This is a genomic window from Hymenobacter profundi, assembly GCF_019334315.1.
Lineage (GTDB): Bacteria > Bacteroidota > Bacteroidia > Cytophagales > Hymenobacteraceae > Hymenobacter > Hymenobacter profundi.
Genome location: NZ_JAHWGL010000014.1, coordinates 1 through 57,671, shown reverse-complemented (window position 1 = coordinate 57,671; position 57,671 = coordinate 1). Strand labels below are relative to the sequence as shown.

Here is a 57,671-nt window from a genome sequence, read left to right as displayed (position 1 = left end):
CAGATTTTCGTTAGAAGTCCTTCCACTACCCTTCTTTTCTCCATGCAGCTTTTCGTTTACACCCCGCTCACCGAGCCCGAGCGTCAGCGCCTTATCGACCAACTTCCCGACGATGTCCACGCGGTATTTCGCACCCAACTGGAAAAATCTGAGGAAGCTGCGGCCTTCCAAAAGGCTGAGCTGCTGCTGGGCAACCCGCCACCCGAATGGTTTGCCCAGCATGAACCCAACAACCTGCAATTCTGGCAAATAGACTCGGCGGGCTTTGAGCGCTACCAGGACCTACGCCCCTCCTACCCCGTAGCCAACATGGGCGACTACTTTGCCTGGCCCTGCGCCGAAACTATGGTAGCCGGGCTGCTGGCCCACTACCGCCACCTACCCGAATTGCTGGCCCTGCAAGGGCGCCAGGAGTGGCACCGCGGCTCCTGGCAGGGCCGCCTGGGGCTGTTGCGCGAGAAGCGCGTGATTATCTTAGGTTCGGGCACCATTGGACAGGCAGTAAAACAGCAGCTCACGGGTTTCAACTGCCACGTGCAACTGCTCGCCCGCACCGACCCACGGGCTCAATTGCACTCCAAAGATGAGCTGCGCGCAGCCTTACCCAACACCGACATCGTGGTGAATTGCCTACCCGGCAGCGCCGACGGTTTCTTCTCTGCTGAGTTGATTGAGGCCATGCCCACGCATAGCGTGTACGCCAGCGTAGGCCGCGGCAACACCACCGACGAACCCGCCCTCATTGCCGCCCTGCGCGCCAACCGCCTCGCCGGCGCTGTGCTCGACGTAACGACCCAAGAGCCCCTACCCTCCGACAGCCCGCTCTGGACCATGCCCCACGTCATCCTGACGCAGCACACCGGCGGCAACCAGCCCGGCGAAAACGACGCCAAGGTAGACCAGTTCCTGCGCAACCTGCACCGGTTTCAACGGAAACAAGAGCTGGAAAACTCAGTGGATGTGTCGAAGGGGTATTAAGGTAAACCGCTCGTTATAGACATAAGAAAGTGTCTGTCATCCTTTACAAGCTCAGGATGACAGACACTTTCTTATTCTTGGCGCTTAGTACGCAACGGCGCTATTCATAGGTAATCCCGATTACCTCTACTACCTCCTCTTTCGGCCCCAAGCGCAGCGTGACGGTCTGCCCGACTTGGGCGCCCTGCACGGCCCGCGCAATGGGTGCGATGAACGCAAACTTATTGGCCGGCACCGAGGCCTCGTCTACCCCCACAATGGTAAACTGTCGCTCGGTGCCGGGCTTGCCGCCGCTGCGCGTGCGCAGGTGCACGGTGGCCCCAAAGCGTACCTCGTTGGCAGGTTGCTGGTGGGGGTCTACTACCTTGGCCGTGGCGATACGGGCGTTAAGAGCCTGCAACTGGCCGTTGAGTAGGGTAAGCTGGCGGGTACGGTCGGCGTCGTTGTCGCGGTTGGCCTCGGCGCGGGTGCGGGCGGCTTCTAGTTCAGCCAGCTCGGTGCGCAGCTGCTCCAGACCCTGGGGCGTTACATAGTTGGGCGTGCCAGGGGGTAGGGCGGCACGGGGCGGAATGATGGGAATTTCGAGGGAATCATCCTCTTTGGTGAAAGCACGGCTCATGCTATCTGCTAACGCGCCACGGGTACCTGGGTTGTGCCGTCTAACCAAACCCTGAAGTCCGGCAAACAGTACACAGCTATACCCAGCCACCCCGGCCGGGATGCCTTGTTTTACCGCATGATGCAAGAGATTCGCACGTTTTCTGCCCCTTCCGAGGATGCTCTGTGGCAGCAGGTAGCTGCCGACATGAGCAGCCAACCCGATTTGCTGGAGTACAGAGCCCGCCTGGTGCTGCCCGATTTCGAAGCCGTATTGTATCTGGATATTGATCTGGGCGGCGGCTTTGAGGGTGGATTTGCTACCACCAGCTTCTCGGCGTTGGTGCCGCCCGCCACTTCCCTGCGCTTTGCCCTGCACGAGCAGGATTGGGTGCACGAAATCGGGAAGCTGTTTGGTATGGAAGACGCCCAGTTGGGCTACCCCGAAATCGATGATGCCTTTATCGTGAAAACCAACGATGCGCCTCAGTTGACGCAGCTATTGGCCGCGCCAGAGACACGCATCACCCTGGTGCGCCACCCTACGGCCCGCATCACCCTGGCCCCCGCCGACGAAGACGAGCCGCCCTACCCTGGCGCGCTGGTGTTGCGTTTCGAGCAGGACGAGGCGATTACGGACCCCGTGACGCTACGCGATATTCACTGGCTGCTGCACACGCTGGCCCAGCCTGCGGGACCAGTTACTTTTTAAAGCGCGTTTTCTTTAGCTGTCATCCTGAGTGCAGCGAAGGACCTTCTCACGTTGAAACGAGTCGTTACCATGCTCGTCATTCAATAGATCGTTTCAACGTGAGAAGGTCCTTCGCTGCACTCAGGATGACAACGACTTTACACCTTCCCCACCATGTTCAAAATACCGAAAGACCCCGAACTACCAGCCTGGGTGTTCCTGGCGCTGCGGCTAGGCTCGATGCTACTGGTAGCGGTGGTGGCATGGCTGGTGTGGAAGTGCAGCTAGCCCGTTTCACTCCCCCACAAGCTGCTGCATCTGTCGGGCGTTGCCGATGGCCGACGCGTCGATGTCGTTATTGAAGTAGAGGTAGACCTCGCGCACGTGCGGCGCTGCCTGGATTTCAGCTACCACCCGCCTCAGAAATTCCTCGGAGTAGGGCGATTTATACAACTCCGGCACCCCATGCAGGCGGTAGTACACGAGCCCGGTGTTCGTCACCACTTCGTCGGGTAGAGCAGGGTGGCTCTGGCCCACGAAGGCGATGTTGTGCCGGGCCAGCGCCTGGTACACGTGCCCCAGCCACCAACTGGGGTGCCGAAACTCTACTACGTTCTGGAAGGCTGGATCGAGGCTGCCAATGATGCGCTCCAGGCGTTCTTCGGAGTAGTTAAAGCGCGGCGGCAACTGAAATAGCACGGGGCCTAGCTTTTCCTGTAGTCCTTCCTGGGCCGTGCCGTAGAAGTCGGCGAGTAGCTGCGCGGTATCGTGAAACTGCTTGTAGTGCGTAATCAACCGGGGCGCTTTCACCGAAAACCGGAAGTCGGGCGGACTCTGCTGATACCAGCTTTCCATGAACGACAGTTGCGGAAAGCGGTAAAATGTCACGTTCAATTCCAGCGTGCGGAAGTGCTGGCTGTAGAACTCGAACCAGCGCCGCTGCGGGAACTTGTCGGGGTAGAATACGCCTTTCCAGTGTCGATAGTGGTAGCCGGAACAGCCAACGTGCCAAGTGCGCATATGCAAGAGAGAAGTGTCTATTGCCGCATACGCAAGCCAGCGGGCATCCGATAAAAGCCGCCGGATCATTATCTTGATGCGCCGTGCCGCTGACCATCCGTTTTGTCTGTCGCGTGTATTCTTCGCTTTCGGAGCTTTTCCTTGCCTGTTCTTTCTCCTAGCTGCTACCCTATGAAACACCTTACTACCTCACTGGCTGCGCTCTTGCTTAGCTCATCCGCGTACGCCCAATACAGTCAGACTGCCATTAAAACGCTACTCTACCCTCAGACCAAAAAGGTCGATACCGAAACGACCTACTTCGGCACCAATGTGGCCGACCCCTACCGCTGGCTCGAAGACGACCAGGCCGCCGATACCAAAGCCTGGGTGCAGGCCGAAAACAAGGTGACGCAGAACTTCCTGAGCCAGATTCCCTACCGCGAGGCCATCAACAAACGTCTCGAAACGCTGTGGAACTACGAGAAATACGGTGCCCCGTTCAAGGAAGGCAAGTACACGTACTTCTCGAAAAACACCGGTTTGCAAAGCCAGTCGGTGCTTTACCGGCAGATAGGCAATGGCGCGCCCGAGGTGTTCTTGGATCCCAATCAGTTTTCGAAAGACGGCACTACATCGCTAGCCGGCCTCAACTTCAGCAAAGACGGCAGCCTGGCCGCCTACCAGATTTCGGAGGGCGGCTCCGACTGGCGCAAGGTCATCGTGCTGAAAACGGCCGATAAAGCGCAGGTGGGCGATACACTGAAGGACGTGAAGTTCTCGGGCTTGGCCTGGAAAGGCAACGACGGCTTCTATTACAGCAGCTACGACAAGCCCAAGGAAGGCAGCCAATTGGCCGGCCTCACGCAGTACCACAAGCTCTACTACCACAAGCTGGGCACGCCCCAGAGCCAGGATAAGCTGGTTTTCGGTGGCGACAAAACGCCGCGCCGCTACATTGGCGCCTACCTCACCGAGGACGAGCGTTTCTTGGTTATCACGGCCGCCAACACCACCACCGGCAACGAGCTGTACGTGCAGGACCTGAGCAAGCCGGGCAGCACCATCGTGCCTGTGGTGGCCGACGAGAAAAACCAGAACAGCATTGTGGAGAATGTGGGCCGCAAGCTCTACATCCACACCAACCTGAACGCGCCCAACTTCCGGCTGGTGACAACGGACGTGACTAAGCCTACTTCCGATAACTGGAAAGACCTGATTGCGGAGACGAAAAACGTATTGGACATTTCCACCGTGGGCGGCAAAATCTTCGCGCACTATCTCAAAGACGCTACCTCGCTGATTGAGCAGTACGACCTGAATGGCAAGAAAGAACGCGCCATCGACCTACCCTCGGTGGGTTCGGCAGGCGGCTTTGGCGGCAAGCGCGACGAAAAGGAAACGTACTACACGTTCACGTCTTACATCTACCCGCCTACCATCTTCAAGTACGACATTGCCACGGGCAAATCGACGCTGTATAAGAAGCCCAACGTGCAGTTCGACCCCACTAAGTATGAGTCGAAGCAGGTGTTCTACCCGTCTAAGGATGGCACGAAGGTTCCGATGATCATCACCTACAAAAAAGGCACGGTGATGAACGGCAAGAACCCTACCCTGCTTTATGCCTACGGAGGCTTTGGCGTGAGCTTGACGCCGGCTTTCAGCACCTCTAATATCCTGCTGCTCGAAAACGGCGGCATCTATGCCGTGCCCAACCTGCGCGGCGGCGGCGAGTATGGCGAGACCTGGCACTTGGCCGGCACCAAAATGAAGAAGCAAAACGTGTTCGACGACTTCATTGCCGCCGCCGAGTACCTGACGCAGAACAAGTATACGTCGAAGGACTACCTCGCCATTTCGGGCGGCTCGAACGGCGGTTTGCTGATTGGGGCTGTGATGACGCAGCGTCCCGACTTGTGCAAAGTGGCTTTCCCGGCGGTAGGCGTGCTGGACATGCTGCGCTACAACAAGTTCACGGCCGGCGCCGGCTGGGCCTACGACTACGGCACGGCCGAAGACTCGAAGGAAATGTTTGAGTACCTCTACAAATACTCGCCCTACCACGCCCTGAAGCCGGCCGTCTACCCCGCCACCATGGTCACCACCGCCGACCACGACGACCGGGTAGTACCCGCGCACTCGTTCAAGTTTGCCTCGCGGTTGCAGGAAATGCAGAAGGGCTCGGCCCCAGTGCTCATCCGCATCGAGACGAAAGCCGGCCACGGCGCCGGCCGCTCCACGGCCCAGGTTATCAGCGAGCAGACCGACAAGTGGGCGTTTATGTTCTACAACATGGGCGTACCGTACAAGGGCGCGCAGTAAGTAGTTACAAAAGCAAAAGCGGCCGTCCTACCGTGGTAGGGCGGCCGCTTTTGCTTTTCAATGATGTTAGAAAACAGTGTAAATATACCCCTGTTCGACTTGTTCGGCCGGATTTACAATCCGGCTGCGATGAGCTAGTGGATTTGTAATCCACGAGTTGCCGTAGCAACTCATGCACAGCCACGTCGTTTTCTGTAACGGGGATTATAACCCCCTTACCTTATCACAGCCGGAGTAGAAATCCGGCCGAGCAGCACCGGCAGGCTACGCAGATTCGCTACCTGCGCGTCCTACCTCCCCTACCCCTTGCTGCACTGCGGGCGGCGCAAACTGCCCACTACGCAGTTCCTGCCGCAGCTGCCGCAACTCCTCGTGCAACGCCGCTATTTGCGCGGCACCGGCTACTTCAGCGTCACCATCATCCGCATCGCGGCCGATGAAGAACGTGGCCAGGGTAGCCGTGAAGTAGCCGAATACCGTGAAACCGTACAGCGCCAGTAGAAAGCAGAGCGCTCGGCCTTCGGGTGTGCGGGGCCAGTAGTCGCTACCCAGGCTGATGAGCACCATGGCTGTCCACCACAAGGCCTCGGGATAGGTGGTGAGGCCGCCGGGCTCCTGGTTTTCAAAGGCGTACATGCCGGCCGCGCCCAGCAGCAGCACCACGCCCGTGAGACCAAGCACGTAGCCTACCCCGCGCCGCCCGAAGCTGCTCGACAACGCCCGCATCCCCCGGTTCAGGGAGCCGACTACCTTCACCAGCCGCAGCCCACGCACCGCACGCGCTGCCCGAAACACCCGCGCCAACCGAAACAGCCGCAGCGCCGGCGCCGCCAGGGAAATTAGCGTGATGACGTTGTTTTTCAGGAACGGTAGCTTCTGGGGCGCCAGGAAAAACTTGAGCGCGAAGTCCAGAATAAACACTACCCAGATGCCGTTGCTTAGCACCTGCAAGGCGGGCGTCAGGCCCCAAATCAGCTCCACGCCCAGCAGCACCAGCCACACAAAGCCCAGCACCAGCATCGGCGTTTCCAGCCAGTCGGTTATCTGTTCCAGCAGTTCGTGACGCTCTTGTTGCAGTTGCTCTTTTTCGGCGGGAGTAGGCATAGTATAGCAGATGGAGGTGAGGGTAGTCCATACGCTGTGGGCTAGGGGGAGTTTATGAAGGCGTTGTGCCAATAGTGCTTTTCACTGCGCTCTTACGCTTGTGCGTATGGGAGTTCCGACGTACTATATTTCTTCCTGAGGATGACATCCTTAACTGATGTAACACAAAACTTTTACCGATACTTTGAAATACAAAGTTCTTTTACATCCTTTGCATGACGCTTGCGCATGCGGCTCCTTTACGCTCGTCTCTAGCAGTGAAAAGCCGTGCCGACGCGTGACATCTAGTACCCGCTTTCTTAGCACATAAGGTAAAGCAATCTGCACCGGATACCAACCCATTACCCTCTGCCAGCTAGTCTTCTCAGGCGTGTTTCCTCACTCATTTCACATATAATTTCCTACCCTCATGACACTCTCCAAAAGCATTGCGCGCGTTGCGCTGGTTACGGGACTTCTGTTGCTTATCCCATTGACGGCAAAGCTGTTCGTTGCCGATATGGCCTGGGATGCATTTGATTTCGTTGCTGCGGGTGTCCTGCTCTTTGGCGCCGGCCTCACGTTTGTTTTGATTGCCAGGATGGGCAACACGACCACGTATCGGGTAGCGGCCGGCGTAGCGGTGGCAGCGGGGCTGCTGCTGGTGTGGGCCAACCTGGCGGTAGGGCTTGTCGGGAGCGAAGACAACCCCGCCAACCTACTCTACGGCGGCGTGCTGGCCGTTGCTCTACTCGGGGCCTTTGTGGCGCGCTTCCGCCCTCTGGGCATGTCCAACGCCATGTTTGCGGCGGCCGTTACCTATGTGGTGGTTACGGCTATAGCGCTGTTCGTCTGGACACCGTCGGGCGAGGCGGCCGAACCGCACGTACGGCTGCTGAATGTGTTGGTAGCCAATGGTGCTTTTGCCGCTATCTGGGCCGTTTCGGGTGTGCTGTTTCGCCGCGCCAGCGCGACGGGCGCTGCTACCAACCGGCAGTTGGCTTAGCCTACAGTGCGGTACGCTACTTCCTACCCCAACCTTTCAACACCCTACCATCATGGCCCTCAGCAAACGTGCTTTGCCTCTGACACTGGTTGCCCTGTGTCTCTTGCTTGTCCCCTTCGTAGTAGCTCAGTTTAGCAGCGGAGTGGTCTGGACTTTGGCCAACTTTATTATTGCCGGCATCCTGCTGCTGGGCACTGGTCTCTTGTATCTATTGGTCGCTAGCACGGCCCGCAACGGCGCTTACAGGCTGGCCGCCGGGGTAGCGGTGGCGGCAACGTTCCTACTCGTGTGGGGCAACCTGGCCGTGGGATTTATCGGAAGTGAGGACAACCCCGCCAACCTGCTGTATATCGGCGTGCTGGCTGTTGGCTTCGTTGGGGCCGTTGTGGCGCAGCTCCAGCCAATGGGTATGGCCAAGGCGATGTTTGCCGCGGCACTTACGCAGTTCGCCGTTCCATTTGTGGCGCTGTCTATTTGGCGACCGGAGCTTACGTTAGGCGTTTTGTGGGTAATTGTACTGAATACCGTGTTTGCTGGCATTTGGGTAGTGTCGGCGTTGCTGTTTCGGCGCGCTAATGCCATCGGCTCGACTCTTAATCGTTAGCCAGCATAGTAATTTCACAACAATAGCATCTTACTAACAACTGCTTAGTTTTGCTCGACTAGCTTTGTAATCCGACTGACGTTAGGCAGTGGATTGTTTTAGCAAGTCATGAGGAAATACATTGTCTTTTTTGTACCAGTAGCGGGTATCATGAATCTGGCTGAGTAAAGTATTAAATTATAAGCAGCGTAAACAACTCAATTATGAATGACATATTTGTTCTACCATCTAAATATATATACGATTACTTTCTCGATCAAAAATCAGCAATAGAGAGCTCCCTTGCTAATATAGGCCAACACGCAAAGGCAATTTCCGAGTACATGATTGCAATTGAAATTGAGGGCTGGCATAATCTTGCACAATGGTTTCATATTGCTAACGGAATAAAGGAACTTAATTATGATGGAATCAAATATGATAGCGCATTTTCTATGTGTCGACCAGCGTACGAGTATGAAATAGAAAGACAAGGTCTTTATCATAAATTAATAACAGAAATTACTTTATTTTCTTATTTATACAGTGGACTTGAAGGCATAATTAGCAACTTGGACCTACCAAAATGTCCCGGACAAAATGGTAAAATAAATGCAGCATCCTTTTATCTGAAAAGCAACTTCTCAATTTGGAGTAATCCGATTTTTAAATACAGCGAAATAGTTAAGCTGTGTGAGGTAATGTTTCAGTACTCCTTTGAAAGCAATTACACAGTTGATTCCGAATTAAATAGATGTGTTGGAACACAAGGAATTGGACTGAAATTACTTTATAAAGTTAGAAATAAGATAATGCATGGTGATTTCTTTTTTCCTGAACCATTAGAACACTCAACTAAATATCCTTTTCAGCCAGAGATAATTAACCTCTGTTCCCGATTGATATTGATGACTGTACAAATGCTCCTGCTGTCATGCAGAAAGGGAAACTATGATGAACACTTTCAGATCTACGAATCTTCAATTTTTAAAAATTCAGAAGACTATGACTTGGTTGCCAATGAAAAAGTTTTCTTGTCAAATTTACATTTGAAACAGCCTAACTTAATTGCAGAATAGTTAGAAATCGAATTTGCTTAACCTTCGCTCATTCAACATATTAGATATAAGATCAGTAATAAGTTTATTATTTTTTTATGCCATAAAGGCAGTTAACATATTAACAAACATATAATTTACAGACAAAACGTCAGCCAAAATCCCCTAGCACCTCGTTTGCTATGTCCTGCGTAGAACTTCCTAACCCGAAGCACCTACTAAGACTTAGCGACAAATGAACTTTAATAACTATACCATCAAGGCGCAGGAGGCCGTGCAAAAGGCCACCGAGCTTGCAGGCGCCAACCAGCAGCAGGCCATCGAGACGGGGCATTTGCTGCGGGGAATTCTGCAATCGGATGAAAACGTGGTGGGCTTCCTGACCAAGAAGCTGGGAGCCAACCAAAACCTGCTGACGCAACGCCTGGACGCCATCGTGAGTGGCTACCCCAAGGTAAGCGGCGGCTCGCCCTACCTCTCCAACGATGCCAACGCGGCATTGCAGCGGGCTACGGGCTTTTTGAAAGAATTCGGCGATGAGTACGTGTCGATTGAACATATGCTGCTGGGTATCCTGGGCGGCAAGGATAGCACGGCCACGCTGCTGAAAGACGCGGGCTTCACGGAGAAAAGCCTGAAAGCCGCTATTAAAGAGCTGCGCGGCGGCCGTACGGTGAATAGTCAGTCGGCCGAGGACCAGTACCAGAGCCTGAACCGTTACGCCATCAACCTGAACGAGCGGGTGCGCACCGGCAATATGGACCCGGTCATCGGCCGCGACGAGGAAATTCGGCGGGTGTTGCAGATTTTGTCGCGCCGTACCAAGAACAACCCAGTGCTGCTCGGTGAGCCGGGCGTAGGCAAAACCGCCATTGTGGAGGGCTTGGCCCAGCGCATCGTGGCCGGCGACGTGCCCGAAAACCTGCAAGACAAAACCATCATGTCGCTCGATATGGGCCTGCTCATTGCGGGCGCCAAGTACAAGGGCGAGTTTGAGGAACGCCTGAAAGCCGTTATCAAGGAAGTGACCGACTCGGAAGGCCAGATTGTGCTGTTCATCGACGAGATGCACACCTTGATTGGCGCTGGCGCGGGTGGCGACTCTGCTATGGACGCCGCTAACCTGTTGAAGCCTGCGCTGGCCCGCGGCGAGTTGCATGCTATTGGGGCTACTACCCTCGCCGAGTACCAGAAGTACATTGAGAAGGACAAGGCGTTGGAGCGGCGCTTTCAGGCCGTGACGGTGGATGAGCCCACGGTGCCCGACGCCATCAGCATCATGCGCGGCATCAAGGAGAAGTACGAGCTGCACCACGGCGTACGCATCACCGACGACGCCGTGATTGCGGCCGTGGAGCTGTCGAACCGCTACATCACCGACCGTTTCCTACCCGACAAAGCCATCGACCTGATGGACGAGGCCGCCGCCAAGCTGCGCATTGAGCTGAACTCGATGCCGGTGGAGCTGGACGAGGTGCAGCGCCGCATGATGCAACTCGAAATTGAGCGAGAGGCCATTCGGCGCGAAGAAAACCACGACCGCGAAGCTGTGCTCAACAAAGAGCTGGCCGACCTGGGCGAGCAGCGCGATTCGCTGAAAGCGCGGTGGGAGTCGGAGAAATCAGTGCTCACGGACATCCAGACGCAGAAGGAGAACATCGAGCGTTTCAAGGTAGAGGCCGAACAGGCCGAGCGCCAAGGCGACTACGGCCGCGTGGCGGAGCTGCGCTACGGCAAAATCCAAGAGGCTGAGGCCTCGCTGAAAACCTTGCAGGAGCAAGCCAATGCCAACAAAGACGGTGGCTCGATGCTGCAAGAGGTAGTAACCAGCGAGGACATTGCCGAGGTAGTAGCCAAGTGGACTGGTATTCCGGTGAGCAAGATGCTGGCCAGCGACCGGGAGAAACTGCTGCACCTGGAAGAAGAATTGGGCCGCCGCGTGGCGGGCCAGGCCGAGGCCATTGCGGCTATTTCGGATGCGGTGCGCCGCTCGCGGGCTGGTTTGCAGGACCCACGCCGCCCCATTGGCTCGTTCATCTTCCTGGGCACCACGGGGGTAGGGAAAACCGAGCTGGCGAAGGCCTTGGCCGAGTACTTGTTCAACGACGAAAACGCCATGGTGCGCATCGACATGAGCGAGTTTCAGGAGCGCCACGCGGTATCGCGCCTGATTGGGGCACCTCCCGGCTACGTGGGCTACGACGAAGGCGGACAGCTGACTGAGGCCGTGCGTCGCAAACCCTACTCGGTAGTGCTGCTCGATGAGATTGAGAAGGCCCACCCCGACGTGTTCAACATCTTGCTGCAAGTGCTCGACGATGGTCGCCTCACCGACAACAAAGGCCGAGTGGCGAACTTCAAGAACACCATCATCATCATGACCTCGAACACGGGCGCCGACATCATCCAGCGCAATTTCAAGGAGCTGAATGAGTACAACGCCGAGGAAGTGCTCGACCGCACCCGCGAGAAGGTAGTCGACCGCCTGAAGCAACACATGCGCCCCGAGTTCCTGAACCGGATTGATGAAATCATCATGTTTGAGCCGCTGAAGCGCAAGGAAATCCGCAAGATCGTGGATATCCAGTTCAAGCAGATTCAGCAGCGCCTGGAAGAAGCTGGCATCCGCCTGGAAGCCACCGACGAGGTGCTCGACTACCTGGGCGAATCGGGCTTCGACCCGCAGTTCGGCGCCCGCCCACTCAAGCGCGTGTTGCAGCGCCAGATCCTGAACGAGCTGTCGAAGGAAATCCTCGGCGGCCAGGTATCGAAAGATTCGGTGGTAGAAGCCGTGCTGGAAGACGGGCACATCCGCTTCATGAATGTGGAGTTGCCGACGGTAGAGTAGGCCGTTGCAGTCTAAATAAAAAGCCCCGCTGGCATAATGCCAGCGGGGCTTTTCTATTACCTGAAATGCTTTGTTTTCAACCGTTTCCTGACATACGGCGGTAGGATACCTGACTTTTCGTAAAGGGTTACTACTTGCTCTTCTCTCGCGTTGCTGAAGCGCGTGAGTTTGCCTACGCCAATGCCTATCGGTAGGCCACCTAACAGGCCATAACCTACTATTTTACCGCCGGTAGTACTAGCGGAGCCGGCTGAACTGTTGGTGGTGGCATCTACATAAGCAATACGTAGGGCCAATGCACCGCCTACCGCTGTCCATATCCAACCACCGGTTCGGTGTTTGCTGAATATATGCTGTACAGCACGTACGGTATCAGAGCGGGATAAAGTAGCAGTTGGCAATGCAGGCGTGTCAGTCGACTGCGCATATAACTCACCGCTGAATAGCAGCATGCAGCTTATAACAAGTATGCGTTTGGTCATTGAGTAGTGTATGATAGCGTAAGACGGGTTAAAACTAGTTAAACTATCTACCTCTGTTTACTTTTCAATAATTCATCAAGAACGCGATAACAGAAGGTGGCCCGCTTCGTGAATGTAAAGCTGCCGACGGTAGGATGATTAGTTTCAACCTGAGCAAAAGCCCCGTTGGCGTTGTGCCAGCGGGGCTTTTTAGTGTATACTCGGATCAACAAACGGTTCTTTCGATTGGAAATGCTTCTCTCGTAGTCGTCGCCTAATTTTCTTGGGTAATGGCTGTCCACGCTGATAGGCGGCCAGTAGTGCCGCCTCTTTCCGATGACTGAAACGTACCCGTTTTGCAATACCAATAGCGAGGGGTACAGCCACATATAAACTCGTTACGATTACACCAGCTGCAAACCCCGATGCACCATAAGCAATACCGAATACGACACCGCCAGCAAACATTGTGGCACCAGCCCCTATACCGAGTAGCCCAGACCCTTCCCGTCGGAGTTCAAATAATCTGTGAACAGCTACGACTGAATCGGCAGGAACAGCGGCCGTAGTGTCTACAGGAAGTCTTTGCTGACTGACGACAGGTAGGTGAAAAATCAGCAATAGCAGGAATAGAATACTATAGCGTAGCATATGGCGGCTTGAATAGCACAATATGCCGTGAAGGAAAGCAACGTATTGCCTGTTTGCAACTGCCTGCTTGACAAGCTAAAGTCTACTCTCTGCTACTATAACATTTTTATTTTCAATCCATTATACATAAAACCTGATGTTATAACAGGTCTAATGGAAACAACTATTTTTCAGATTACCGCGCCTGGGCCTGCGGGTGGCGCTATTCGTACTCCATCTGTTCGCGGAGTAACAGTCGCATTTGGGCTGCCTCCTGGAAATGCACCGGCTTCAAACGCCGACGATATTTGCTGGGTATTGGCTGCCCAGCGGCATACGCTTGGTCTACCGTTAGCAAATGCTTCTTGTTATACGCATTTGCATGCAGGATAAAGCCCACTATCGTACCAGCCAGAATAGGCACGCCCAGCGGTGGCGCAATGGCTTTCTCGGCTGTTACCTGCTGGCCATAGCTGTCGGTAGTGGAGATGGGTAGGGACAAGGACATGCCTACGATAAAGGGAATAGTGTACACAAACCCACCCCGCCGCTGCCGCCGAAACATAGAAAGGAGAGCACCCGTTGTGTCGGCTTCGGCACCGGCTGGCTGGTAGCGCGGCAGGTACCAACCATTGAATAGCAGCACTGCTCCCGAGTCGGCAGGAGGCTGGTGACGAGGCAGCGGAGCCGCAGGCGTTATCGACTGGGCCTGCAAAGTACCGGCAAGAAGCACCGCCAGCCCCAACGTGAGAATCAATCGCATATGCTAGACAGGCTTATACTTAACGGCTTTATATGGTACCACAACCTGCTTGAAAAACCGTGGCTTGAGGCGGTGACGCACATTAGCGGGTAGTGGCTTGCCGGCACGCACATCTGCAATAAGAGCCGCCTGCTTCGCAGCGCTAAAGCGAGCAAGCTTACTGGCGCCATAGGCATCAAATAGCAGCATCACGCCCAGGCCAGCAGCTATGCCGCCTGCGCTTGCGCCCTCGTCTACTACCGCTGTGCCGTAGGAGCCCGAAACTGTTTTTTTCTGACTAGCGGCCGTCAGCACTCGAACACCGCCCAGCGTGCTTCCGGCAATCCAGCTAATGCCACCTACCCGCCGGCGCGAATACAGGGTAGTGAGGGCGTGCACAGTATCTTCGGCGGCAGCCATCGGGTCCTCGGTAGCCGGAATTGCGTCGTTGAGAGGCCGACTGGATAGAGGCAACTCCTCGGAGGCTGGCGCAGTTGGCTTTTCGATTGGGGGTAGGGCTTCCGTTTGGGCGTAAGACGCACTAGCGCTCAATAGCCAAAAGGCAATAAAGGGTAGCTGTAACTTCATGAGGTAGAGTTTGGTAGAAAATAAAGCCAAGCAACCTACTACAACTTTAGCGCAGAAAAAACGCAGTCAGGCCATTTTAGAGGCAGGAGGCTACTTTTTCCACTTAAAAGTCCAGGAATAGCCTAATCAGCGGGTCCCTGCGTCCTTTGCCTGTGTCGTTTAGACCTTCCCCCTACTTGTCGGGAAGAAGCTTAACTGTAGCGCCATAAGCAATGAGCTCTTTGCTTTACAGCAAGCCCGGCCGTAGCAACCTCCGGCCGATACGGAGAGTAAAACAGAGGAATGGAAGAAGTCCTACCCTGTGTTTTTGCTCTCCGCGTGCCCAACCGTTTCAGCCCGTTAGCCCATTCTGAAACGCCACTAGCACACCGCAGAAGCAGACCAGATGATGCTAACGGCGCACGGCCGACTGCCAACGATAACCTGACTATATGGAAAATATAGACATCTGGGGCGGCGTGGAATGCACCTGCCGGCGAGTAGGCGACGCATATTCCGATCAGCTCACGCGTAGTGGCCACCGTGACCGGATTTCAGATCTTGACCGGTTTGCGGAGCTCGGCTTGCGCACCTTGCGCTACCCGGTTTTGTGGGAGCATGTGGCTCCTACCAGCCTAGACCAGCTCGATTGGCGCTGGCCCGACGAGCGCCTCGCACGGCTACAACAACTGAAGATAGAGCCCATTGTGGGCCTGGTTCATCACGGCAGTGGGCCGCGCTATACCGCCCTCGATCAGCCAAGTTTTGCTACGGGTTTGGCTCGCTATGCCGGCCTAGTAGCCGAACGCTACCCGTGGGTGCGTTACTATACGCCCGTCAACGAGCCCCTGACGACTGCCCGCTTCAGTGGCCTCTACGGGATTTGGTACCCACACGGCACCCACGACAACGTATTTGTGCGGCTGCTCTACCATCAGGTACTGGCCACGAAGCTGGCCATGCAGGCCATTCGACGGGTGAACCCGGCGGCGCAGCTTGTGCAGACCGAGGACCTGGGCCAAACGCACCACACCCCCGCTTTGGCTACGCAGGCTGAGTTTGAAAACCACCGCCGCTGGCTGAGCTTTGATTTGCTCAGCGGCACCGTTACGCCAACGCACCCGCTATGGTCATACCTACGCAGCCACGGCCTGAGCGAAGCGGAGCTGGCCGTTTTTCAGGACTCGCCACTGCCGCCTGATATACTGGGCATCAACTACTACGCTACCAGTGAGCGGTTTTTGGACGAGCGGGTGGCGCAGTATCCGGGGCACGGCGCCGTGCCGGCTACCGGTAGCCGACCAGAGTACGTAGATGTGGAAGCGGTGCGCGTACCCGATGCCGAGATGCTGGGCCTGGAAGAGCTATTGCGCCAGGCCTGGACGCGCTACCACCTCCCGCTGGCCATCACTGAATCGCACCTGGGTTGTACCCGCGAGGAGCAGATGCGCTGGCTTCAGCAAGCCTGGGAAGCCGCTAACCGTCTGCGCCGCACCGGTGTGGATATACGCGGCCTCACGGTATGGTCGCTGCTGGGCGCTTTCGACTGGGACAATCTGCTCACCCACGATGGGGTTTCGTACGAAAGCGGCGTGTTTGACGTGCGCAGAGGAGAGCCTCGACCTACGGCTCTTTTCAAGATGATACGCAACCTCATCCGGCACGGCCACCACCATCACCCCGTCTTGCAAGGGCCAGGATGGTGGCAGCGCCCCAGCCGCTTCTATTCGGCTTCCTGAATTCACTGCTATGGACAACCTTGACATATTACCTGCGATGCAGCCCCTCCTTATTACGGGTGGCAACGGCGCGCTGGGCCACGCTTTCCGTCTAATTTGTGAGATTCGGGGGCTGGCAACCATCAGCCTGGGTAGGGATGAGCTGGATATTACGGATGCTGACGCCATTGCAGCAGCTCTGCGACAGTACGAGCCCTGGGCCGTGGTGAATGCGGCCGGCTACGTGCGCGTAAACACTGCCGAAACCGACGCCAAGCAGTGCTACCGCGAAAACACGCTGGGCCCTACCCTGCTGGCACAGGCCTGCGCCGCCCAGCAGGTGCCGCTGCTCACCTTTTCTTCTGATCTGGTGTTCGATGGCAAGCAACGCCGCGCCTACCTCGAACACGACCCCGCCCGCCCCCTCAATGTGTATGGGCACAGCAAGCTGCAAGCCGAGCAAGCTGTACTGGCATATCATCCGAAGGCGTTGGTAGTGCGCTCAAGTGCCTTCTTTGGGGCCTGGGACGAGCATAATTTTGTGCACCACGCGCTGACTGCTGCCCGGCTGGGCGAGTCCTTTGCGGCGGCCGACGACGTGGTAGTTTCTCCTACCTACCTGCCCGATCTGGTGAACACTGCTTTGGATTTGCTGCTGGATGAGGAGCACGGCATCTGGCACCTAGCCAATGACGGTAGCTGCACCTGGGCCGAGTTGGCTTGCCTGGCCATAGAAACCGCGGGCCTGGATTCGGGCGGCGTGGTGCCCCGACCGGCCGCCTCGTTTGGGTGGGCTGCCACGCGTCCGAATTTCAGCGCCTTGGGCAGCCAGCAGGGGATACTGCTACCCAGTCTGGAAAGCGGCCTGCACCGCTACCTGGCCGACGAGCAGCTGTTGCACGCTGCCAACTCACCGACCTACCTAGTGGCTTAAGACGCTATCTAGTTCCCTACCCTGTTGCGAGCTTACATTGGTTGCAGATCCTCGAATGGTAGTGCTCACGCTCCTACTGTCTATAGCTGGTAGAAGCGTACCGACCACGTATCACTCTTTCTTTTTATAGAACCCACACTACGCTTCCGCCCACTTGTAGCGACGCTCTTTCCACTCGATGGGGTGAGGCCAGACGGTATACACCAACACCGCCAACGACATAACCGGTAGGTAGAACTCGTAGAGCAGCAGCACCGGCAGCCGCTCGCGGTGGCCGGCTTGCCGTAGCATAATAGTTAGAAACAGCGTCTGGCAGCCCACCTTCGCGGTCCATAAGGCCCCGATGACGCTCAGCGGCAATATACCCGGCCAACCAAGTACTATGTAGAACAAAGCGTAGGACCCAAACAACGTGCTTAGCTGCCAGGGTAGGTGCGCGGTGCCTTTCATCCAGCGTTTGCGCTGGCGCAGCAGGTGCCGCACCGTGGGTTGCGCCACCGACACACCCAGCGCCGTGGGCACCACCAAGTTGCGAAACTGCCACCCTTGCGCTACTACCCGCTCAAATAGCTGTAGGTCTTCGCTGATGCTGAAGGCCAGGGCCTCGTAGCCTCCAATAGATTCGTAGGCGGAGCGGCGTACCAGCATGTTGTTGCCGACAGCCGTTACGGGTACTCCCCAATCGGTAAGCAAGCGAATCAGGCTGAGTCCGAACAGCCAGTCGAGCCCCTGCAAGCGGCCAAACAGCGAGCCACCCGCCGTGGTAATGCCCGTTACGATGCCCACGGCCGGGGTAGCGGCAGCCAGCATGGTGTGCACCCATTCGGGCGAGAGGGCCATATCGGCATCGGTAATCAGAAAGTAATCGGCGGTGGCGGCGCGGCAGAGGTGGGCCAGCACGTTGCTTTTGCCACGAGCCGTACCCAGCCGGTGCCGGATGGGCAGCAGCCGAAACTGGGGCTTGTCGGCAATGAAGCGCCGCACTACCGCTTGTGTATCGTCAGTGGAGGCGTCATCGCCAATCAGGATTTCGAGTAAGTCTGCGGGGTAGTTCAGGGCTGCCAACGCCCGCAGGCACCGCTCAATGGTGGCTTCTTCGTTGCGTGCTGCCACCAGAATACTCACCCGTGGGTAGCGCTTGGGTAGGCGGGAGGTAGGGCGGGGCCACAGCAGTGCTAGCAACACCAGCGCATACAACCCGAAGAATGCGCCGAAGAACAAGGGTACGAAATCCATAGTCATTCTTTCTCGTCATGCCAGAAGGCTGCTTTCCTACCAGTATGTGGGCCAGGGAGGCTGAGGTTTGCTTCTGCGCTGCTCTTATCAGTGGGTGCAAGCGTTGCGGTTATCTTGCTATACGCCTCATCTCTAGCGTGCTACCACCGGAAAAACCCGTAATATGACCCGGATAAATAGGGATTTTACGCTACGTATTTCCCGCGTTGCTTTCCCGTACCGCCACCCTACCCTCCCTGTACAACGGTCCTACTTGCCCCTACCCTCCGCTTGCCGGCAATCCAAAATGACACGCACGAAAGCCCATCAGCAGCCGATTATTTCCTTGATTTACTAAGGCTACGACCTCTATCCTGTTGCTGAACAATATGCAACCGGCCGTATATGCGCCAGTTTGTTAGCTTTGCCAGATGTCGTCCGTCTTCCAGACCTACTTCCAGCTTGGGTTTTTCCACATCTTCAACCTGCAGGCCTACGACCACCTGGTGTTCCTGCTGGCCTTGTGCGCGCCCTATGTGCTCAGCGACTGGCGGCGGGTAGTGGCGCTGGTCACGAGCTTCACAGTGGGCCACAGCATCACGCTGGCGCTGGCTACCCTGAACGTGGTGCAGTATAGCCCAGCGCTGATTGAGAAGCTGATTCCGGTGACAATCCTCATCACCTGTCTCGTAAACATCGTGAAGGCGGGTCGGGCCAATACCCGGCCCATTGTGGCCCCTACCCGGCGCGAGCCGCTGGTACTCACCCTACCCAACTTGCTGGCTGCCAGCTTCGGGCTGATTCATGGCCTAGGGTTTTCGAGCTACCTGCGGGAGCTGCTGGGCCAGCAAAGCAAACCGGTGCTGGAGTTGCTCAGCTTCAATTTGGGCGTAGAGGTAGGGCAATTGCTGATTGTGGGCCTCATTCTGCTGCTGGGTTTTCTGGTGTTGCGCGGCTTCGACGCCGTGCGCCGCGACTGGGTGCTGATCACCAGCGGGGCCGCCTTGGGCATTGCCCTGGTGCTGCTAATAGGGTAGGCACTGTGGCCGTGCAACGCTTGGTAGTTGCCTTCTGTCTTTACAGGTGCGGCTACGCGTGCTTTTGAGTATATTTGTTTCTCCTCCTTTTTTCTTGTTTTCCTCCTGATTTTCATGCTGAAACACTACCTGCTTCTGACGGCTGGCGTTGCGATGCTGACGGCAACCGCCCCGGCCCTGGCCCAGAGCACTAACTCCGGCACTGACAAGTTTGCGCAGCTCGGCCCGGAGCTGCCGACGCCCAACGAGTACCGCACGGCCAGTGGTGCCCCCGGCCACGCCTACTGGCAGCAGCGCGCCGACTATAATATTAAGGTGAAGCTGGACGACGAGAAGCAGGCCATTACGGGCTCTGAGGATATCACCTACACCAACCTCTCGCCCGACGAGTTGCCCTACCTCTGGGTGCAGCTCGACCAGAACATCATGGACAAAAACTCCATGACCACGGCTACCCAAACCAACCAGCTGCAAACCCGGATGCCGTTTCAGGCTATGGACTACATCGAGCGGTCGGAGTTTGACGGTGGGTTTAAGATTGAGTCGGTGAAGCTGAAAGGCGCGGCGCTGAAGCACACCATCAATCACACGATGATGCGCATTGATCTGCCTACCCCGCTCAAGCCCAAGCAGTCGGTAACGTTCAGCATTGCCTGGCACTACAACATCAACGACCAGACCAAGATCAGCCAGCGCTCGGGCTACGAGTTCTTTCCCAAAGACGGCAACTACCTCTACGAGATTGCGCAGTTCTACCCCCGCATGGCCGTGTACTCGGACTTTCAGGGCTGGCAGAACAAGCAATTCCTGGGTGCGGGCGAGTTTGCCCTACCCTTCGGCGACTACCGCGTGAGCATCACGGCGCCTTCCGACCACATTGTGGGCTCTACCGGCACGCTGCAAAACCCCAACGAGGTACTCACCAGCACCCAGCGCCAGCGCTTGGCTAGTGCCCAGGGCGCCAGCAAGCCCGTGCTGATTGTGACGCAGGCTGAGGCCGAGCAAGCCGAAAAAGGCAAGCCCAAAGGCACCAAAACCTGGACCTACGCCGCCAAAAACGTGCGTGACTTCGCCTGGGCGTCGTCGCGGAAGTTCATTTGGGATGCCATGGGTATCAAGCAAGGCGGCAAGAACGTGCTGTGCATGAGCTACTACCCCAAGGAGGGCAACCCGCTGTGGGGCCAGTACTCCACGGAAGTAGTGGCGCACACCATCAAGACCTACTCCAAGTTTACCATTCCGTACGAGTACCCAGTAGCTATTTCGGTGCACGGCCCGGTGGGCGGCATGGAGTATCCCATGCTGTGCTTCAACGGTGGCCGGCCGGAGGCTGATGGCACATACTCGGCGGAGCGGAAATACGGGATGATTTCGGTGATTATCCACGAAGTGGGCCACAACTTCTTCCCGATGATTGTGAACAGCGACGAGCGCCAGTGGACGTGGATGGACGAGGGACTGAACACCTTTGTGCAGTACCTCACCGAGCAGGAATGGGAGCGTAACTACCCCTCGCGCCGCGGCGAGCCCCGCAACATGGTGGACTACATGAAGTCGTCGCCGAGCGTGCAAACGCCCATTATGTCGAACTCAGAATCGGTGTTGCAACTCGGCAACAACGCCTACGGCAAGCCCGCTACCGCCCTGAACGTGCTGCGTGAAACCGTGATGGGCCGCGAGCTGTTCGACTACGCCTTCAAGCAGTACGCTACCCGTTGGGCCTACAAGCACCCCGAGCCCGCCGACTTCTTCCGCACCATGGAAGACGCCTCGGCCGTGGACCTCGACTGGTTCTGGCGCGGCTGGTTCTACACCAACGACCACACCGACCTCAGCATTGAAGGCGTGAAGTCGTACACCGTAGACTCGAAAAACCCCGAGGTAGAAAACGCCCTGAAGCGCCAGCAGATCAACACCGCGCCGAAGAGTATTTCGGACATGCGCAACCTCCAGGATATTCCGAAGACGCTGGTAGACAAGAAGCCGGAGTTGAAGGACTTCTACAACAACTACGACCCGCTGAACACCACCGCCGCCGACAAGCAGCGCTACCAGCAGTATGTGAAAACCCTAAAGCCTGAGCAGCAGCAACGCCTCAGCCAGGGCCTGCACTTCTATGAGGTAGACCTGAAAAACCTGGGCGGCCTGGTGATGCCCGTGATTGTGGAAATGACCTACGCCGACGGCAAGAAGGAAATAGTAAACATTCCGGCCGAAATCTGGCGCAAAAACAACGAGCACGTTACCAAGGTATTCGTAACCGAAAAGCCCGTAACGGCCTTCGTGCTGGACCCCTACCAGCAAACCGCCGATACCGACCTTTCGAACAACGCCTACCCCCGCCAGGTAGCACCCTCGCGCTTCGAGCTGTTTGAGTACCAGCAGCGCCAGCAGCAGAACCCCATGCAGCAGCAAGTATCGATGCAGCAGAAGGAAGACAAGCCGACAAATACAAGCGCCGGCGGCACGAACTAAACGTGTTTCTACTCTGCAAAAAGCGTCCGCTCCTACCAGAGCGGACGCTTTTTTTGTTTGCATTAGCTAAAAGGGCCGCCAGAGTAGAGACGCATACTTGCGTCTCGTCGTTGAACAATTTCGTGCACACGGCGCGGACGATGAGACGCAACTATGCGTCTCTACCCTGTCCAACATCTAACGCTACTGCTGCGGAGCTAGTAGTTCACGTAGCTCTCGGTGAAGCGACCATCGGCGTACAGGTCCAGCACTCCGTAGCCGGGCGCGGTTTCCCGCAGGTTGCCTTTCCACCACGCCCCGCTTACCGCGCCGTTGCACAGGTAGGTAACGTTGTTGTACACCACTTTATCGCGCAGGTGCAGGTGCCCGCTCAAGCAGAGCTTCACGTTGGGATGCTTGTAGAACAGGTTGATAATTTTGGCTGTATCCGTGTGCATATCGCCGCCGAGCATCTCCCAGCGGTTCACAACATCATCCTGAATCATCAGCACCGCCGTCAGGATGGGAATGTGCGACATCACCAGCACGGGCGTAGTGGCGGGGGTAGTGCGCAGCTCATTTTCGAGCCACGCAAACTGCTCATCGCCCAGCTTGCCAATGTACCAGGTAGCGTCTACGTCCAGGTGCACGCTGTCCAGCACAATGAATTTCCAGCCGCCGCGGCTGAAGCTGTAATAGGGCTTTGCCAGCTCCAGCTGCTGCATTGCATACTGCTTGCCGTAGGTCGCCTGTCCTTTGGTGTTCTCATGCCACCAGATGTCGTGGTTTCCCAGGCAGTAGACCATAGGCAGGCTGCACTCGGCCTTGAGCACGGATTTCATCAGCTTCCATTGGTCATCGATTGAACTGAGTTTTTCCTTGTTCATATCAAACACCACGTCGCCGCCATTCATGATAAGCTGTACCTTGGGCGTTTGCTGCTGCACATGGTGCAGGCACCGCGTAAACTTGGCCGGTGCCCCCAGATCATTTTTCAGGTGAATATCGGTGAGGTGTGCGATGCGCAGAACCGGCTGCTCTGCTGGTGCTGCCGCGCCCACGTGTACCGCTGGGGCCGCTAGTAGGCCGCCCAGGTTTTTTAGTGCTGCTCTTCGTCTCACGATAGGAAGATGAACTATTGACTTGTTTCCGTTAGCAAGGTACAGGGTACTACAACTCGGCATCCATACGACAGACTGCCTCATCGAACTGCCCTTGTCATAAAGATTAGCTTCTCGCTCGAATAGATTGCTGGGTGTCTCCCCTACGAAGGCGAGCAGCCAGGGCCGCATGCTGTCTACCCTCTGGCTACTGCGGCTTTTACTACCCTTGCAGCAGCTTCACTACTAGCACGTTATAAAATCAGACAACCAGCAACACAGCAGATTACGTTCTTACTGGCAAGCACTTCCTTAACAAAATCACAACCTCATGGGACTACTCGACGGCCTACTTGGCAACGCTTCTGAAAAAGACGCACAGGAACTACAGCAGCAACTCAACCGCATCCTGGCTTCCGGCGAGCGAATTGAGCACGCCTACGCCATTATCCGCGACCAGCTTATCTTCACCAACAAGCGGCTGATACTGGTAGACAAGCAAGGCATGACGGGCAAGAAACAGGAGTTCTTAAGCGTACCCTACCGCAGCATCGAGCGGTTTTCGATGGAAACTGTGGGCCATTTCGACCTCGAATCGGAACTACACATTTGGGTGCGCGGGCAGGCTGACCCCATCCGCAAAACCTTCCGCAACGACAAGAGTGTGTACGATATCTACCGCGCGCTGGCAGAGTACGCGCTGTAAGTTGCTTGTAGTAAAGCATTAAAATAAACAGAACGTCATTTCGACCACTGGTCGAAATGACGTTCTGTTTAGTAGCCCTATCTACCTATTCTGCTGCCTATCTCTTACCACACATACGTACCCACAGAGCCTCCGTCCAGAGTCACTTGTAAGTCGTTGCCGCGGTATTTCACGACGAAGGTTTGGGGGTTGCTGCTGGTATTCAGCACAATCAACACTTTTTGACCACTCGGGTTTTTGAAGCCCACATTGGGTAGGTTGCTGGGCACACTGGTGTTGATGCGCACCGAGCCGGGCCGCACAAACTTAGCCGCCTGCGCAATGATGTAGTAGGCGGTATTGCGCGTCACAGCGTTTCCGCTAATGGTGACGGCAGGCAGGCAGGTGGTACAGCCACCGGGCGTATGCGGGCCGTTGCTGGGGTCGGCGGCCAGGTTCCACTCCAACACATTGCGCGACCAGTTCCGCGTGGCCCCGATAATCAGATTGTTGGTGTGCCAGTTCAGGTCACCAGCGAAGTTGCCGGGGGCACCCACCCATTGCTCGGTGAAGTAGACGTTCTTATCGGGGTAGGCATTGTGCACCGCCGACAGCGCATCGATACTACCAGCGTAGAGGTGAAACGCCGAGCCATCGACATACTGCCGGGCCTGGGCATCGGCCAGCACGGTCAGGGGGTAGTCGGTGCGGTCGGTGTTGTGGTCGTAGAGAATGATTTTGGTGGTCAGCCCCGCCGATTTTAGCGCTGGCCCGATGCTTTGCTTGATGAACGTAGCCTGTTCCGCGGCCGTCATCATCATACTGGGGTTGTTATCAGGGTTCAGGGGTTCGTTTTGCAGCGTAATGGCATCAATAGTCACGCCCTCGGCCTTCATGCCCTGGATATACTTCACGAAGTACTGCGCGTAGGCGTCGTAGAACTCCGGTTTCAGGGAGCCGCCTTTGCTGTTGCCGTTGGTCTTCATCCAGGTAGGCGGCGACCAAGGAGAGCTCAGGATTTTGATGCTGGGGTTGATGGCCAGAATCTCTTTCAGCACCGGTAGCAGGTGCTGGCGGTCGGGCGCAAGGCTGAACTTGGTGAGTTGCGGGTCGGTTTGGCCCTCGGGCACGTCGTCGTAGCTGAACACCTGCGCATCCAAGTCCGACGCGCCGATACTCACACGCAAGTAGCTGGTGCCAATGCTGTTGGCATCGGTGGCAAACAGCTCTTTCAGTAACGTTGCCCGTTCGGTGGCGCCCATCTGGTGCAGCACATAGGCGCTGCCGCCCGTCAGCGTGAACCCGAAGCCATCGATGCTCTGGTAGGTTTGCGTGGTGTCTACCGTGATGGTTGGCAAGGTACTGCTGGCGGCCGGCGTGGCGAAGTTCAGCGTCAGGGGCTGCTTTTGAAACAAGACGGTTTTGTTGGCCGTGGTGAGCCACAGCGCCACCTGCGACGGGCCAGTAGGCGTGGGCGGGGTAGGCGTTGGGGGCGTGGGCTGGGCATCGTCGCCTCCGTTATCGGAGCAGCCGCTCAGCCCTACCCCAACTACTAGTAGCATTGCCCAGAAGGCGTTATTCAGTGGTGAGCACTTCATAGAAAGTTATACTAGAAATGAAAATAGGGGAAGCTTGCACCTCCCCTACCCTCTGGTTTATAGAAATCAACAATTAGCCTACCACACGTAGGTACCAGCCGCGCCGGCAGCCAACGTTGCGCTTACCGCTTGGCCGTGGTAGCGGATGCCGAATGTTTGCGGCGTTTTCTGGTCGTTCTGCACTAGTAACACGGTTTGCCCGATAGGCGTGCGGAACGCTACGTTTGGCAGCGTGCCTTCGGCCGTGGAGGCAATGCGCACCGAGCCCGGCCGCACAAACTTGCTGCCGTGCGCAATGGTATAGTAGGCTACGTTCCGTTTCACCTGGTTGCCATTTAGCGTGATGGCGCCCAGGCACTCGGTGCAGCCGCCGGGCGTGTGGGGGTTCTGCTCGGGGTCAGCGGCCAGATTCCACTCCAGCACCGTTTTGGCCCAATTGCGGGTAGCGCCAATCATCAACGTTTTCACGTGCCAGCCCAGGTTGTCCTCAAACTTCGACTTTGATCCTACCCACTGCTCCGTGAAATACACGTTCTTATCAGGGTAGGCGTCGTGCACTTTCGACAGCGCCTCAATGGGGCCAGCATAGAGGTGAAACGCCGAGCCATCGACGTACTTGCGGGCTTCGGGGTCGTTGAGGATGGTGAGGGGGTAGTCGGGCCGGTCGGCGTTGTGGTCGTAGGTGATAATCTTCGTGTCGATTTTCGCGGCTTCGAAAGCTGGTCCCAGGCTTTTCTTGATAAACTCAGCCTGTTGCTCGGCCAGCATTAGCAGGCTGGGGTTGTTGCCGGGGTGCAGGGGTTCATTCTGCACCGTAATAGCATCAATACGGATTCCTTCGGCTTTCATACCCTGCACATACTTCACGAAGTACTGCGCGTAGGCATCGTAGTATTCTGGTTTCAGGGAGCCGCCCTTGCTATTGCCGTTGGTCTTCATCCAGGTAGGCGGCGACCAGGGCGAGCCGAGAATCTTAATTTTCGGGTTGATGGCCAGAATCTCTTTTAGCACCGGAATCAGGTCCCGCCGGTCAGGCGCAAGGCTGAACTTGGTGAGCTGTGGATCGGTCTGGCCCTCGAGCACGTCGTCGTAGCTGAACACTACCGGGTCGAGGTCCGATGCGCCGATGCTCACGCGCAGGTAGCTTACGCCAATGCTGCCGTCGGCCTTTGGGTCGAACAGCTCCTTCAGCAGGGCCGTGCGCTCGGCCTGGCCCATCTGATGCAGCAGGGTAGCGCTACCGCCCGTGAGGCAGTACCCAAAGCCGTCGATGGTCTGAAACTTCTGGCTGTCGTCTACTTCAATGGTGGCGGGGGTAGCGCTGGCCGCAGCCGCGAATTTTAACGTATTCGTCTGACGCTGAAACAGCATGGTTTGGTCGGGCGTGGTGACCCATTGCGTAACGCCTGCACTTTTGCCGGTGCCAGCCATCGGCTGTTGGCAGCTGGTGGCGCCCGTCAACAACGCCCCGCATAGCGCCAGCGGTAGCCATGCCTTTCGAAAATTGGTTTGCATACAGTAGGTAGGAAAGTGGGAAACAGAACAAAAAAGAGCCGGCCCGCGCCCCTAACATTGCGGAACCGGCTCCCTATCACGCCGCTGGGAAGGTGTATGCCCAGCGGACGTGAAAGCCTTGGCTATAGCAGAAAATTAATATCCAGGATTCTGCTGTAGCTGTGCGTTGTTGTTAATCTCGGCCTGAGGCAAAGGGAACAGCAAATAATTGGCATCAGGACGGTTGAGGCGTTGCTGGATAATATCCAGTGCTGTCACAGCGTGAGCCCCAGCTTCTGCCTGGTTGTGGCGGGCATAACGCAGCAGGTCGTACCACCGCTCCCCCTCGAAAGCAAGTTCCAGACGGCGCTGACGGTCAATCTCATCACGCATCGCCTTTTTGCTGGCGTACTGCGGCGAAGCAGACGTGAGAGCCGCTAAGCCCGCACGAGTACGCACAAGATTCAACTTTTCCAAGACATCGGCCGAGGGTCCTGCTTGTTCGTTGGCGGCTTCCGCGTACATCAACAATACATCCGCGTAGCGCAAGATATACGTGTTGTCGGGGCTGTTGAAAGCGTTTGGTGCACCGGGCCACTTGTATACAAAAGGTCCACGGTCGTTGGCACTGCTGCTGGTTCCATTCACGAAGCTAGCGTAATCGAGACCCGCGTTGGTACGGCCGATTAGTGTCCACCGACGGTCACGGTTCGGACGTAGCTGGCCGTTGGTATAAGAAGCCGTGTCAGCATACTGTAGTAATTCCGCCGTTGGGATGTTGAACTTAGGGAAGGAATACGTAGCGGGTGGCGATGGTAGTAGCAGGTCAGGCAAGATGTTGTTGCCATCAGCGTTTCCCTGGTTCTGAACTTCCAGAATCGTTTCAGGCGCTTTATTCTCAGCAGGGAACAGCCCTTTAAAGCTTGTCAACAGGGAATACTTACCAGTGCTAATGACCTTGTTGGCCGCCGTTACGGCTGGTCCCCATTGCCGTTGCGTTAGGTATACTTTGGTCAATAGCGAGTTCACAGCCCCATTGGTTACCCGATTTGCATTGACAGCAGGCACTAAGCCATCGGCTGCCGTCAGGTCGGCCACAATCTGGGTATACACTGCCTCAACGGTTGCTCGGGGTAGGGCCACCACCGACTGCTCGCCGCTTTCGGTTGGGTCTAAGCGCAGCGGCACACCGCCATACAGCTTCACCAGATTGTAGTAGTGCAAAGCTCGCAGGAAATAAGCCTCCCCTAGAATCTGCTTTCGGCGCGCCTCATCCATCGTGATGGTAGGTACATACTTGATAACCGCATTGGCGCGGTTGATACCCAGGTATGAGTCGCGCCAGATGTTGTACACCTGGCTGGTAGTAGGCGTCCAGGAAATACGGTCTAGCGATGCTACGTCGCCGTTGTTGCTGTTGCAGTTGTCGGAAGGCATTTCGCCTACCGTAATCAAATCCTGACTGTACAGGCCAGTACCTTGCAGGGCGTCATAGGCAGCCGTCAGACCAGCTTCAGCGTCATCGGCGCTCTGAAAAAAGTTTTCCGGCGAGATAGATGGCAGTGGTGGCTTGTCCAGAATATCACAGCTACCAAGCAGCACCAGGGCAAAAACGGGGATGAATATCTTTTTCATGGGTAGAATGAAACTCAGATTAGAAATTGGCATTCAAGCCTACCGTGTAGGTACGTGCCTGTGGATACACGCCAAAGTCGCGACCGATGCTAGTCGATGAGAATGGATCCGCGCTTACTTCTGGGTCATAGCCCGAGTAGTCGGTCCAGGTCAGCAGGTTCTGACCGCTCACGTACACGCGCAGGCTGCTGATACGGGCTTTATTGATAATGTTGGTAGGTAGGGTATAGCCCAGCGTCAGGTTTTTGAGGCGCACGTAGCTGCCATCTTCAATCCAACGGTTGGAGAAACGGCCGTTGTTATTCGGGTCGTTGAAGACCGCTCGCGGAATAGAGGTATTTGTGTTGTTGGGAGTCCAACGGTCCAGCACCGTTGTCAACTGGTTCACCGGCCCTGTTAAGGACTCCAATGCCTGACGGTTGGCATTGTAGATATCGTTGCCGAAACTACCCTGGAAGAACACGCTCAGATCAATTCCTTTGAAGCTGAAGGTGTTGGTAACACCGGCAATGGCTTTCGGGTTGGGATTGCCAATGATGGTGCGGTCATCGTTGTTGATAACCCCGTCGCCATTAATATCTACAAAACGGATATCGCCCGGCTGTGGGTTGTTTGGCTGGCTAGGCGCACTGCTAATCTCGTCCTGCGTCTGGAAAATACCTTGCGTCCTGAAGCCATAGAAAGAGCCTAGCGGCTTGCCTTTCTGCGAGATGGTGTTGTCGTAGATAATAGTCCGATCCACTGACTCGCCCTCGTCGTTCACCAACGTACCCAGGTCTACTATTTTATTGCGGTTCAGCGACACGTTTAAGTTCGTCGACCACGTGAAGCCGCCATTCTGCCCTTGCACGTTAGCCGTGTTCAGCGCAAACTCAAGCCCTTTGTTTTCCACCGAGCCTACGTTCTGTACGATGTCTAGCACCTGAGCACCTGTGCTCGGAGCAAGAGGCACGCTCAGCAACAGGTCTTTCGAGCGCTTCAAGTACGCATCCGCTGTCAGCGTAAGGCGGTCATTAAACATGCCGAAATCCAGACCCAGATCGTATTGCTTGGAAGTTTCCCATTTCAACGAACGGTTACCGATCCGGTCGGGGCGGATACCCCCTTGCACAGTACCATTATTGCCCGTGTAGTTGGCTCCTACCACATAGGAGCTAAAGCGCTGGTAGGTATAGCCCAAGTCCTGGTTGCCATTGCTACCAAAGCTACCCCGCAGCTTCAAATCTGATACTTTACTGTTCTGTGGGAAGAAGCTTTCCTTGGAAATACGCCAGCCCAGGGCCACAGCCGGGAAATAGCCATAGTGCTCGTCGAAACGGCTGGTACCATCTTGGCGCAAGCTCAGGGTAGCCAGGTAGCGGTCTTCGTAGCTATAAATAGCACGCGCAAAAAGGCTGGTGAGGCCCCATTCTTCTTCGTAGCTGCTCGTGCCCAGGCGCTCCGTACCGGCCGATAGGTAGGGCACGGCATTGGAAGCATACCCCCGCACAGAGGCATTAGAAGCGAAGCGATTCGACGCTTGCACCGACTGCCCTACCAGCAGTTGCAGGCTGTGCTTGTCGCCAATGTTTGGGTTGTAGGTGACCGTATTTTCCCACAGCCAGATATTTTGCAGCGTTGTGCCCGTACGGCCGCTACCGCGGGTAGAAGCATCAGCGCGCGAAGTACCAGGATAATTGCGGGTGATAAATTCGTTCTCCAGCTGGGTACGGAAGTCGATGCCAATGGAGGAACGGAATTGTAAGTTTTTCAGGATGTTGTATTCCCCAAACAGGTTTCCAATCACCTGATAGCTCAGCGACCGGTTGCTAGTTTCCAGCAGGTTTCCTACCGGGTTATCCGACAAGGAGAAAGGGTTCACCCCGTATACACCGTTGGCATCTCGCACAGGAACAGTTGGAATTTGCGCCAACGCCCCCAGCACAGTACCTGAGTTCCCTAATCCCTGTTCGCTGCGTACGCTACCGTTAGTGTTCGTCCGGCTCAGGTTTAAATTGGTTCCTACCCGAAACTTCTCACCCGCTTTTTGGTCAAAGTTCAGTTTGAAGTTGAAGCGGTCGAAGCCCGAATTCAGAATGATACCATCCTGTTTGAAGTAGCCGCCCCCTACATAATAGTGCGTTTTGTCGGTACCACCGCTCACATTCAACTGATAGTTTTGAATAGCAGCGGTACGGTATACTTCATCCTGCCAATCCGTATCGTAGGGTGGCAGGTTGTTTAAGTCTGGATAGCCAATGGCCGCGCCGGCGTTGGCCTGCGACTCGTTGTAGTACTCTGCAAACTGCCGGGAATTCAGTACATCCAGCTTTTTGCGCAGGCTTTGCACCCCATAATACGCATTGAAGCCTACTTGTGGCTTGCCGGAGCGGCCGCGCTTCGTGGTGATAACTACTACACCGTTGGAAGCGCGCACCCCGTAAATAGCGGCAGCAGCACCGTCCTTCAGTACGTCAATCGACTCAATGTCTGCTGGGTTGATAGCATTTAGCGGGTTAGGCTTCTGATTACCCACGCTCAACTCCCGATCGTAGGTAGGCAGCACAGGCACACCATCAATTACATACAGCGGCGAATTGCTGCTATTAAGCGAGCTGTTACCGCGAATCCGCACGTTGATACCTGCGCCCGGAGCACCGGTTGGTGCTGTTACCTGCACGCCGGGTGCCTGGCCTTGCAGTGCCTGATCGAAGCCAGCTACTTTCTGCCGCTCAATCTGCTGGGCACCTACTGAGGAAACCGCAGTCGTCAACTCTTGGCGGGCCAAGGTACCGTAGCCTACTACCACTACCTCGCCCAGTGCCTTGGTATCCTCTACCAATGTCACGTTGAGAGCGGTAGTAGCACCCGCCACAGGCACCTCTTGGCGCACATAGCCCACATAGCTGAACACCAGTGTGCTACCTTCTGGCACTGTTAGAGAAAACCGACCCTCAACATCGGTCGAAGCGCCGTTGGCTGTGCCCTTCACGACTACTGTTACACCGGGTAGTCCCTCGCCATTGGCCTGCGTTACGCGTCCAGAAACCGTTACATCTGCCACGGAAACGTTTGCAGTTTTTGCCGTAGAAACAGCATTCGAATTTTCTACAACCAAGTAATAATCGGCGCGCAACTTCTTGAACGTCAAGGCTGCCTGCGGTAGCACTTCGGCCATCTTAGCGTCTAGCGTGGCGCCATCGGCTTGGGCAGGCACGCGTTTGTTACGTACTAAGTCGCTCTCGTAGAAGATGGTAACGTTGTATTCCTTTTCCCACCGACCAAGCAGGTCTTTCAGCGCTACCGTTTCGGCGCGGGAAGCGGTCCGCTGATTGGAGTAGTTGGCGGCCAGCAGCTGGTTGGGGGCAGCCAGCACATCCGGGGTAGGGACCAGCAGCGCGCACACTGCCGTCGCGGAGGCCGTACGGACGACTCGGCCGCACAGTCGGGTAGTAAATGGGGTCATAAGCTAGGTTTGGGGGAATTATGATCCGAGAAAATGAGGCGATTCTGCTGGCGCTGAATCGTTAGATGGAATGTCTCTTCTAAGGCCTGCAACAGCACATCCAACTCGCCAATGGGCACAGTGCCGGTAATGCGGCGGTTCTGTAACTCGGGTGTTGTCAGGGTTACCTCCACGCCGTAGGTATCGTGCAGGCGGGTGGCCAGCTCAGCAATGGTGGTTTCATCAAACACCAGTTTGCCGTCTTTCCAAGAAGTATAGGGTGCGGCGGCTACCGCTTTTTTGCGCACAGCAGTCTCAGGGTGCCGGCTATTCAGCTCCACCAGCTCACCGGGTTGCATCACTAGGTCGGGGCGGTGGTCGGCGGCCTTAAACTTGAGCTGCACTTTGCCTGACACCAGCATCACACGAGCCTGCTCCTGGCGTCGGTACACGGCAAACTTGGTCCCCAGCACTTCCACCTGCATACCATCTGGGGTGTGCACAATGAAGTGTTCATCGCTCGGTAGGTGGCGCACCGAAAAGTATGCTTCGCCATCCAGCCATACCTCCCGCGGCTGACCAGTGGCCCAGGCTTGGGGGTAGCGCAAGGTAGAGTGACCGTTCAGCGTTACCTCCGTGCCATCGGATAAGTGTAGGGTACGTTTCTGGCCGTAAGCGGTGGTTTCGGTGTGGGCGACGGCCGCTACCGACGCAGCGGGTTGCGTACCGTATTGCCACCATAAACCGCCTACAGCCAGCCCGCCAACTACAGCCGCTGCGGCGGCCCAGGGCTGCCAGCGCCAGGCAGCGGTACGCCCCATTTGCTGGTGCAGCGAGGTAAGCAGTGCCTCGTAGTCGGGTTCATCGGGTAGGGCAGTTGCGGGCTCCGTTTCCAGCGTATGCCAGTGCGCACGCATCCACTGCTCTGCTACAAGCTGATTGGTGGGCTCGGTAAGCCAAGCGCGTACCGCTGACGCTTCAGCCGGCGTAGCTTGGTCGTGCACATAGCGGTTGAAAAGTTCCTGCGTAACGAGTGGCAGCATAGGTTAGCAGAGTAAAGCGGCTGGATATAGGTACTACACCCCAGCCGCTCAACACCCTGACTGCTCCCGCAGAAAAAAATCAAAAAGAGTTGATCGAAATCAATAACGGCAAAACTATCAATACGTTACCATGCAATTTAAAATAGAGTCGCAGAAATTTAAGGGCTTGCGCCATCTGCGTTTCCACTGTTTTCACCGATATGTTCAGCTCACGCGCAATTTCGGGATACGATAGACCTTGTTGCCGGCTAAGGGTAAAAATGCGACGGCGTTTGGGCGGTAGCTTGGCGAGCGCAGCCAGATACACCGTTTCCAACTCGGCATACTCCACATCTTTTTCCATGTTGCCTTCTGTGGGCGGCACATGGCGCAAAAAATCCTGGTAGGCAACCTGATGCTGCACGTGGCGCAACTGGTTTAAAATCAGATGATGCGCTGTGGTAAAAAGATAGCCTTTCAATGGTACGTCGTCGCGCAATTCATGACGCTTTTCCCATATTTTCAAAAAGCACTCCTGCACAATTTCCTCTGCTGCTGCTCTAGTTTTCAGGTAACTATAGGCAAACCGGTACACGCGCGGACTGTAGTGTCGAAACAGCGCGTCGAATGCTCGGCCGTCGTCGTGGCGTAAACGGCTCAGCCAAGCAATATCCGGAAAATCCAGTACAGCTTTCAAAGAAGACAATAAAGAGAAGCGAAGGCTAAATGTACTTAAAAGTAGTTTCTTACTGGTTTAAGTAAGAAAGCTAAGAGTTGTTTTCGTTTTCCTGCCTCGCAGTGGAGTTTCTTACCGGATAGAGTCTTATGCCCACAAAATCTGCAAGATGCAGCCGTGCAGATACTGCATATCAATCGTACTGTTGCCATACACCACGCACTACCCGTATTGCCGGTATAGGTACCGCGTTTGACGGAAGCATTTGCACATAGCCGGTACAACCAGCTTGCTGCTGCACTATAGCTAACTCCAGTTCTTGACTTCCGTGTTACTTTACCCTTGCACTGGCTCCTGCAAAGCCGGCGGGGTAGGATTATACTGCGGCGTGGCGTTCAAGTGCTCGGCTGCCGACTGCCCGCTGTGCTTTTTATAATCGCGTCGTTTGTAAGGCCGAATAATCAGGCGCAGCGCCTTATCGGAGCTGAAATAGCTGATGGCCCAGCTGATGAGCGTTACGACCTTGTTACGGAAGCCGATGAGCGTCATCAAGTGCACAAACAGCCACGTCAGCCACCCGAAAAAGCCTCCGAAGTGTATGTCCTTGGGCAAATCGACTACTGCCCGGTTGCGGCCTACAATGGCCATCGTGCCCTTGTTGGTGTAGTCAAAAGGCTTGAGCGGCTCCTTTTTCAGAATTCGGCCCAGGTTGGCGGCCAACTGTTCGGCTTGCTGAATGGCTACGGGCGCCAGCATGGGGTAGCCTTTGGGCATAGCGTCGGTCACCATGTTGGCCACGTCGCCAATGGCGTAGATATTCGTGGTGCCCGTCACCAGGTTGTAATGGTCCACGTTAATGCGCTTGTTGCGGGTGATCTGTTGCTCCGAGAAGCCGGGTAGGGCTGCTCCATTCACACCGGCGGCCCAAATCAGGTTTTCCGTTCGAATGAAATCCGTATCAGAAATGTAGGCTTTGCCATCCTCAAAGCGCTTGGCTGAGGTATTGAGCCGAATATGGACTCCCATCTCGTCCAGGTACTTGTGCGCCGTTTGCTGTGCCTCCTTCGACATAGGCCCCAGCACGGCCCCACCGGCCTCAATGAGGTAGATTTCCATCTGCTTCAGGTCCAGCTCGGGGTAGTCCTGGGGTAGCACATCTTTGCGCATCTCGGCCAGCGAACCGGCGATTTCTACGCCCGTGGGGCCCCCACCCACAATCACCACATTCAGCAGCGCCTGCCGCTTGGCGGGGTTGGCTTCCAGCACCGCCCGCTCGAAATTTTGAAACAGGAAGCTGCGCAGATTCAGGGCATTCGGCACGCTCTTAATCTGCATTCCATTCTTCTCGATGGTTTCGAGTCCGAAGAAATTGGTGACCGAGCCCGTAGCCAGCACCAGGTAGTCGTAGCCGATTTCGCCGATGTCAGTTACGATGGTATTGCGGTCTGGCTCCACACGCTGCACATCGGCCAGGCGGTAGAAGAAGTTCTCCTGGCCTGCAAAAATCTTGCGGATGGGATAGGCAATACTGTCGGCTTCTAGGGCGCCGGTAGCCACTTGGTAGAGCAGCGGCTGAAAATTATGGTAGTTGTTGCGGTCCACTACTACTACCTGTAGGGGCTGGTCGGCTAGCTCTTTGGCCAAGCGCAGCCCCCCAAAACCACATCCCACAATCACAACGCGCGGGAGCGGGGAGGTAGGCAAATTCGTATCCATGCGGTAAAGTATAAGGGCGCGTGGTACGCGCCCATCGTTGCGAAATTCGGTTGTGCCGGCCGGGGCAGCCAGGCATCAACTCGCTGGTACGCAACTTTAAAAATTTGGACGATGCTTCGCTTAAAAAACAGTGTATCTAGACCAAACTATCCAACACGCTATAAGCCAGAACGCCGTTCCTCTTAGCGGAAGGAACGGCGTTCTGGCTTATGCTAACAGCGTTTGATTATCTAATAATCGTCGCCGGCCTTTTTCTTGAACTCCCCGGCTTTTATCTGATTGATGAGTTGCAACCAGCTGAAGGGGTTCAGCAGGGGGTTATTGGTGTAGGGGGTAGCGCCTTGGCCCATACGCCGTTGCTGGTCGTATTGCTGCATCTGCATGGTTTGGCGGTAGTTGGCCATGCTAGAGGTGGGTAGGGCGATGAACAGTCGGCGCATCACCTCAGGACTGAGGTTGGCCGCGGCCGAAGAGCCCTTCTCATCGGGTAGGCGCAGGGCCAGAAAGGCTTCCTTAAATGCCTTTTCGGTGGCGTACGGGAAAATACGCACCTCCGGCAGTATGGTAGCGTCTTCCCGCAACTGGATAATAATGGAATAGCTCTGCCGTGGGTAATCGGGTGGGACCACGACCCATTGATTGCTATAACCCAGCGCCCGAATTACGATGCTGTCGCCGGCCAACACGGGCAGCGAGAAGTAGCCGTACTCGTTGGTGAGGGTGCCACGCCCGGCTTTGGGCACAAATACGGCCGCTCCTGGCACGCCCAGAAGCGAGTCGCCGGTGGCGATGATGCCAGAGAACTGCACTACCGGCCGCTTGCCTTGGGCCTGCGCGGCAGAGCCTGCCAACAGCAAGAGCAACAACGTGATTACCCCGGCAAAAGCAGTACGGAAAGAGGAGGAAACAGACATAGAACAAATTACAGACTACAAGTATACGGCAGATTGAAAGGTAGGCGCCCGGATTGACGTAAATTTGTCGTACCGCTCCTTACCTCCTTCCTTCCAATCAAACAAAAGATGCGCCTAAAACACTTCACCGTTGCATTAGGGTTGCCCATTTTTAAAGCATTCGGCGACGAAAGCCGGCTGCGTATCCTTCATCTGCTGTGGCGCAACCAGGAAATGTGCATTTCTGACCTGGAACAGGTGCTGGACTTCACCCAAACCAAAACCTCCCGTCAATTATTGTATCTGAAGAACGCCGGCATGGTCAACTTTCGGCGTCTCGATAACTGGGTATTCTATTATATAAAAGACGAGGTAGGCGACGTAGTGCAGCAGCTACTGGGCTACCTAGAGCGCGATGCCCAGCTGCGCAACGATCAGGAAACCTACCAAACGCTATGGTCGAACCGAGAGCTAGCCGCGTACAAGCTGCAAAACCGCCGCTGGAAAGGTGAAGCCGAGGTGAAGTAGGGAGATGGTAAGTGGTGAGTAGTGAAATTGTGAAGTGGTGAGTTTGTACTCCTTCACTCGTCACGTCAACTTATCCGACGTACCAGCCGTTTGCAGTTCACAACTTCACCACTCACAACTTCACCACCTCGTGTACGCCCATCATATTTTCGTTTGTACCAACCAGAAAAGCTGCGTTGGCGACGACGTAGCCAAGACGTTCAAAAAAGAACTGAAAAAGCAGGACCTCAAAAAACTGCTTAGCGGTGGTAAAAAACGCAAAAACCGCGTGCAAACCACTGGCTGCCTCGACGTGTGCAAGCACTGCAAAAAAGGCAACGGCGCGGCCGTGGTGTTCTACCCCGAGAACATCTGGTATGGCGACGTGCTCCCCAAAGACGTGGCTGACATTGTAGCCGAGCACCTGGGCGAAGGACGACCGGTGCAGCGCCTGCGGCTAGAGTAGTTCTCTCCCGTACACGCACTTTCTGCTATTCATTCTTAACTGTCTACACCAACTTGAAAACGTATCGCCACCTGTTTTTCGACCTCGACCATACGCTTTGGGATTTCGAAACGAACTCCGAAGAGGTACTTCGGTTTCAGTACGACGACCACCGGCTGGCGCGCTATGGCTTCACGGTAGAGCAGTTTATGACGTATTACAGCGAAGTGAACCATGCGCTGTGGCGCCTCTACCAAGGCAATAAGATCACGCAGCAGCAGTTGCGCACCACCCGATTTGCGCGCACACTCACCAAGCTGGGTGTGCCTGAGGACGAACTGCCGGCTGATATGTCGGACCAATACACCTCCCTCCTACCCCACAAAACGGCGGTGTTTCCCTACACCTTCGAGGTGCTGGACTACCTCCAAGCCAAAGGCTACACGCTGCACTTGCTGACCAACGGCTTCCGGGAAATTCAACACGTGAAGCTGAGCGCTGCCCGCCTGACAGATTATTTTCGGGAGGTTATTACCTCCGAGTGCAGTGGCTGCCTGAAGCCCGACGGCCGCATGTACCAGCACGCCCTGGACCGCGCCGGCACCACCGCCACCGACAGCCTCATGATTGGCGACAACCTGGAATGCGACGTACTGGGCGCCGCCAACGCCGGCCTCGACCAAGTGTATTTCAACCCTGCAAAACGCCGACATTTCGCCCAAACGACGTACGAAATTGCGTGTTTAAGTGAGTTAAAGGAGATTTTGTAGATGATACCGAATGGGATTCGGCAGAAGGTATGGAATCGTATCGAAATGCTCGGGCAACCCATTGCAGCGGAAGTAACACCGTCGGCTTCTCATTTACGGCGCTGGGCATGTATCTATCCATATACTATTTCCATTTCAGGCTTTACACCACATCAGTATCAGTTGTTTGATGTTGAGTTACTCAGGGACGAATTACCTAACTACGAAGGAGATGAAGATCTAATTACCGTTCATAGCCATCGGTATTATTTGAACAGCATTTCTGAACTCGATGAATTACTAGCTCATCTAAAGATTGATCCTCAGTTATTTGATAGCCCCTGGACTGTAGATTATCCTTTCTAAAATCCTTCCCGATCTATTACTTTCTACCTTTGCCCTAGCCTATCTCGGCCACAAACCGAAAACTATTACCGAAAAACCACCCGCTATGGCCAACGCCTTTTTCAACGTTCCTACCCCCATTAACGAGCCTGTGAAGGGCTACGCGCCCAACTCTCCCGAGCGCATCGAGCTGCTGAAGATGCTGAAGGAGCTGAAGCAGCAGGAGCGCGATATTCCGATGCACATTGGCGGTCAGGAAGTTCGTACGGGCAAGACCCTACCCATCAACCCACCCCACGACCACCAGCATACGCTGGGTGTTTTCCACGAGGGCGACGCCTCGCATGTGCAGCAGGCCATTGACGCCGCCTTAGCTGCCCGCGAGCAGTGGGCTTCCCTACCCTGGGAGCAACGCGCTGCTATTTTCCTGAAAGCCGCCGATTTGCTGGCGGGTCCCTACCGGGCGCGCATCAACGCGGCTACTATGTTGGGCCAGAGCAAGAATGCGTTTCAAGCCGAAATCGACGCGGCCTGCGAGCTGATCGACTTTTTCCGCTTCAACGTGCACTACATGCAGGAGCTGTACCGGCAGCAGCCGGAGTCGGCGCCGGGTATGTGGAACCGTTTGGAGCACCGCGCTCTGGAGGGCTTCGTGTTTGCCCTCACGCCGTTTAACTTCACCTCCATTGCCGGCAACCTGCCTACCTCGGCGGCCATGATGGGCAACGTGGTGGTGTGGAAACCCGCCTACACGCAAATCTACTCGGCGCAGGTGCTGATGGAGCTGTTCAAGGAAGCCGGTGTGCCCGATGGCGTCATCAACCTGATTTACGTGGACGGCCCGGTGGCTGGCGACGTCATTTTCAACCACCGCGACTTTGCCGGCATTCACTTCACCGGCTCCACGGGCGTGTTCCAGACCATCTGGAAAACCATTGGCGAGAACATTCCCAAGTACCGCAGCTTCCCGCGCATTGTGGGCGAAACCGGCGGCAAGGACTTCATTGTGGCTCACCCTTCGGCGCACGCTAAGGCGGTAGCCGTGGCTATTTCGCGCGGGGCGTTTGAGTATCAGGGGCAGAAGTGCTCGGCCGCGTCACGGGTGTACCTACCCTCCAACCTGGCCGACGAAATCCTGGGCTACGTGAAGGAAGATCTGGCTTCGTTCAAGATGGGTGATGTGGAGGACTTCTCCAACTTCATCAACGCCGTTATCAGCGAGGTGTCGTTTGATAAGCTCGCCAAATACATCGACGGTGCCAAGGCCGATGCCGCCGCCGAGATTGTGGCCGGCGGTGGCTATGATAAGTCGAAAGGCTACTTCATCGAGCCTACCGTTATCGTAACCAAAGACCCGCAATACGTGACCATGCGCACGGAGCTATTTGGGCCGGTCGTGACGGTGTATGTGTACGACGCTGACCAATTTGAGCAGACCTTAGAAGTAGTAGACTCCACCTCGCCCTATGCCCTCACCGGCGCCATCTTCTCGCAAGACCGCTATGCCATCGACCTGGCCTCGAAGAAGCTGGTGAATGCGGCCGGCAACTTCTACATCAACGACAAGCCTACTGGTGCCGTGGTCGGCCAGCAGCCCTTCGGTGGTGCCCGCGCCAGCGGTACCAACGACAAGGCCGGCTCTATCCTGAACCTGTTGCGCTGGGTGTCGCCGCGCGCCATCAAGGAAACCTTCGTGCCCGTAACGGACTACCGCTACCCCTTCCTGGGCTCGGAGCCGCAGGAAGATCTGAACCGCGATAAAGGCCTGTAAGCCTCTGCTTCGCGATGGTTGTACCACCGGCTATACGTTAACAGAAATAAAAGCCCCGTTCGGATTTTCCGGCGGGGCTTTTGGTTTGTCAACATGCTTATTCAGGGGTTCCGTCATGGCAGAACAGATGTTCTACCCACAGGCGGTCGACTCAGCAGGTAGGAGAAGATCAACTGGTAAGGTTATCACTGATACTATCCAATCCCTCTTGCCAGTCGCTTGCAACATACGACAGGTTGTTATTTCACCCTGCTACGCGTCGTAGCCCTCTTTGAATTGTAGATCACCACTGAGTGATTCATGCTTGACAATGGCCTCGTGCATGTGCCGTGCCTGACTACTGGCTACTTCTGCTTTCTGAAAAAACAGGGTCGCTACTTGCTGCTGCCTTTCTTGGGTAAAGTGCTCTCCTAAGGCCTGCAACAGCATGTGTGCTTCTTCGAGCCCGCGCATGGCTTGATAGAGGAAGCCTTCTACAGTCTGCGTGACTTCGCCCAGCAAAGCGTTGGCCGTATAGGCGTGCCCCGTGTGGCAGCGGTAGCGAATAAGCTTGCCCTCAATAAGCTGCGTCAGTGCCCCGTGGCATTCGGGACAGGTGAAGGAGGTTAATTGTCCCTGCTCAATGATGCCTAAGGCGAAGGCATTATTAGCCTTCGCAATTTGAAATTCGATGCCGAGCAGCTCTCGCTCCTGCTTCAGCACACGTGGAGTGGCCGGAGCTGGCTCCAGGGTCAGCCGCACCAGCAGGGACCCAAGCTCGGCGAGTGGCACAATATGGTCGGCCTCTACGTAGCCCAGGGCATTGATAGGCATCGCCGGCGACTCAGCATCATGCGGGTCCTGCACCACCGCCACGCCACCCAGGCGCTGTAGCGACCATAGCCCAGAGGTGCCATCATCCAGGTAGCCCGTAAGCACGACGCCAATCACGCGGGGACCGTAGCCATAGGCAGCGGAGCGAAACAGCGCGTCAATAGACGGACGGAAGCGGTTTTCTTTCGGCCCGCGCTTCACCAGCACACGGTCATTTTCCAGTAGCAAATGGTGGTCGGGCGGGGCCACGTAGATAGTACCAGCGGCAAAAGCCTCGCCGTCCTGGGCATGCTTAGCAGATAAGGCAGACACGCGGTCCAATAGCTGCGGCAGAATACTCTGCGAATCGGCCCCCACGTGTTGCACCACAAAGATAGGCGCCGGAAAGTCGGCTGGCAGGGTTTGCACCAGTGCTAGCAGGGCGGCTACACCCCCAGAGGAAGCCCCAATCACAACAATATCACGGCGCTGGTGAGTATTGGCAGGAGTTGATTGGGGCTGTTTCATTGCGTAGGCAGGAAGGGAAGGAAACGAATAAAGTACCTATAAATAATAGGAGTCAGCAGACTGCTTAACAGCAGGTTATAGCACCCGTAAACTAGGTTCGTCTTCTAAGCTCTATTATAAAATGAGCTGTCAGCTAAAGCCGTCAAATATACCCTTTTCCTACCCTATCCTATTCATCTTTGTTCCAAACTATCCAAGCCCTACCTTTGCTTCCTACCGCCTTTTCGTTTAGGCCTCCATTTCAGTCAACGACTATGCTTCTCGCTGTAAATTCTATCAATTACCAGCCCGTCGACTATTTGCCGATGCTGGTTCAGTTTATTTTGGCCATTGCCTTTGTAGCCTTTGCCATGGTGGTATCGCACTTGGTAGGCCCCAAGCGCCATAGCAAAGTGAAAGACGCTTCCTGGGAATGTGGTATTGAGTCGGTAGGTAACGCCCGCACGCCTATTTCGGTGAAGTACTTTCTCACGGCTATTCTATTTGTGCTGTTCGACGTGGAAGTTATCTTCATGTACCCCTGGGCCGTGAACTTCCGCAAGCTGGGCACCTTCGGTTTTGTAGAGATGGTGGTGTACCTGGCGTTGGTAATGGCTGGTTTCGGCTACGTGATTCGCAAGGGCATCCTGAAATGGAGTGAAATCCCTACCGCTCAGCCAAACTATAAATAAGCCGTTGGTGTTGGCTTTTTGGGTGTACTTCCCTCACTAACTGACTTTCACGCATGGATACTAGAGTTCCCGAAATCAAAACCGTACCGGCTCCTGAAGGCATTGAAGGCGCTGGTTTTTTTGCCACCTCGCTGGAGAAGGTAGTGGGTATTGCCCGCGCCAACTCGTTGTGGCCCCTACCCTTTGCTACCTCCTGCTGCGGCATTGAGTTTATGGCAACCATGGGCGCGCACTACGACATCTCTCGCTTCGGCTCCGAGCGCCCCAGCTTCTCGCCGCGCCAGGCCGACTTGCTGATGGTGATGGGTACCATTGCCAAGAAAATGGCTCCTATTGTGAAACAAGTGTACGAGCAGATGGCCGAGCCCCGCTGGGTGCTGGCCATGGGCGCCTGCGCCTCATCGGGTGGTATTTTCGACACCTACTCCGTACTGCAAGGCATCGACCGCATCATTCCGGTTGATGTGTACGTGCCAGGCTGTCCGCCTCGTCCTGAGCAAGTGCTCGACGGCTTGATGCGCGTGCAGGACTTAGCCAAGAATGAGTCTCTGCGCCGCCGTAACTCGCCCGAGTATCAAGCGTTGCTGGCATCCTATAATATTAAATAAGTGGTTAGCTGTTCGCTGTTGGCCATTCACTTCTTATCGGAAGTATGCCAACAGCGAACAGCCAATTGCCAATAGCTAACAGCTCACAAAATGGCTGACACAATCGAAGAATCTGCTGCCGCCCAAGCCACTGCCGTTGCGCAGGAAGACCCGCATAAACTAACCAACGCCAAGATCCTCAGCAAGCTGCAAGAGTTGTTTGGCGAGGCCTCCTTCACAGATGTAGAGGAGCCATATGGTTTGCTGACGGCTACTACTACCCGCGAGCGGATTCACGATATCATTCAGACGCTGGCTAGTGAGCAGGAGCTAAAGATGCACTTTCTGACCACTATGTGCGGGATTCACTATCCTGAGAACGAGGGTCAGGAATTAGGTATGATCTACCACCTGCACAGCTTGGTGAACAACGTGCGGCTACGGCTGAAAATCTTCTTCCCCATTGCTGATCCGGTAGTGCCTACCCTCACCGATGTATACGCTACGGCCAACTGGATGGAGCGGGAAGCTTACGACTTCTACGGCATTATCTTTCAGGGTCACCCGAACCTTATTCGGATCCTGAATGTGGAGGATATGGACTACCACCCCATGCGGCGCGAATATCCGCTGGAAGACGGCACCCGTGAAGACAAAACCGACCTGTTTTTTGGTCGCTAATATTTGATCTGTCATGCTAAGAAACGAAGCATCTTATCACGGCGGCGTTTAGTAGGCTCTAACTCAATGTGGCGCAGGCGTGATAAGGTCCTTCGCCGCGCTCAGGATGACACCATTTGATATGGCAGTAAACGACACTCTCGACGGTACGCATAAGATTATAGAAGAGGCACGTGACCAGAATTTTGGTATGAACGTGCCGATGCTTAACGACTTCAGCCAAGAGCTAACGACCCTGAACCTGGGGCCTACGCACCCGGCTACGCACGGTATTTTCCAGAACATCCTGCAAATGGATGGGGAGCGGATTGTATCGGGCGTGCCTACCATCGGCTACATCCACCGCGCCTTCGAGAAGATTGCGGAGCGCCGGCCGTTCTACCAGATTACGCCCCTGACGGACCGCATGAACTATTGCTCGTCGCCCATCAACAACATGGGTTGGCATATGACGGTAGAGAAGCTGTTGGGCGTGACAGTTCCCAAACGCGCGCAGTACATGCGCGTGATTATGATGGAGCTGGCCCGCATTGCTGACCACTTGGTATGCAACGGTATCCTGGGGGTAGATACGGGCGCTTTCACTGGCTTCCTGTATGTATTCGAGGAGCGCGAAAACATCTACGAGATTTACGAAGAAGTTTGCGGTTCGCGCCTGACCACCAACATGGGCCGGGTAGGCGGCATGGAGCGCGACTTCTCCGACGTAGCCATTCAGAAGCTGCGCACGTGGCTGAAGCGCTTCCCCGACGTGATGCGGGAATTTGAGAAGCTGTTCAACCGCAACCGCATCTTCATGGACCGCACCATCGACGTGGGCGGTATCACAGCAGAAAAGGCGTTGAATTACGGCTTCACCGGCCCCAACCTGCGCGCCACTGGTGTTGATTACGATGTGCGCGTAATGAACCCCTATTCTTCCTATGAAGACTTCGATTTCGAAATTCCAGTAGGTACCAAGGGCGACACCTATGACCGTTACTTGGTGCGCAACGCCGAAATCTGGCAGAGCCTCCGCATTATTGAGCAAGCGTTGGAAAACCTCCCCGAAGGCCCCTACCACGCCGACGCACCGCACTACTACCTGCCTCCCAAGCAGGCCGTGTACAAAAACATGGAGGCGCTCATTTACCACTTCAAAATCATTATGGGGGAGATAGACGCGCCAGTAGGTGAGGTGTATCACTCTGTGGAAGGTGGTAACGGCGAGTTGGGCTTCTACCTGATTTCGGATGGAGGTCGCACGCCCTACCGCCTGCACTTCCGTCGGCCTTGCTTTATCTATTACCAAGCCTACCCCGAAATGGTAGTAGGCCAGTCGCTCTCCGATGCCATCCTCACGCTGTCGTCGATGAACGTAATTGCCGGCGAACTGGACGCCTAGTATGCCGCTGAATCTGATTGATATGGAACCCACGAACGCCCCCGCCAAGCCTCAGTTTTCGGCCGCTGCTCAGGACGAAATCAAGCGCATCATTACGCACTACCCCGAGGACCGCAAGAAGTCGGCGCTACTCCCGGTGCTGCACATTGCCCAGGCCGAGTTTGGCGGTTGGGTGAGCCCCGAGGTGCAAACGCTGGTAGCCGAAACATTGGACCTCAAGCCGATTGAGGTGTACGAGGTAGCCACGTTCTACACCATGTTCAACCTAAAACCAGTGGGCAAGCACGTGTTGGAAATTTGCCGCACGGGTCCTTGCATGCTGCGCGGTTCCGACGAGCTGACGGCCCACCTGGAGCGCCTGACAGGTGCCAGGGTAGGCGGCGAAACATCGCCCGATGGCTTGTTTACGCTGAAAGAGGTTGAGTGCTTGGCTGCCTGCGGCTTTGCCCCCATCGTGCAGGTGCGGGAGAAGTATTATGAGCAGCTTGATACGCCCGAAAACGTGGATGCGATGCTTACAGAGCTGCGCAACATGGTGCACCGCCCTATTCTTCCTTGGGAAGCATTGGCGCAGAATTAATCGGGCAGGAAAATTAGACGATTGGCGAATAGTTACTAGCGCACACGATCATGGGACGCAAACTGCTGACTGAACATATTAACGTTGAAGGCATTGACACCTTTGAGGTATACCGCAAACACGGCGGCTACCGCTCGGTGGAGAAGGCCTTGAAGACAATGACCCCCGATGAGGTGGTAGAGGAAGTGAAGAAGTCGGGCCTGCGTGGGCGCGGCGGCGCGGGCTTCCCTACTGGCCTAAAGTGGAGCTTTCTGGCGAAGCCAGAAGGCGTGCCGCGCCACTTAGTGTGCAACGCCGACGAATCGGAGCCGGGCACATTCAAGGACCGTCAATTGATGTCGAAGCTGCCGCACTTGCTCATTGAAGGCATGATTACGAGCAGTTATGCGCTGGGCGCTAATACCTCGTACATCTACATTCGCGGCGAGTTGTTGTACGTACTGCGCATCCTGGAAAAAGCTATTTCGGAGGCGTATGCCAATGGTTTCTTGGGCAAAAACATCCTCGGCTCGGGCTACGACCTGGATTTGCACGTGCACCCCGGTGGTGGCGCGTATATCTGCGGCGAGGAAACGGCTCTGCTCGAATCATTGGAGGGCAAGCGCGGCAACCCGCGTAACAAGCCACCATTCCCAGCTGTGCAGGGCCTTTATGCTCGTCCCACGGTAGTAAACAACGTGGAGTCGATTGCAGCCGTGGTTCCCATCATCAACGATGGTGGCGATGAATACGCCAAGTTGGGGGTAGGTAAGAGCACGGGCACTAAGTTGTTCTCGGCTTGCGGACACCTCAACAAACCCGGCATCTACGAAATTGAGCTGGGTGTGCCTGTCGAGGAATTCATCTACTCCGACGAGTACTGCGGTGGCATCTGGAAGGGTAGAGAGCTGAAAGCAGTAGTAGCCGGTGGCTCTTCCGTACCAATCCTACCTAAAGAGTTAATTCTGAAGACGGCAGCCGGTGAAGACCGCCTGATGACTTATGAATCTCTCTCCGATGGTGGCTTCGTGACGGGCACTATGCTGGGCTCGGGTGGCTTCATCGCCATGGACGAAACCACGTGCATCGTGCGCAATACCTGGAGCTTCTCACGTTTTTACCACCATGAGAGCTGCGGCCAATGCTCGCCCTGCCGCGAAGGTACCGGCTGGATGGAAAAAGTGCTGCACCGCTTAGAGCATGGCCACGGTCACATGGAGGACATCGACCTACTCGTGAGCGTAGCCAAGCAAATCGAGGGCAATACGATCTGTCCGCTGGGTGAAGCCGCCGCGTGGCCGGTAGCCGCCGCTGTGCGCCACTTCCGCGACGAATTTGAGTGGCACGTGACCCACGCCAAGGAAGCCGCCCGCCCTGGCGCGGTCTACCCCGGCAAAGCGGTACTGGCTTAACTGTCATGCTGACGAAGGAAGCATCTTATCACGGCTGCTTTCGTCAAATTCACTAACTATTGCGGCGCTGACATGATAAGGTCCTTCGACACTGGCTTGATGCGCCACATGCTCATGATGACAAGTAAATAATGGCTAAAATAACCTTCGACGGCATTGAGATTGAGATTCCGGACGGAACCACGATCATGAATGCGGCCCGTACTGTGGGCGGTAGCATTGTGCCACCGGCCATGTGCTACTACACGCCGCTGAAAGGCTCGGGCGGCAAGTGTCGCGCCTGCCTGGTAAAAGTAACGGCTGGTTCTACTAAAGATCCGCGCCCCATGCCCAAGCTGGTACCTTCGTGCATTACCTCTGTGCAGGATGGTATGGTGGTAGAAAATACTGTAAACCAGCAAGTACTGGATGTCCGCAAGGGTATTGTGGAGATGCTGCTCATCAACCACCCCCTGGACTGCCCTGTGTGCGACCAAGCGGGTGAGTGCGACCTGCAAAACTTTGCTTTTGAGCACGGTGTGAGCACCACGCGTTATACCGAGGAGCGTCGCACGTTCGACAAAATCGACATCGGGCCGCTGATTCAGCTGCATATGACGCGCTGCATCCTGTGCTACCGCTGCGTGTACACGGCCAACCAGATAGCTGGCGACAGGGTACACGGTGTGCTGGGCCGCGGCGACGCCGCCGAAATCGGTACGTACATCGAGAACATCATCGACCAGGATTTCTCCGGCAACGTCATCGACGTGTGCCCGGTAGGCGCCCTCACCGACAAAACTTGGCGCTTCAAGCAACGCGTGTGGTTTACGAAGCCCGTGAATGCCCACCGCGACTGCCCCAAGTGCTCGGGCAACGTGCTGCTGTGGTACAAAGGCAAAGACGTGCTGCGCGTAACCGCCCGCAAGGACGAGTACGGCGAGGTGAAAGAGTGGATCTGCAACGAGTGTCGCTTCGAGAAAAAGGAAACGTCGGATTGGACCATTGAAGGTCCCGCCCACATCGACCGTTCTTCTGTTATTTCGGCCAACCACTACGAATTGCCGGTGCTCAACCACTCTGTAGTAGCCGACCTCCCCGAAAGCACGCAGCGCGAGTTGGAAAAGAACCCACCATTGAAATTAGGATCGTAAATCAAGCTCTTAGCTGATAGCTGTTGGCTGTTAGCTCCCTGTGCTTCATTATTAAACAACAGCTAACAGCTAACAGCTAATAGCTATCAGCTAAAAAGAATGTTAGAACTTCCTGCCCTCGGCTGGCAATCCATCGTCATCTTCGTGGTCTTCGCGCTATCGTTGCTGATTGCCACCTATTGCACTTACGCCGAGCGCGTCATTGCGGCCTTCCTGCAAGACCGGGTAGGCCCGGACCGCGCTGGCCCTTATGGCCTCGCTCAACCACTAGCTGATGCTGTGAAGATGTTCACCAAGGAGGAGTTTTTTCCTAGTGGCGCCAATACGGCCCTGTTCATCTTCGGTCCTTGCCTGGCCATGATTACGGCGCTGATGTCGTCGGCGGTTATTCCGTTCGGCAACGTGCTGGAGTTCGGTTCCAACTACTTCTTTCTGCAAGGCATTGAGGTAAATATCGGCTTGCTGTGGGTGTTCGGTGTGGTATCGCTAGGCGTATACGGCATTATGATTGGCGGTTGGGCCTCCAACAACAAATTCTCACTGCTAGGTGCTATCCGAGCGGCTTCGCAGAACATCAGCTACGAATTGGCTATGGGCCTGTCGCTGATTGCGGTGCTGATGATTTCAGGTACGCTGTCGCTGCGCGACATTACGTTGCAGCAATCGGTGGCCGGTGAGTGGCATTTCTGGAATATCGTGAAACAGCCGCTGGGCTTCATCATTTTCTTGGTATGTGCTTTCGCTGAAACCAACCGTACGCCCTTCGACTTGCCTGAGTGCGAAACGGAACTGGTAGGTGGTTATCACACCGAATATTCGTCGATGAAACTAGGCCTGTACCTATTCTCGGAATACGTAAACATATTCGTGGCTTCGGCCGTGATGAGCGTACTGTACTTCGGCGGCTTCAACTTCCCTTTCCAATACGAACTGCGCGACTGGTTGGTAAGCAACCAAGATTGGACGCTGGCCGGCGCACAAAACCTGATTACCATTCTAGGCACTGTGCTGCTGTTCGGGAAGATTTTCGGCTTCATCTTCTTCTTTATGTGGGTGCGCTGGACCCTACCCCGCTTCCGCTACGACCAACTGATGCGCTTGGGCTGGACTATTCTCATTCCCCTGTCCATCTTCAACATCCTGCTCACCGGTGGTCTGATTACTTTCGGTATCATTTAGTAGGCTTTTGATCTGACCTTATGCAATCCCTTAGCAATAGAGCCAAGCAAGTTGAAAAGAAGCCCATGACGCTGGCCGAGCGGGCCTACCTGCCGGCTATCTTTCAGGGCTTGAGCATTACGATGCGGCACTTCTTTATGAAGAAGCCCACCATTCGCTACCCTGAGGAGCAGCGCCCGTTTTCGCCCGTGTTCCGCGGCCTGCACGTGCTGAAGCGCGACGAGCAGGGTAGAGAGCGGTGCACTGCCTGCGGCCTCTGCGCCGTAGCTTGCCCCGCCGAAGCCATTACGATGGTGGCCGGTGAGCGGAAAAAAGGGGAAGAAAATCTGTACCGTGAGGAGAAGTACGCCATTAGCTACGAAATCAACATGCTGCGGTGTATCTTCTGCGGCCTCTGCGAAGAAGCCTGCCCGAAAGCCGCCGTGTACCTGCAAGCCGACAAAATGGCGCCGCCACGCTTCGAGCGCGACGAGTTCATTTACGGTAAGAACCGTTTGGTAGAGCCCGTTTCGCCGGATGACCGCTCGAAGCGCGGCATTCAGCTCACGGAGGAACAAGCCCAGCAGCTACGCACCAAGATGGACGCACAACTGGCGTAGCTTCTCTTTTCCAAATTCCATCCTCCCTACCCCTCCTTGCAAAGGGAGGGGCGTTGGTTTCCCGCTTTTAGCCATAGCTTTGCCCTATGTCCCCACTTTTTCTCTTCCTGTCGTTTCTGGCGCTGCTGAGCGCGCTGGGCGTGGTTATCGCCAAGAACCCTGTGCACAGCGTGCTGTTCCTGATCCTGACGTTCTTCGCTTTGTCGGGGCACTACTTGATCCTGAACGCGCAGTTTCTGGCAGCTGTGAATATCATCGTGTACGCAGGTGCTATCATGGTATTGTTCCTGTTCGTGATTATGTTCTTGAACCTGAACGCTGACACGGAACCTAAAAAGCCTATACTGGCCCAGATAGCCGCCGTTATTGCGGGTGGTTCGCTGCTGCTAGTACTGGTGGCTGCCCTCCGCAACGTGGAGCCGGTAGGTTATAATGCCGCTACCTTCGACTCGCAGATTGGCATGGTAGACCGTCTTGGTTTGGTGCTCTACGATCAGTATCTATTGCCTTTCGAATTGGCCTCTATACTTTTCCTAGCCGCTATGGTAGGTGCAGTGATGCTAGGTAAGCGCGAGACAGGCGAACGAAATTTTTAGAAGTTTCTCTTCTATATAAAAGCGAAAGCGGCAACTGAGGTTTCAGTTACCGCTTTCGCTTTTATACTTCCTTCGGAGCAGCCAATGGCTCTTCGCCAAACTTCCGGCGCATCCAGGCTGGGCCACAAGCGCTCTGCATTTTCTGTTTGAATTTCTCCTGTTCCTCGGGCGTCATGGTAGCCATGCGACCGGCAATCTTTTGCTTCCAGGCATTACGACGACGTGCCCAACCTGCGCTGCCCCTACCCCATCCACCGAACAGAATACGCGAGAGTAATAGCAGACCGAGACCCTGCCAGAAACTAATAACTGGCCCGTTGAATATTTCCGGCACCAGCTTGTTCCAGAGAATCATAAAAAACTGGCCGACTATTGCAAGGAATAGAACGGCGAAGAGTGCGAATTTGAGGCCACGTAGCAGCCAAGAAGAGCGGTTCATTGTTGAGGTGCTAATGAGGTAATGTGCTGACACAGCATGTTGACTGTCGAAATAACCGAACGTCAATCCGTAAACAGTTCGGTGTAGAGCTTTTGCAGGCGTTTGCGCAGGTGTTGCACGGCGTAGTGCTTACGCGATATCAGAGTTTTGAGCGGCACGCCGGTTTCCTCTTCCATTTCGCGGAAGCTTTTCTCTTCCAACTCGTGCCAGATAAACACTTGGCGCTGAGCGGGCGGCAATTCCTCCAGCGCAGCAGCTAGGGCCTCCATCAACGTTTCGCGGAGTAGGCGATTCTCGGGCGCGTCGTCGGGAGCTGGCAGGATGTCGGCGAGCAGCAGCGAGTCGTCTTCATCCGTGCCCGTTGCGTGCAGTTCGTCTTCCAGCGAAGCGGTTTTCTTGCGGCGATACAGGTCGGTGATGCGGTTGCGCGCCACCCGAAACAGCCACGCCGCCGCTTGCTCTACGGGCTTCAGTAGCCGGTAGCTTTCTACCAGTTCAGCAAAAACGTCTTGCAATACGTCTTCGGCTTCGGCTTCGTCGGGGATGCGACGGCGGATGAAGGCCAGTAGCCGGGCCCGCTGTTCGCGCACCGCTTGCTGAATCTGCCGGTCCTGGTGGCCTGCATCCATGTAGGCATTATCGAGCATGAGGGGTAGCGTTTCCATTCTGCTAACACAGACGGATGAAGGCCGAAAATACTTGAACAAACCCTCACATTTTCTTTGGTGTGTGTACGCCCTAGCCCTATTGATACAGTGGCAATTGCTCCCCGCTATCTTGCTGGCGCTTGTTATGGGTAGCCACCGACAGGTTAGACTGGTTCCAAATCACGTTTTACAGTGGGGCTTTTCTATTTTTCCGATACCTTTGCCACCTATACTGTACCGCCCCCGCCGGCAAACCCCACCGCATGGACCAGACCATTCCGGAAGTAATCCGCACCGTACCACTCCAGTACTACGTGTTTTTCGCCACGGCCTTGTTTGCCATCGGAGTTACGGGCGTACTGATCCGGCGCAACGCCATCATCATTTTCATGTGCGTGGAGCTGATGCTGAACGCAGTGAATATCCTGCTGACAGCCTTCTCCGCCTACCGCGCCGACGCCAACGGACAGGTATTCGTGTTTTTCATCATGGCCGTAGCCGCCGCCGAGGTATCGGTCGGGCTGGGCATTATTGTGATGATCTACCGCAATTTCCAGACTACTGACGTCAACCTGCTCAGCCGACTAAAGTTTTAAATTGGCGTCCGAGGGGACATAGGATTTGCGTGTTTGAGTTGATGCTATAAGATCGACAAAGAACAACTCCCAGTCCTTCAGTCCCCAAAACCCAGTCCCTATCTTATGCAAGAAACTGTACTACCCCTTCACGGAGCCCCGCACGCCACGCTGCTGTATGTGCTGATTCCGCTGCTGCCGTTTCTGGGTTTTCTGATTAATGGCCTGATGAACCGGCGCCTGTCGGGCACGGTGGCCGGGGCACTGGGCAGCGTGATGGTGCTGGGCTCGTTCCTGATTTCCTGCTACCTATTTGCCACGTTCGAATACCAGTATACAGTGCCGCTGTTCGACTGGATTTCGGTGGGCTCGCTCCAAATTCCGTTCTCCTACCAGGTCGATCAGTTGAGCCTGATTATGCTGCTGCTGGTGACGGGGGTAGGCTTCCTGATTCACGTGTACAGCATCGGCTACATGCACCACGACGAAAACGTGGGCAAGTTTTTCGCCTTCTTGAACTTGTTCGTGTTCAGCATGTTGGTGCTGGTGTTGGGTTCCAACTTCGTGATTCTATTTGTGGGCTGGGAAGGCGTAGGGCTGTGCTCTTACCTACTAATCGGCTTCTGGAACAAGGAAACCGCCAACAACAACGCTGCTAAGAAGGCCTTCATCATCAACCGGGTAGGCGACTTGGGCTTCCTGCTCGGCATCTTCCTGATTTACCTGACCTTCAACTCGGTACAGTATGCTGAGGTATTCCAGAAAGCCAGCCTGGGGCAGTTCGGACCCTACTCGGTGGCGGTGGTTACGGCCATTACGTTGCTGTTGTTTGTAGGCGCGGCCGGTAAATCGGCTCAGATTCCGCTCTACACCTGGCTGCCCGACGCCATGGCCGGCCCTACCCCCGTATCGGCCCTTATTCACGCCGCTACCATGGTAACGGCCGGTATATATATGGTGCTGCGCGCCAACGTGCTGTTTACGCTGGCCCCCGAAACGCTGGAAGTTATAGCGGTTATTGGAGCCGCCACAGCACTATTTGCCGCTACCATTGGTCTGGCGCAAAACGATATTAAGAAGGTACTGGCTTACTCCACCGTGTCGCAACTGGGCTATATGTTCCTGGCGCTGGGCGTGATGGGGTACTCTACCTCGCTGTTTCACGTGCTCACGCACGCATTCTTCAAGGCGTTGCTGTTCCTGGGTGCGGGTTCTGTGATTCACGCCATGAGCAATGAGCAAGACATTCGCCGCATGGGCGGCTTGCGCAAGGCCCTACCCGTCACTTTCGCTACCTTCCTCATCGGCTGCTTGGCCATTTCGGGCATTCCGCCCTTCTCGGGTTTCTTCTCGAAAGATGAGATTCTGAGCCACGTGTACGAGCACAGCAAGGTGCTGTATGCGGTAGGCCTGTTCACGGCGTTCCTGACGGCCTTCTACATGTTCCGTCTGCTGTTCCTGACGTTCTTCGGCGAGTTCCGGGGCACGGAGGAGCAAAAGCACCACCTGCACGAGTCACCGGCCAGCATGACGCTGCCACTGATTGTATTGGCTATTCTGGCAGCTGTGGGTGGCTTTATGGGGGCACCCATGCTGCTCGGTGGCAAGCACTACCTCGCCGATTATCTCGCGCCTATCTTCACCTACTCGCAGCGCCTCAACCCGGCCGCTTTCGGCCAAGAGCCTGACCACAACACCGAGCTGATGCTGATTGGCCTCTCGGTAGCAGCGGCCGTGCTGGGCATTGTGCTGGCCTACGTGCAGTACGTGAGCCGCGCCGCCCGCCCCGCCGAAGACGATGCCCAGCGCTCGGCCCCAGAGAGCCTAGTGTATCACAAATATTACATCGACGAACTGTACAACGCCCTGTTCGTGCGGCCCATTATGTGGCTCTCGCGCGGCCTTTATCGCTTCGTAGAGCAAAGCATCATCGACCCCATCGTAAACGGTTTCGGCCGTGTTACTCTCGGTGGTAGCCAGCTGCTGCGCTACGTGCAAACCGGCTCGGTAGAAACCTACTTGATTCTGATGGTAGTGGGAATTGTGCTGGTACTCGCGCTGAATTTTATGCGGTTTTAAATGTATTCTTCTTACTATGAAAGTTTTTGTAATAAATTTAAAAAGGTCAACAGAAAGAAAAGAATTTATACAAAAACAACTTTACAATGCTAAAATAGAGTTCGAGTTTGTCGAAGGAGTTGATGGAAACGCTCTTTCTAACACGTATTTAGAATCAATTTGTGATTTTAATCCTTTATCTAAAACACCATATTTATTCAAAAAAGGTGTTTATGGCTGTGCTTTGAGCCACTATAACATATATAAAAAAATAGTTGAAGAAAAAATTTCTTGTGCATTGGTACTTGAAGATGATGTAAATATTAATAGTAATTTGAAAGATATTTTGGATGCATTAGAAAAAAAAATAAAGGAGAACGAAGTAATTCTATTGTTTTCTCAAAACACATACACGCCTACTGTTTATTCTAGTTTAGATAGAGAAGATATCTTAGAAAATTATTCCATCCATTATCCATTAAACATAGGAGCTCTCGGCTCAGCAGCAGGATATGTTATTACGCATAAGGCCGCTGAAGGTATGGTATCAACTGTATTGCCAATTAAATATGCAGCTGATGCATGGCACCAATTTTTTAATAATTGTGCTATTAAAAATATTAGGTCTGTTTTACCTTACCCTATATTGCCAGCTGGTCTTGAAAGCAATATAGATTATATTAGCAAAAAGGGGGTAATCCAAGTAATAAAGAAATTTTCAGCAATTCAATTGCTATTAAAATATAGGAGAAAATTATTATTAAATAAAACCAAGGCATACTCTATTGTAGATCAGAAATCACCATTGATTAAATAACGCTTCAAGATAAATGCTCACCGTCTTTCTCCTACTCTGGCCCGTGGCGGCTGCTTTACTGCTGCACTTCTTCAAAGGGGGCGCGGCCCGCGTGGTAGCCCTAGGCGCGGCGCTGGTTGAACTGGCGGTAGCCGCCTTCGCTGCCATCGTGTCGCGCGGCAACGTTAGCGGTCAGTTCGATGTCAACTACCAGTGGGTAGCCTCTGCGGGCATCAACTTCCACGTAGGCATGGATGGCCTGAGCGTGTTGCTGGTGCTGCTCACGGCGTTTCTAGTGCCCATCATTCTGCTAGCCGCCTTCCGCCGCGAGTATGAGAACCCCTCCACGCTGTACGCGCTGGTGCTGTTTATGCAAACCGGGCTGGTAGGCGTGTTCGTATCGCTGGATGCGTTCTTGTTCTACTTCTTCTGGGAAGTGGCACTTATTCCGATTTACTTCATTGCCGGCGTGTGGGGTGGCGAGCGGCGCGTACAGGTCACGTTCAAGTTCTTCCTGTATACCATCATTGGCTCGCTGTTTATGCTGGCCGGCTTCGTGTACCTCTACTTCCAGACTGGACCGGCCGCGTCGGGACTGGCGCAGCACACCTCGGATCTGTCGGCGTTCTACAACCTGAACTTGAGCAGCAGTGAGCAGTCGTGGCTGTTCTGGCTGATTTTCGCGGCCTTCGCCGTGAAAATGCCCATCTTTCCCTTCCATACTTGGCAGCCGGACACCTATACCGAGTCGCCCACGGTGGCTACTATGCTGCTTTCGGGCATCATGCTGAAAATGGGTGTGTACGGCGTGATGCGCTGGCTTCTACCCGTTGTCCCTTACGGCGTAAGCCAATGGCAGCCGCTGGTGCTGATTCTGTCAATTATCGGTATCGTGTACGGAGCCATCATCGCTATCCGGCAGCACGACATCAAGCGCCTGATTGCCTACTCTTCGTTTTCGCACGTGGGCCTGATGGCTGCAGGTATGTTCTCGCTCACCCAAATTGGCCTGCAAGGCGCCGTGATTCAGATGCTGGCCCACGGCGTGAACGTGGTCGGCCTGTTCTTCGCCGCCGACGTGATTGAGCGCCGCACCGGCACCCGCAACATCGCCGACCTCGGAGGCCTCACGCGCCGCACACCCCTGCTCACGGTTACCTTCCTGGTAGTGCTGCTGGGCTCAGCAGCCTTACCCCTCACCAGCGGTTTTGTGGGCGAGTTCCTATTGCTAGCGGGTGTATATGAATACAACGCCTGGATGGGCGCGGTGGCAGGCCTCACGGTCATCTTTGCAGCGGTGTACCTGCTACGCATGTTCCAGCGGGTGATGCTGGGGCCGGATTCAAGCTTCTCTGCCACCATTACTGACCTTACCGGCGCCGAACTGGCCGTGATGGTTCCGCTAGTGGTATTGGTCTTCTGGATTGGCTTGTTCCCGAACACCTTCCTGCATATTTCGGAACCAGCGGTGATGCAGCTGCTGAATATCGTGAAACGATAGGTACTTTTTGGCTGCTGGCCACTCGCTGTTAGCTGGTAGCTGACCGTGCAACGACAAAAGCTAGTAGCCAACAGCTAATAGCTAATAGCTTATCATCCCATGACTTCTCTCATTATACTTTCCGTTTTTGGCATCATCAACCTGTTTTTGGGTTTTCTGCGCTCCAACAAGCTGCTGATGCCCCTGGCGATGCTGGTGCTGGTCATTGTATTTGGGGCCAACGCTTACGACTGGAGCCTGGGTACGCAAAGCTTCTTCAGCGAAATGCTGGTGGTGGACCGTTACACGGTGGCCTTCACGGGTATTGTGGTGCTGACTACGATGCTGCTCCTACCCTTCTCCGAGAAATACGTGCGCGAGGGCGAAGCCAACCTGGCCGAATACTACTCGCTGCTGCTATTTGCGCTGGTAGGCGCCATCATGATGGTGGCCTACAACAACATGCTGATGCTATTTATCGGCATTGAAATCATGAGCATTTCGATGTACGTGGTGGCCGGTGCCGACAAGCGCAACGCCCGCTCCAACGAAGCCGCGCTCAAGTACTTCCTGATGGGTGCCTTTGCCACGGGCATCTTGTTGTTTGGGGTGGCGCTGGTGTACGGCGCTACGGGCACGTTTTATCTTTCTCAGCTGAGTGCTGCTGTTACTAATCCAGCAAATGCGGAGTTCACTCCAATGCTGTATGTTGGCATCCTGTTGATTATCATTGGCATCAGCTTCAAGGTAGGCGCGGCGCCCTTCCACTTCTGGACTCCCGATGTGTATGAAGGTAGCCCTACCTTCTTCACGGCTTATATGAGTACGGTGGTGAAAACAGCTGGCTTCGCTGCTTTTTTCAAGCTGTTGCTCGTTGGTTTCGGGGGGGCACAGTCGTTCTGGCTACCTACCGTGCTGGCCATTACCATCCTTACTTTGCTCATTGGCAATCTGGGCGCGGTGGCCCAAACCAGCGTGAAACGCATGCTGGCCTACTCCAGCATTTCGCACGCCGGCTACCTGTTCATTGCCTTGGTAGCGTTCGATCAAAACCTGTCGGCCAACGGTATTTTCTTTTATTCGCTAGCTTACTCAGTAGCTACTATATCGGCTTTCGCGGTGCTGAAGCTGGTAGCCGATCAGCGCCAGCGCGAGGACTACGACGGCTTTGGCGGCCTGTGCCGCACCAACCCACTCCTAGCGGGTTGCCTCACCATTTCGATGCTGTCGTTGGCGGGTATCCCGCTCACGGGGGGCTTCTTCGGTAAATTCTTCGTGTTCTCGGCTGCTGTTAGCCAAGGCTATATTGGGCTGGTGGTGTTTGCGCTGGTGATGTCGATGGTTAGTATCTACTACTACCTGCGGCCGGTTATTGCAGCGTATCTGCGGCCATTGCCGGAGAATGCGCAGCCGGTTTATGTCAGCAGCTTTCAATCGGTGATGCTGGTGGTGCTGGCCCTGCTTACGGTTGTGCTGGGCGTATTGCCCGGTTTGGTAAGCGGGCTGCTGTAGAAGTGTTTGCTCAGGCAAAAACCGCTGTTATTCTAAACAAAGCGAAGGACCTTATCA

The 57,671-nt window shown here is 55.3% G+C and carries 50 protein-coding genes; 32 read left to right on the top strand and 18 right to left on the bottom strand.

What is annotated here, in order from left to right; genetic code table 11:
* Window positions 1–42 precede the first annotated feature (42 nt).
* The gene (locus tag KYK14_RS05930; RefSeq protein ID WP_219157777.1) at window positions 43–978 is read left to right on the top strand and encodes a D-2-hydroxyacid dehydrogenase; all 936 of its coding nucleotides are present in this window, start codon (window positions 43–45) and stop codon (window positions 976–978) included.
* Window positions 979–1,078: 100 nt separating this feature from the next.
* On the opposite strand, the gene KYK14_RS05925 is transcribed toward KYK14_RS05930, so the two are convergent.
* Window positions 1,079–1,597 carry a GreA/GreB family elongation factor gene (locus KYK14_RS05925; RefSeq protein WP_219157775.1) on the bottom strand — a complete coding sequence of 173 codons (519 nt, stop codon included), beginning with the start codon at window positions 1,595–1,597 and terminating at the stop codon, window positions 1,079–1,081.
* Between the two features lie 117 nt (window positions 1,598–1,714).
* On the opposite strand from KYK14_RS05925, the gene KYK14_RS05920 reads away from it, so the two are divergent.
* Complete coding sequence (locus KYK14_RS05920) at window positions 1,715–2,287, top strand: hypothetical protein (protein WP_219157773.1); 573 nt, start codon at window positions 1,715–1,717, stop codon at window positions 2,285–2,287.
* A gap of 273 nt (window positions 2,288–2,560) precedes the next feature.
* On the opposite strand, the gene KYK14_RS05915 is transcribed toward KYK14_RS05920, so the two are convergent.
* Window positions 2,561–3,286 (bottom strand): DUF72 domain-containing protein, encoded by a 726-nt coding sequence (locus KYK14_RS05915; RefSeq protein WP_219157771.1) that lies wholly within the window; start codon window positions 3,284–3,286, stop codon window positions 2,561–2,563.
* 171 nt (window positions 3,287–3,457) lie between these two features.
* Here KYK14_RS05915 and KYK14_RS05910 point away from each other — a divergent pair, with 171 nt between their 5' ends.
* On the top strand, window positions 3,458–5,590 hold the full coding sequence (locus tag KYK14_RS05910) for a prolyl oligopeptidase family serine peptidase (protein WP_219157769.1): 2,133 nt from the start codon (window positions 3,458–3,460) through the stop codon (window positions 5,588–5,590).
* A gap of 264 nt (window positions 5,591–5,854) precedes the next feature.
* On the opposite strand, the gene KYK14_RS05905 is transcribed toward KYK14_RS05910, so the two are convergent.
* Window positions 5,855–6,694, bottom strand: a complete 840-nt coding sequence (locus KYK14_RS05905) for an ion channel (RefSeq protein ID WP_219157767.1) — start codon at window positions 6,692–6,694, stop codon at window positions 5,855–5,857.
* A gap of 409 nt (window positions 6,695–7,103) precedes the next feature.
* Between KYK14_RS05905 and KYK14_RS05900 the strand changes: the two genes are divergently transcribed.
* The 4 genes from KYK14_RS05900 (at window position 7,104) to clpB (ending at window position 12,168) form a co-directional block, all read left to right on the top strand.
* The gene (locus KYK14_RS05900) at window positions 7,104–7,679 is read left to right on the top strand and encodes a hypothetical protein (protein WP_219157765.1); all 576 of its coding nucleotides are present in this window, start codon (window positions 7,104–7,106) and stop codon (window positions 7,677–7,679) included.
* A 103-nt stretch (window positions 7,680–7,782) separates the two neighbouring features.
* Window positions 7,783–8,283 (top strand): hypothetical protein, encoded by a 501-nt coding sequence (locus KYK14_RS05895; protein ID WP_219157763.1) that lies wholly within the window; start codon window positions 7,783–7,785, stop codon window positions 8,281–8,283.
* Window positions 8,284–8,486: 203 nt separating this feature from the next.
* Complete coding sequence (locus KYK14_RS05890) at window positions 8,487–9,341, top strand: hypothetical protein (protein ID WP_219157761.1); 855 nt, start codon at window positions 8,487–8,489, stop codon at window positions 9,339–9,341.
* A gap of 214 nt (window positions 9,342–9,555) precedes the next feature.
* Window positions 9,556–12,168: an ATP-dependent chaperone ClpB gene (gene clpB / locus KYK14_RS05885; protein ID WP_219157759.1), complete on the top strand. Its 2,613-nt coding sequence runs from the start codon at window positions 9,556–9,558 to the stop codon at window positions 12,166–12,168.
* A 1,314-nt stretch (window positions 12,169–13,482) separates the two neighbouring features.
* On the opposite strand, the gene KYK14_RS05880 is transcribed toward clpB, so the two are convergent.
* Together KYK14_RS05880 and KYK14_RS05875 are read right to left on the bottom strand one after the other, a co-directional pair.
* A complete protein-coding gene (locus tag KYK14_RS05880; RefSeq protein WP_219157757.1) occupies window positions 13,483–14,022 on the bottom strand; it encodes a hypothetical protein in 540 nt (179 codons plus the stop codon).
* Between the two features lie 3 nt (window positions 14,023–14,025).
* Window positions 14,026–14,589: a hypothetical protein gene (locus tag KYK14_RS05875; protein ID WP_219157755.1), complete on the bottom strand. Its 564-nt coding sequence runs from the start codon at window positions 14,587–14,589 to the stop codon at window positions 14,026–14,028.
* A gap of 431 nt (window positions 14,590–15,020) precedes the next feature.
* Between KYK14_RS05875 and KYK14_RS05870 the strand changes: the two genes are divergently transcribed.
* Both KYK14_RS05870 and KYK14_RS05865 read left to right on the top strand, forming a co-directional pair.
* The gene (locus tag KYK14_RS05870) at window positions 15,021–16,307 is read left to right on the top strand and encodes a family 1 glycosylhydrolase (protein ID WP_219157753.1); all 1,287 of its coding nucleotides are present in this window, start codon (window positions 15,021–15,023) and stop codon (window positions 16,305–16,307) included.
* A gap of 37 nt (window positions 16,308–16,344) precedes the next feature.
* Window positions 16,345–17,220, top strand: coding sequence for an SDR family oxidoreductase (locus tag KYK14_RS05865; protein ID WP_219157752.1), 876 nt, complete (start codon window positions 16,345–16,347; stop codon window positions 17,218–17,220).
* 138 nt (window positions 17,221–17,358) lie between these two features.
* On the opposite strand, the gene KYK14_RS05860 is transcribed toward KYK14_RS05865, so the two are convergent.
* The gene (locus tag KYK14_RS05860; RefSeq protein ID WP_219157750.1) at window positions 17,359–18,456 is read right to left on the bottom strand and encodes a glycosyltransferase; all 1,098 of its coding nucleotides are present in this window, start codon (window positions 18,454–18,456) and stop codon (window positions 17,359–17,361) included.
* Between the two features lie 410 nt (window positions 18,457–18,866).
* On the opposite strand from KYK14_RS05860, the gene KYK14_RS05855 reads away from it, so the two are divergent.
* Together KYK14_RS05855 and KYK14_RS05850 are read left to right on the top strand one after the other, a co-directional pair.
* Window positions 18,867–19,472: a HupE/UreJ family protein gene (locus tag KYK14_RS05855; protein WP_208307843.1), complete on the top strand. Its 606-nt coding sequence runs from the start codon at window positions 18,867–18,869 to the stop codon at window positions 19,470–19,472.
* A 114-nt stretch (window positions 19,473–19,586) separates the two neighbouring features.
* Window positions 19,587–21,947 (top strand): M1 family metallopeptidase, encoded by a 2,361-nt coding sequence (locus KYK14_RS05850; protein ID WP_219157748.1) that lies wholly within the window; start codon window positions 19,587–19,589, stop codon window positions 21,945–21,947.
* Between the two features lie 197 nt (window positions 21,948–22,144).
* Here KYK14_RS05850 and KYK14_RS05845 read toward each other — a convergent pair whose 3' ends face one another.
* Complete coding sequence (locus KYK14_RS05845; RefSeq protein WP_219157746.1) at window positions 22,145–23,047, bottom strand: metallophosphoesterase family protein; 903 nt, start codon at window positions 23,045–23,047, stop codon at window positions 22,145–22,147.
* A 310-nt stretch (window positions 23,048–23,357) separates the two neighbouring features.
* Here KYK14_RS05845 and KYK14_RS05840 point away from each other — a divergent pair, with 310 nt between their 5' ends.
* Entirely contained in the window at window positions 23,358–23,732 is a 375-nt protein-coding gene (locus KYK14_RS05840; protein WP_219157744.1) for a PH domain-containing protein, read from the top strand.
* 104 nt (window positions 23,733–23,836) lie between these two features.
* On the opposite strand, the gene KYK14_RS05835 is transcribed toward KYK14_RS05840, so the two are convergent.
* From KYK14_RS05835 to KYK14_RS05800, 8 genes are all read right to left on the bottom strand, one after another.
* Window positions 23,837–25,309, bottom strand: a complete 1,473-nt coding sequence (locus KYK14_RS05835; protein WP_246601696.1) for a glycoside hydrolase family 30 protein — start codon at window positions 25,307–25,309, stop codon at window positions 23,837–23,839.
* A 78-nt stretch (window positions 25,310–25,387) separates the two neighbouring features.
* The gene (locus KYK14_RS05830; protein ID WP_219157742.1) at window positions 25,388–26,824 is read right to left on the bottom strand and encodes a glycoside hydrolase family 30 protein; all 1,437 of its coding nucleotides are present in this window, start codon (window positions 26,822–26,824) and stop codon (window positions 25,388–25,390) included.
* Between the two features lie 135 nt (window positions 26,825–26,959).
* Window positions 26,960–28,438: a RagB/SusD family nutrient uptake outer membrane protein gene (locus tag KYK14_RS05825; protein WP_219157740.1), complete on the bottom strand. Its 1,479-nt coding sequence runs from the start codon at window positions 28,436–28,438 to the stop codon at window positions 26,960–26,962.
* A 19-nt stretch (window positions 28,439–28,457) separates the two neighbouring features.
* On the bottom strand, window positions 28,458–31,883 hold the full coding sequence (locus KYK14_RS05820) for a SusC/RagA family TonB-linked outer membrane protein (protein WP_219157738.1): 3,426 nt from the start codon (window positions 31,881–31,883) through the stop codon (window positions 28,458–28,460).
* Entirely contained in the window at window positions 31,880–32,905 is a 1,026-nt protein-coding gene (locus KYK14_RS05815) for a FecR family protein (protein ID WP_219157736.1), read from the bottom strand. The genes KYK14_RS05820 and KYK14_RS05815 overlap by 4 nt, the downstream gene beginning before the upstream one ends.
* Before the next feature lie 79 nt (window positions 32,906–32,984).
* Window positions 32,985–33,581, bottom strand: coding sequence for an RNA polymerase sigma-70 factor (locus KYK14_RS05810; RefSeq protein WP_185282489.1), 597 nt, complete (start codon window positions 33,579–33,581; stop codon window positions 32,985–32,987).
* 315 nt (window positions 33,582–33,896) lie between these two features.
* A complete protein-coding gene (locus KYK14_RS05805) occupies window positions 33,897–35,276 on the bottom strand; it encodes an NAD(P)/FAD-dependent oxidoreductase (RefSeq protein WP_219157734.1) in 1,380 nt (459 codons plus the stop codon).
* A gap of 230 nt (window positions 35,277–35,506) precedes the next feature.
* Complete coding sequence (locus KYK14_RS05800) at window positions 35,507–36,190, bottom strand: carboxypeptidase-like regulatory domain-containing protein (RefSeq protein WP_208307835.1); 684 nt, start codon at window positions 36,188–36,190, stop codon at window positions 35,507–35,509.
* A gap of 108 nt (window positions 36,191–36,298) precedes the next feature.
* On the opposite strand from KYK14_RS05800, the gene KYK14_RS05795 reads away from it, so the two are divergent.
* The 5 genes from KYK14_RS05795 to pruA all read left to right on the top strand — a co-directional run bounded on the left by KYK14_RS05795 (window position 36,299) and on the right by pruA (window position 39,986).
* The gene (locus KYK14_RS05795; protein WP_219157732.1) at window positions 36,299–36,697 is read left to right on the top strand and encodes an ArsR/SmtB family transcription factor; all 399 of its coding nucleotides are present in this window, start codon (window positions 36,299–36,301) and stop codon (window positions 36,695–36,697) included.
* Between the two features lie 130 nt (window positions 36,698–36,827).
* Window positions 36,828–37,142, top strand: coding sequence for a (2Fe-2S) ferredoxin domain-containing protein (locus KYK14_RS05790; RefSeq protein ID WP_219157730.1), 315 nt, complete (start codon window positions 36,828–36,830; stop codon window positions 37,140–37,142).
* 53 nt (window positions 37,143–37,195) lie between these two features.
* A complete protein-coding gene (locus KYK14_RS05785; RefSeq protein ID WP_219157729.1) occupies window positions 37,196–37,891 on the top strand; it encodes a YjjG family noncanonical pyrimidine nucleotidase in 696 nt (231 codons plus the stop codon).
* Window positions 37,892–37,936: 45 nt separating this feature from the next.
* Window positions 37,937–38,236: a hypothetical protein gene (locus KYK14_RS05780; RefSeq protein ID WP_208307832.1), complete on the top strand. Its 300-nt coding sequence runs from the start codon at window positions 37,937–37,939 to the stop codon at window positions 38,234–38,236.
* Between the two features lie 85 nt (window positions 38,237–38,321).
* Window positions 38,322–39,986 (top strand): L-glutamate gamma-semialdehyde dehydrogenase, encoded by a 1,665-nt coding sequence (gene pruA, locus KYK14_RS05775; RefSeq protein WP_208307831.1) that lies wholly within the window; start codon window positions 38,322–38,324, stop codon window positions 39,984–39,986.
* A 252-nt stretch (window positions 39,987–40,238) separates the two neighbouring features.
* Here the strand turns inward: pruA and KYK14_RS05770 are convergent, their stop codons facing one another.
* On the bottom strand, window positions 40,239–41,306 hold the full coding sequence (locus KYK14_RS05770) for a chemotaxis protein CheB (RefSeq protein WP_219157727.1): 1,068 nt from the start codon (window positions 41,304–41,306) through the stop codon (window positions 40,239–40,241).
* 254 nt (window positions 41,307–41,560) lie between these two features.
* Here KYK14_RS05770 and KYK14_RS05765 point away from each other — a divergent pair, with 254 nt between their 5' ends.
* The 10 genes from KYK14_RS05765 to KYK14_RS05720 all read left to right on the top strand — a co-directional run bounded on the left by KYK14_RS05765 (window position 41,561) and on the right by KYK14_RS05720 (window position 50,107).
* Complete coding sequence (locus KYK14_RS05765) at window positions 41,561–41,977, top strand: NADH-quinone oxidoreductase subunit A (RefSeq protein WP_185282481.1); 417 nt, start codon at window positions 41,561–41,563, stop codon at window positions 41,975–41,977.
* A gap of 53 nt (window positions 41,978–42,030) precedes the next feature.
* Window positions 42,031–42,585 (top strand): NADH-quinone oxidoreductase subunit B, encoded by a 555-nt coding sequence (locus KYK14_RS05760; protein WP_216859179.1) that lies wholly within the window; start codon window positions 42,031–42,033, stop codon window positions 42,583–42,585.
* 90 nt (window positions 42,586–42,675) lie between these two features.
* A complete protein-coding gene (locus KYK14_RS05755) occupies window positions 42,676–43,245 on the top strand; it encodes an NADH-quinone oxidoreductase subunit C (RefSeq protein WP_219157725.1) in 570 nt (189 codons plus the stop codon).
* A 190-nt stretch (window positions 43,246–43,435) separates the two neighbouring features.
* Window positions 43,436–44,629: an NADH-quinone oxidoreductase subunit D gene (locus KYK14_RS05750; RefSeq protein WP_246601698.1), complete on the top strand. Its 1,194-nt coding sequence runs from the start codon at window positions 43,436–43,438 to the stop codon at window positions 44,627–44,629.
* Window positions 44,630–44,651: 22 nt separating this feature from the next.
* Window positions 44,652–45,209, top strand: coding sequence for an NADH-quinone oxidoreductase subunit NuoE family protein (locus KYK14_RS05745; protein ID WP_219157721.1), 558 nt, complete (start codon window positions 44,652–44,654; stop codon window positions 45,207–45,209).
* A gap of 50 nt (window positions 45,210–45,259) precedes the next feature.
* The gene (gene nuoF, locus KYK14_RS05740; RefSeq protein WP_185282477.1) at window positions 45,260–46,600 is read left to right on the top strand and encodes an NADH-quinone oxidoreductase subunit NuoF; all 1,341 of its coding nucleotides are present in this window, start codon (window positions 45,260–45,262) and stop codon (window positions 46,598–46,600) included.
* Between the two features lie 131 nt (window positions 46,601–46,731).
* Complete coding sequence (locus KYK14_RS05735) at window positions 46,732–47,733, top strand: NADH-quinone oxidoreductase subunit G (RefSeq protein WP_219157719.1); 1,002 nt, start codon at window positions 46,732–46,734, stop codon at window positions 47,731–47,733.
* A 99-nt stretch (window positions 47,734–47,832) separates the two neighbouring features.
* On the top strand, window positions 47,833–48,912 hold the full coding sequence (gene nuoH / locus KYK14_RS05730; RefSeq protein WP_185282475.1) for an NADH-quinone oxidoreductase subunit NuoH: 1,080 nt from the start codon (window positions 47,833–47,835) through the stop codon (window positions 48,910–48,912).
* 20 nt (window positions 48,913–48,932) lie between these two features.
* On the top strand, window positions 48,933–49,511 hold the full coding sequence (locus KYK14_RS05725; RefSeq protein WP_185282474.1) for a NuoI/complex I 23 kDa subunit family protein: 579 nt from the start codon (window positions 48,933–48,935) through the stop codon (window positions 49,509–49,511).
* An 86-nt stretch (window positions 49,512–49,597) separates the two neighbouring features.
* Window positions 49,598–50,107 carry an NADH-quinone oxidoreductase subunit J family protein gene (locus KYK14_RS05720; RefSeq protein WP_208307828.1) on the top strand — a complete coding sequence of 170 codons (510 nt, stop codon included), beginning with the start codon at window positions 49,598–49,600 and terminating at the stop codon, window positions 50,105–50,107.
* A 61-nt stretch (window positions 50,108–50,168) separates the two neighbouring features.
* Here KYK14_RS05720 and KYK14_RS05715 read toward each other — a convergent pair whose 3' ends face one another.
* Both KYK14_RS05715 and KYK14_RS05710 read right to left on the bottom strand, forming a co-directional pair.
* Window positions 50,169–50,462, bottom strand: a complete 294-nt coding sequence (locus tag KYK14_RS05715) for a hypothetical protein (RefSeq protein ID WP_208307827.1) — start codon at window positions 50,460–50,462, stop codon at window positions 50,169–50,171.
* Window positions 50,463–50,608: 146 nt separating this feature from the next.
* Window positions 50,609–51,211 carry an RNA polymerase sigma factor gene (locus KYK14_RS05710; protein WP_243900281.1) on the bottom strand — a complete coding sequence of 201 codons (603 nt, stop codon included), beginning with the start codon at window positions 51,209–51,211 and terminating at the stop codon, window positions 50,609–50,611.
* Between the two features lie 245 nt (window positions 51,212–51,456).
* Between KYK14_RS05710 and nuoK the strand changes: the two genes are divergently transcribed.
* The 5 genes from nuoK (at window position 51,457) to KYK14_RS05685 (ending at window position 57,614) form a co-directional block, all read left to right on the top strand.
* Entirely contained in the window at window positions 51,457–51,789 is a 333-nt protein-coding gene (gene nuoK, locus KYK14_RS05705; RefSeq protein WP_185282471.1) for an NADH-quinone oxidoreductase subunit NuoK, read from the top strand.
* 105 nt (window positions 51,790–51,894) lie between these two features.
* Window positions 51,895–53,847, top strand: coding sequence for an NADH-quinone oxidoreductase subunit L (gene nuoL / locus KYK14_RS05700; RefSeq protein ID WP_219157717.1), 1,953 nt, complete (start codon window positions 51,895–51,897; stop codon window positions 53,845–53,847).
* Window positions 53,848–53,863: 16 nt separating this feature from the next.
* On the top strand, window positions 53,864–54,643 hold the full coding sequence (locus tag KYK14_RS05695; protein ID WP_219157715.1) for a glycosyltransferase family 25 protein: 780 nt from the start codon (window positions 53,864–53,866) through the stop codon (window positions 54,641–54,643).
* Window positions 54,644–54,656: 13 nt separating this feature from the next.
* Window positions 54,657–56,123, top strand: a complete 1,467-nt coding sequence (locus KYK14_RS05690; RefSeq protein ID WP_219157713.1) for a complex I subunit 4 family protein — start codon at window positions 54,657–54,659, stop codon at window positions 56,121–56,123.
* A gap of 99 nt (window positions 56,124–56,222) precedes the next feature.
* Entirely contained in the window at window positions 56,223–57,614 is a 1,392-nt protein-coding gene (locus tag KYK14_RS05685; RefSeq protein WP_219157711.1) for an NADH-quinone oxidoreductase subunit N, read from the top strand.
* Window positions 57,615–57,671: the final 57 nt, after the last annotated feature.

Excerpts from the sequence above, each read along its gene's own strand:
- KYK14_RS05930 (WP_219157777.1), top strand. The coding sequence starts at position 43 with ATGCAGCTTTTCGTTTACACCCCGCTCACCGAGCCCGAGCGTCAGCGC.
- KYK14_RS05925 (WP_219157775.1), bottom strand. The coding sequence starts at position 1,597 with ATGAGCCGTGCTTTCACCAAAGAGGATGATTCCCTCGAAATTCCCATC.
- KYK14_RS05920 (WP_219157773.1), top strand. The coding sequence starts at position 1,715 with ATGATGCAAGAGATTCGCACGTTTTCTGCCCCTTCCGAGGATGCTCTG.
- KYK14_RS05915 (WP_219157771.1), bottom strand. The coding sequence starts at position 3,286 with ATGCGCACTTGGCACGTTGGCTGTTCCGGCTACCACTATCGACACTGG.
- KYK14_RS05910 (WP_219157769.1), top strand. The coding sequence starts at position 3,458 with ATGAAACACCTTACTACCTCACTGGCTGCGCTCTTGCTTAGCTCATCC.
- KYK14_RS05905 (WP_219157767.1), bottom strand. The coding sequence starts at position 6,694 with ATGCCTACTCCCGCCGAAAAAGAGCAACTGCAACAAGAGCGTCACGAA.
- KYK14_RS05900 (WP_219157765.1), top strand. The coding sequence starts at position 7,104 with ATGACACTCTCCAAAAGCATTGCGCGCGTTGCGCTGGTTACGGGACTT.
- KYK14_RS05890 (WP_219157761.1), top strand. The coding sequence starts at position 8,487 with ATGAATGACATATTTGTTCTACCATCTAAATATATATACGATTACTTT.
- clpB (WP_219157759.1), top strand. The coding sequence starts at position 9,556 with ATGAACTTTAATAACTATACCATCAAGGCGCAGGAGGCCGTGCAAAAG.
- KYK14_RS05880 (WP_219157757.1), bottom strand. The coding sequence starts at position 14,022 with ATGCGATTGATTCTCACGTTGGGGCTGGCGGTGCTTCTTGCCGGTACT.
- KYK14_RS05875 (WP_219157755.1), bottom strand. The coding sequence starts at position 14,589 with ATGAAGTTACAGCTACCCTTTATTGCCTTTTGGCTATTGAGCGCTAGT.
- KYK14_RS05870 (WP_219157753.1), top strand. The coding sequence starts at position 15,021 with ATGGAAAATATAGACATCTGGGGCGGCGTGGAATGCACCTGCCGGCGA.
- KYK14_RS05865 (WP_219157752.1), top strand. The coding sequence starts at position 16,345 with ATGCAGCCCCTCCTTATTACGGGTGGCAACGGCGCGCTGGGCCACGCT.
- KYK14_RS05860 (WP_219157750.1), bottom strand. The coding sequence starts at position 18,456 with ATGGATTTCGTACCCTTGTTCTTCGGCGCATTCTTCGGGTTGTATGCG.
- KYK14_RS05855 (WP_208307843.1), top strand. The coding sequence starts at position 18,867 with ATGTCGTCCGTCTTCCAGACCTACTTCCAGCTTGGGTTTTTCCACATC.
- KYK14_RS05850 (WP_219157748.1), top strand. The coding sequence starts at position 19,587 with ATGCTGAAACACTACCTGCTTCTGACGGCTGGCGTTGCGATGCTGACG.
- KYK14_RS05840 (WP_219157744.1), top strand. The coding sequence starts at position 23,358 with ATGGGACTACTCGACGGCCTACTTGGCAACGCTTCTGAAAAAGACGCA.
- KYK14_RS05835 (WP_246601696.1), bottom strand. The coding sequence starts at position 25,309 with ATGAAGTGCTCACCACTGAATAACGCCTTCTGGGCAATGCTACTAGTA.
- KYK14_RS05830 (WP_219157742.1), bottom strand. The coding sequence starts at position 26,824 with ATGCAAACCAATTTTCGAAAGGCATGGCTACCGCTGGCGCTATGCGGG.
- KYK14_RS05825 (WP_219157740.1), bottom strand. The coding sequence starts at position 28,438 with ATGAAAAAGATATTCATCCCCGTTTTTGCCCTGGTGCTGCTTGGTAGC.
- KYK14_RS05820 (WP_219157738.1), bottom strand. The coding sequence starts at position 31,883 with ATGACCCCATTTACTACCCGACTGTGCGGCCGAGTCGTCCGTACGGCC.
- KYK14_RS05815 (WP_219157736.1), bottom strand. The coding sequence starts at position 32,905 with ATGCTGCCACTCGTTACGCAGGAACTTTTCAACCGCTATGTGCACGAC.
- KYK14_RS05805 (WP_219157734.1), bottom strand. The coding sequence starts at position 35,276 with ATGGATACGAATTTGCCTACCTCCCCGCTCCCGCGCGTTGTGATTGTG.
- KYK14_RS05800 (WP_208307835.1), bottom strand. The coding sequence starts at position 36,190 with ATGTCTGTTTCCTCCTCTTTCCGTACTGCTTTTGCCGGGGTAATCACG.
- KYK14_RS05795 (WP_219157732.1), top strand. The coding sequence starts at position 36,299 with ATGCGCCTAAAACACTTCACCGTTGCATTAGGGTTGCCCATTTTTAAA.
- KYK14_RS05780 (WP_208307832.1), top strand. The coding sequence starts at position 37,937 with ATGCTCGGGCAACCCATTGCAGCGGAAGTAACACCGTCGGCTTCTCAT.
- pruA (WP_208307831.1), top strand. The coding sequence starts at position 38,322 with ATGGCCAACGCCTTTTTCAACGTTCCTACCCCCATTAACGAGCCTGTG.
- KYK14_RS05770 (WP_219157727.1), bottom strand. The coding sequence starts at position 41,306 with ATGAAACAGCCCCAATCAACTCCTGCCAATACTCACCAGCGCCGTGAT.
- KYK14_RS05765 (WP_185282481.1), top strand. The coding sequence starts at position 41,561 with ATGCTTCTCGCTGTAAATTCTATCAATTACCAGCCCGTCGACTATTTG.
- KYK14_RS05760 (WP_216859179.1), top strand. The coding sequence starts at position 42,031 with ATGGATACTAGAGTTCCCGAAATCAAAACCGTACCGGCTCCTGAAGGC.
- KYK14_RS05755 (WP_219157725.1), top strand. The coding sequence starts at position 42,676 with ATGGCTGACACAATCGAAGAATCTGCTGCCGCCCAAGCCACTGCCGTT.
- KYK14_RS05750 (WP_246601698.1), top strand. The coding sequence starts at position 43,436 with ATGAACGTGCCGATGCTTAACGACTTCAGCCAAGAGCTAACGACCCTG.
- KYK14_RS05745 (WP_219157721.1), top strand. The coding sequence starts at position 44,652 with ATGGAACCCACGAACGCCCCCGCCAAGCCTCAGTTTTCGGCCGCTGCT.
- nuoF (WP_185282477.1), top strand. The coding sequence starts at position 45,260 with ATGGGACGCAAACTGCTGACTGAACATATTAACGTTGAAGGCATTGAC.
- KYK14_RS05735 (WP_219157719.1), top strand. The coding sequence starts at position 46,732 with ATGGCTAAAATAACCTTCGACGGCATTGAGATTGAGATTCCGGACGGA.
- nuoH (WP_185282475.1), top strand. The coding sequence starts at position 47,833 with ATGTTAGAACTTCCTGCCCTCGGCTGGCAATCCATCGTCATCTTCGTG.
- KYK14_RS05725 (WP_185282474.1), top strand. The coding sequence starts at position 48,933 with ATGCAATCCCTTAGCAATAGAGCCAAGCAAGTTGAAAAGAAGCCCATG.
- KYK14_RS05720 (WP_208307828.1), top strand. The coding sequence starts at position 49,598 with ATGTCCCCACTTTTTCTCTTCCTGTCGTTTCTGGCGCTGCTGAGCGCG.
- KYK14_RS05715 (WP_208307827.1), bottom strand. The coding sequence starts at position 50,462 with ATGATTCTCTGGAACAAGCTGGTGCCGGAAATATTCAACGGGCCAGTT.
- KYK14_RS05710 (WP_243900281.1), bottom strand. The coding sequence starts at position 51,211 with ATGGAAACGCTACCCCTCATGCTCGATAATGCCTACATGGATGCAGGC.
- nuoK (WP_185282471.1), top strand. The coding sequence starts at position 51,457 with ATGGACCAGACCATTCCGGAAGTAATCCGCACCGTACCACTCCAGTAC.
- nuoL (WP_219157717.1), top strand. The coding sequence starts at position 51,895 with ATGCAAGAAACTGTACTACCCCTTCACGGAGCCCCGCACGCCACGCTG.
- KYK14_RS05695 (WP_219157715.1), top strand. The coding sequence starts at position 53,864 with ATGAAAGTTTTTGTAATAAATTTAAAAAGGTCAACAGAAAGAAAAGAA.
- KYK14_RS05690 (WP_219157713.1), top strand. The coding sequence starts at position 54,657 with ATGCTCACCGTCTTTCTCCTACTCTGGCCCGTGGCGGCTGCTTTACTG.
- KYK14_RS05685 (WP_219157711.1), top strand. The coding sequence starts at position 56,223 with ATGACTTCTCTCATTATACTTTCCGTTTTTGGCATCATCAACCTGTTT.